This window comes from Streptomonospora sp. PA3 (assembly GCF_009728995.1).
Classification (GTDB): Bacteria; Actinomycetota; Actinomycetes; order Streptosporangiales; family Streptosporangiaceae; genus Streptomonospora.
This window is the reverse complement of the sequence record NZ_VTZW01000008.1, coordinates 515,519-557,639: the sequence shown is the minus strand read 5'-3', so window position 1 is coordinate 557,639 and position 42,121 is coordinate 515,519. Positions and strand designations below refer to the sequence as shown.

Sequence of the window (42,121 nt, the reverse complement as noted above, 5' to 3'; positions counted from 1 at the left end):
AACCGGGAACCGTCAGGCCGGCCCGGACGACCGGGCCCAATCCCTCCCCGCTAGGAGACCCGAAGCATGCACAGCACGAGCAAGCACCGCCGCCCCTCCCGCACCCGGGTGTTCGCCTGCGCCGGCGCGTTCGCCGCTCTGGGCGCCGGAGCCGCACTGATCGCCGCCGCCCTTCCCTCCTCGGCCGCACCCGGCGCCGAGGCCGCCGCCGTCTCCGCCGCCGCGCAGGCGGCCGATTCGCCGATGGGGTGGGCGAGCCAAAACGGTGGTACGACCGGTGGGGCCGGCGGTGCGACCGTGAGCGTGGACACCGCCGCCGAACTCACCCGCGCCGCGGCCGCCGAGGGCGCGGCCGTCATCGAGGTCCACGGCAGCATCGAACTGTCCGGCATGAACGACGTGACCTCGGACAAGACCATCATCGGCGCCGGCTCCGGCGCCACCGTCACCGGCGGGGGCCTCGACGTCGACGAGGCCCACAACGTCGTCATCCGCAACCTGGCCTTCGCGAACTGGGACGACGACGCCATCAACGTCCAGGACGGCTCCACCAACGTCTGGATCGACCACAACAGCTTCACCAACGGCTCCGACGGCGCGGTGGACATCAAGCGCGAGTCCGACTTCGTCACCGTCTCCTGGAACCACGTCTTCGACCACGGCAAGTCGATGCTGCTGGGCCACTCCGACGGCCACACCGCCGATGACGGCCACCTGCGGGTGACCTACCACCACAACTACTTCGACGGCTCCCAGAGCCGGCATCCGCGGGTGCGCTTCGGCGAGACCGTCCACGTCTACAACAACTACTACCGCGGCAACAGCGGCTACGGGGTGGCCTCGACCATGGACGCCGGGGTGCTGGTGGAGGACAACTACTTCGAGAACGTCGAGAACCCCACCCACGTGGGCTACGCCGACTCCGATCCGGGCCGGCTGGTGGCCCGCGGCAACGTCTTCGACGACTCCGGGCGGCCCGAGACCGCCGGCAGCGTGGCCGAGGTGCCCTACGCCTACAGCCCCGACGCGGCCCAGGACGTGCCCGCCGTCGTCACCGCCGGCGCCGGACCCGGCAACATCTGACCCCCTCGACCGAGTAGGGACGGGCGTCCGATCCCGCCCCCAGGACCGGACGCCCAGGCAAGCGGGGCCCGCCTCTCCTCCGGCGGGCCCCGCTCCGCTGTGTCCGGGGCCGCCGCCGCCCGCTCGCCCTCCCGGCCGCGCCCGCCCGCCGCCCCCGCGCGACACGCCGGGATGTCTAGGTTCCCGGTACGCGGGTACAGCCGGTTCAAGCTGGTGGGCGGGTCGAGCTATAGGGTGGCGCAGCGCCGGCCGTACCCGCCCCCTCCATAAGAGAAGCGGCCCTGCGGCCGGTTCGTCGTCACCCCGGCCAGAAAGGTAGGCACTAGCGATGTCACAACAGAACCGCGAGCAGTGGGGGACCCGGACCGGGTTCCTGCTCGCGGCGATCGGTTCGGCCATCGGCCTGGGAAACATCTGGCGGTTCCCCTACGTCGCCTACGACAACGGCGGCGGCGCGTTCCTGATCCCCTATCTCGTCGCGCTGCTGACCGCCGGCATTCCCATGCTCATCCTGGAGTACGCGATCGGCCACCGGTTCCGCGCGTCCCCGCCGGCGGCGTTCCGGCGGCTGTCCCGGCCCGCCGAGGCGCTGGGCTGGTGGCAGGTGGGCATCTGCTTCGTGATCTCGGTGTACTACGCCGTCATCGTCGCCTGGGCCATCCGCTACGCCGGCTTCTCGATCACCCAGGCCTGGGGCGAGGACACCGAGGCGTTCCTGTTCGGCGACTTCCTCCAGGTCGCCGAGGCCCCCGGCGCCATCGGCGGGTACAACGCCGGCGTCGCGGTCCCGCTGATCGCGGTGTGGGCCGTGGTGCTGGTGGTGCTCGCGCTGGGTGTGCGGCGCGGCATCGAGTGGGCCAACCGCATCTTCATCCCGCTGCTGACGGTGCTGTTTTTGATCCTGGTGGTCCAGTCGCTGTTCCTCGACGGGGCGCTCGCGGGCCTGAACGCGTTCTTCGAGCCCGACTGGTCGGCGATCACCGACGGCAGCGTGTGGGTGGCCGCCTACGGGCAGATCTTCTTCTCGCTGTCGGTGGGCTTCGGCATCATGATCACCTACGCCTCCTACCTGCGGCGCAAGTCCGACCTCACCGGGTCGGCGCTGGTCGCGGGCTTCGCCAACAGCTCCTTCGAGCTGCTGGCGGGCATCGGCGTGTTCGCGACCCTGGGCTTCATGGCCGCCGCGGCGGGCGTGCCGATCAGCGAGGTCGCCACCGACGGCCTCGGCCTGGCCTTCGTCGCCTTCCCGCAGATCATCAACAACATCCCCTTCGCACCGGGGCTGTTCGGCCTGCTGTTCTTCGTCTCGCTGGTGATCGCCGGTTTGACCTCGCTGGTCAGCATCGTCGAGGTGGTGATCTCGTCGGTGCGGGACCGCACCGGGCTGGGCCGGATGCCGGCGGTGCTGATCGTCGGCGGCCTCATCGCCGTCGTGTCGATCGTGGTCTTCCCGACCGACCAGGGCCTCTACCTGCTGGACGCGGCCGACCACTTCATCAACCAGTACGGCATCGCCCTCGCCGGGCTCGTCATCGTCGTCGTGGTCGCCTGGGCGCTGCGCCGGCTGCCGATGCTGCGCCAGCACGCCGAGTCGACCTCCACGGTCCCGCTGCGGGTGTGGTGGGCCATCGCGCTGGGCGTGATCACGCCGGTCGTGCTCGGCTGGATGATGTGGGACAGCCTGCAGGCCGAGTTCGCGCAGAACTACGAGGACTACCCGACCTGGTTCCTTAACTCGGCCGGCTGGGGCGTGGCGATCGGCGTCATCGTGATCGCCGTCCTCGTCTCGCTCATCCCGTGGAAGCGCCGCGCGGGCGACGCCGACGACAGCAACGTCACCGTCGCCGCGGTCGACGACAGCGGAAAGGGGCAGTGATCATGTCCACCGGAGCCATCGTGATGCTGGTCGTCTCCATCGTGATCGTGTGGGGCGGCCTGGCGGCGGCGGTGATGCACATCCGCCGCCACCCCGAGGAGTAGGGCTCCCGCGCCTGCGGCCGCCTCGGAGCCCCGATCGGGCCTCCGGGGCGGCCGCCTCTGTTCGGGCGGGCATCACCGTCCGGCCGGATCGAAAGCGGGGAACCTGTGGAAGAATTCCGGCGTAGCGCCCGACCCGGCCCGATGCGCCGCGAAGGCAGGCGTGCCGGCGGGGGCGGGCGCCGCGGTCCCGTGCCACCGCCGACGAGGAAGCCCCCTCATGAGCAACCCCTACGGAAACCAGCCGTACCCGCCCGAGTACGGCTCCGGCGGCCACACTCCTCCCGGTCAGGGCCACCCGCCCGGGTTCGCGCCGCCTCCGCCGCCCGCCCCCTACGGTGCGCCCGCGGGGCCCGGGCTCGGCCCCGGTTCCCCGTACGGCCACCCCGCTGCGCCGGTGTTCCCGCCCACGGCGAGCTGGGGAGCGCGCGCCGGCGCCTTCCTCATCGACTGGTTCATCTCGGTGGTCGTCTTCCTCGTCCTGCTCTACGGCCCGATGTTCCTGCTCATCTGGCTGCTGGACCCCGACAACAGCGACGCGGGGGAGACCGCGGTGATCTTCTCCATGCCGGTGATCATGCTCATCGCCGCCTTCGCCGCGTTCGCCTACTTCTGGATCCCCCACGGCCGCAGCGGCATGACGCCGGGCAAGCGGGTGTTCGGCCTCAAGGTGATCCTGATGAAGACCGGCGAGGCGCCCCCGATGGGCCTTGCGGCGGGCAGGCAGCTCGTCGCCCTCGCGCTGGCGACGGTCGGGTGCGTGGGTTTCCTGGTCGACATGCTGTGGCCGCTGTGGGACGAGCCCTACGGCCAGGCCGTGCACGACAAAGCGGTGGGCACCCGAGTGATCAACGTCCGCGCCGCCGGCGCCGGCCCCCAGGCCGCCGCACCCGCCGCGCCGCCCCCGGGGACGGGCGGCTTCTACTAGAACCCCGCTGAACCCTCCGCAACGATCCTGTACCCGTGGTCCTTGCGCGCGATCACGCGATCACGCGATCACGGGTGACCACCGGTACACGACCGCCGCCGCTGAGCGGGCTAGGACGGGCGCAGCCGCAGCACGTGTTCGGCGCGCCGCTCCACGGCGTCGCGGGTGAAGGGCATGGGCACCGTCTCGCCGCGCGCCCACAGCGGCGTCTGGTCCTGGTGGTTGGGGTGGAAGGCGTGGCCGGAGGCCCCGGTGAGGTCGATCCAGCGGGCCGCGTCCAACTCGGCCATGTCGATCGCCATCCGCATCGAGGGCACCGTCGTCACCGCATAGCCCTCGGTGCGGTCCCAGCCGGTCGCGTTGACCGTGCTGTCACCGCCGGACGCCGCCACCGGGCTGCCGTTGAACAGCCATTCCATCGGGCCGATCCCCGAGGACCCCAGCGACGGGTGGGGGACGGTGAGGGTGTGCAGCTCGCCCCAGCGCCAGTCGGCCGGATCGGCGCCCAGGCGCTCGCTCAGCTCGCCGGCGGCGCGCCGCATGGCCTCGCTGAGCACGGCGTCGCGCCCGTCGGCCGCGGCGCCGTCCCACCAGGGGGAGCCGGGCTCGTCCAGCAGCCGGTCCACGACGAGCCAGGAGCGCGCGCCGCCGTCAATGGCGTGGTCGGGGCCGAGTTCGTCGAAGAGCAGGTCGAGCAGGTGGTTCCAGGTGGCGTTGTAGAAGGCCGCCGCCGCGGAGTCGGCGTCCTGCTGGAGGTCCCAGTCGGCCAGCAGGTCCTGCGCCCGGGCGGCGGTTCCCGGCACCTCGGCCTTAAGCAGGTGCGGCACCACGGCGCGGGCTCCGCTGTTCTGGTTGTCCAGTTGGATCCGGGCCATGTCGGCGGTGGTCAGGTCCCCCTGCTCCACGGCCCGCCCGAGCAGGGTGTTGATCCGCTCGGAGCGGTAGCCGTAGGCCCAGTCGCGGGTGAGCAGGTGCGCGTAGTCCGACCCGATCGCGGCCTGGTTGGCGGTCACGATGTAGCCCGACTCCGGGTTGCGCACCACGGGAAGTTCGTCGAAGTCGACGAAGCCCGTCCAGTCGTAGTCGGAGTCCCAGCCCGGCGCGGGCCAGCGGCCGTCGCCCGCGCCGCGCACGGGGATGGTGCCGGGCGCCTGGTAGGCGATGTTGCCCTCGGTGTCGGCGTAGACGAGGTTCTGCGCCGGCACCTCGAAGGAGCGGGCCGCGTCGCGGAACGACGCGAAGTCCTCAGCGGCGTTCATGTCGAAGATCGCGTCCGCGGTGGTGCCCGGCTCCAGCGCGGTCCAGCTCAGCGCGACGCCGTAGCCGCCGCCCGGCGCGTCGGCGGCCTGCTCGGCGGGCTCGCCGTCGGCGCCGACCGGCGGGCGGGCGCCGATCTCGCGCAGCTCCAGGGCGGCGCGGGCGTCCGACAGCAGCGGGCCGTGCCGGGTGGAGCGGACGGTGAAGGACACGTCCTCGCCGCCGGCCACCTTCACGGTCTCCTTGCGGGTGCGCAGCGGCTCGCGCTCGCCGTCGACGATCGCGGCGCCGTCCTCGATCCGCTCCAGGTACAGGTCGGCCACGTCGGGGCCGAGGTTGGTGAACCCCCAGGCGATGTCGGCGTTGTGCCCGATGACGACGCCGGGCAGTCCGGCGAAGGAGAAACCGGTGACGTCGAAGGGGCACTCCGGGGTGACCTCGGCGCAGTGCAGGCCGGTCTGGTACCAGACGGAGGGCATCTGCGCGCCCAGATGGGGGTCGTTGGCCAGCAGAGGCAGCCCCGAGCGGGTGTGCTCACCGGAGACGACCCAGGAGTTGGAGCCCAGACCGGGGGACTCGGGGCCCAGCATCGGCGGCAGCCGCTCCAGGTCCGCGCCGACCTCGGCCAGCACCTCGGCCGCGGGCCGCGGGGGCAGGGCCGCGTCGCCGCCGCCGGCGGATTCCCCGGCGCCGCCGCTCTCGTCCGCGTGGAACTCGCCGCCGCGGATCTGCCCGCCCTCGACGATGGGCCGGTGCTCCTGCTCGGGATAGGGCGGGTACAGCTCCTCGATGCGCTCGCGGTCGATGCCGGAGGCGAGCAGGGCGGCGCGCTCGGACTCGTGCTGCATGTTGCCGCGCAGGTCCCAGGCCATGGCTTTGAGCCAGGCCAGGCTGTCGACGGGGGTCCACTCCTGCACCCGGTGGTCGGGGCTCATCGCCGCGAGCACGGCGAACTCCACCCCCAGCTCGCCGCCGTCGCGCCGGTCGAGGTAGGCGTTGACGCCCTCGGAGTAGGCGTCGAGGTAGGCCCGGGTGGCGGGCTGCAGCAGCTCGTACTCCTGCTCGGCGACGCGCCGCCAGCCCATGGTGCGCAGGTAGACGTCGGTCTCCATCTGCTCCTCGCCGAACAGCTCGGCCAGCCGCCCGGCGGTGGTCATGCGGTTGAAGTGCATCTGCCAGAAGCGGTCCTGGGCGTGGACGAACCCCTGCGCGCGGAACAGGTCCTCGGGGGTGTCGGCGTAGATCTGGGGGATGCCGTAGGCGTCGCGGTAGACGGTGGCACCGCCCTCCAGCGCGGGCAGCGCGATCTCCCCTTCGGTGTCGGGGAAGGCGCGCTGCACCGCCCACCAGCCCGTGCCCGCGGCGGCCAGCGCCAGCGCCGCCACCGCGGAGAGGACGACCAGCGACCACCGCCTGAAACGTGTTCTACTTCCCGCCATGCGCCGACTCTAGACGGGACCGGGTCGTGCGGTCGGAGCCGGGTCGGCCGGTCGGGGCGCAGAGGGGATCATTCGGCGACCGCCAGGGGCGCGCGGGAGCGCCAGTGGCGCTGGTAGGCCTCGACCAGCCAGGCGTCGGCCCAGGCGTGGTCGGGGGCCTCGGGCAGGTCGGCCGTCGCCAGCAGCGCCGTCAGCCGGTCCTCCAGTCCGGCCGCGGCCTCCAGCGCCTCCTCCAGCGAGTGCTCGCCGCGGCGCAGTTCGCGCAGCCACGTCGCGCGCGGCTCGGGCATGGGCAGCGTCAACCGCCCCGTCTCCAGCAGCTCCACGCCCTGCACCCCCAGCCGGACCATGTGGTAGGCGAACTTGGTGTCGAAGCCGTGGACCTCCACCAGTTCGGGCCGGTTGGTGTGGCGGCCGCCGCGCCGGCCCAGCAGGCTGTCGCGCTGTGCGCACAGGTAGCCCAGGAAGCGGTGGCCCACCCGGCGCGACAGGATCCGTCCGGCGGACTCGCGCAGCTCGCGGCCCAGAGGTGTGGCCGCGACGATCTCGTGCTCGGGGACGAACAGGGGCAGCAGCACCGTGGGGTTGCCGTCCAGCGCCAGCCGCATCCACTTGCGCAGCGAGTACACGGTCAGATCCAGGTCTCCCGGCCCGGAGCGCACGCCTTCGGGCCGGGTGCGGAAGATGTACTGCTCGAAGGAGCCCAGGCCGATGACGTACTCGGGCGGCTCCACGCAGATGCCCATCTCGTCGCGGTCGTCCTGGTCGTCGACGGTGATGCCGTGCACGCCCGAACCCACCTGGCACCGCAGGATGGTGCCCTGTTCGGCGATGCGGGCGGATTCTGCGCTGGAGTGCTTCATCGCGGGCTGCCCCGTTCGGTTCGGTGCAGGGGGAGGGGAGCGCGCCCGCCGCCCGCGGGGAGGCAGGGTGCGGGTCAGGGGGTGCGCGCTCCCAGCCTGCACCGCCCGGCGCGCGGATCGCCACCCCTTTGTGGGGGTTTTCCGCGGTCGCGCGGGCTTTCCCCGCGGGCTCGATTCAGTCCTCGGCCCCCGACTCGTCGCGGGGGCGGGGAGCGCGGGGCCGGCGGATCGCCACCTGCCAGGCGATCACGCAGTAGCCGGAGACGGTCAACACCGAGGCGGCCAGTCCCCACGCCGCGAAGACGCCGAGGAGGCCCGCGCTCCCGCAGTCGTACTCGGGCGGGTAGCTGGCGAAGGCGCGCGTGCAGCCCAGCGGCAGCAGCTCCAGGGCGAAGTAGCTCAGCAGGCCCCCGGCGCCCAGGGCCGTCGCTCCCAGAACCCAGGCGATCGACAGGAGTATCAGCGCTGCGAAAAGCCTGCGGGCCGTGTTTCGGATCATGGTGCCCCTCGGGTCGGGCCGTTACCTCCTCGGGCACGGCCCGGCCGCGGGGCCGCGCGAGGACTCCGGGTCGAGCGTTTCAGGGGTAGGGAGCGGATCTCGAACTCGGACGTGCGCTGCCGCGATTGAAACACACAGGACGATTCCCGGCACGCCGGGCACGCGCCGCCGCACGGACGCCGGGGTGCGGCGGCCGGGTCGCGCGGGCGTGTGCGCCGCCGCTGCGGCGCTCCTCAGGGCTCCCAGGTGCGCCGCTCGGAGTGGCCCAGGCTGCGGTGCGGCGCGATGCGGTCGCGCACCAGCCGCTTGAGCGCGGCCAGTTCGGGGAAGCCATTGCTGCGGGCCCGCGAGTACAGCAGCTCGCCGTCCAGCCGTATCTCGAAGATCCCGCCGGTGCCCGGGATCAGCGCGACCTCGCCCAGCTCCTCCTGGAAGGTCGTCAGCAGCTCCTGGGCCGTCCAGGCGCCGCGCAGCAGCCAGCGGCACTGCGTGCAGTACTCGATCTCCAGGCGGGGCGTGTTGGTCGTCATGGCTCCATCGTGCCAACAGCGGCGCGGGTGCGGGCGCACCGCCCGCACCCGCCGGCAGCGTGCGGCAGCGGCCCTTTCAGGACAGGTCCATCGCCTTGGCGACGAGCTCCAGGGTGCGCAGCCGGCCCTCGACGGTCCCGGCCTGCGGGGCGATGATCAGCTCGTCGGCGCGGGCGTGGCCGGCGAACCACTCCAGGTACTCCCTGACCTCGCCCGGGTCGCCCACCGCCGAGTACCTGGCCATCTGCAGCACCTGCCGCCCGGCGGGGGAGTCCAGTGCGGCGTCGGCCTCCTCCGCGGAGATCGGGCGTCCGCGCGCCAGCAGCTGCTGGGCCATGCGCCGCTTGGCCCGCCGCGACTCCTCGGCCGCCTGCTCGGAGGTGTCGGCCGCGGCGACGTTGACCCCGGCGATGACGTAGGGCTCGCTGTGGCGCTCGGAGGGGGTGAACTCGCGCCGGTAGAGCGCGACCGCCTCCTCCAGCGCCGCGGGCGCGAAATGGGAGGCGAAGGAGTAGGGCAGCCCCAGCTGCGCCGCGAGCCGGGCGCCGAACAGCGACGAGCCCAGGATGTAGAGCGGCACGTCGGTGCCCTTGCCGGGGATGGCGTCGACGCCGGGGATGCGGGACTCGCCGATCAGGTATCCCTGGAGCTCCAGGACGTCCTGCGGGAAGGTGTCGGCTGAGGAGGGGTCGCGGCGCAGCGCGCGCATCGTGTTCTGGTCGCTGCCGGGGGCGCGGCCCAGTCCCAGGTCGATCCGGCCGGGGTGCAGCGTGGCCAGCGTGCCGAACTGCTCGGCGATCGTCAGCGGGGCGTGGTTGGGCAGCATGACGCCGCCCGCGCCCAGCCGGACGCGCTCGGTGTGGGCGGCGATGTGGGCGATGAGCACGCTCGTGGCCGACGAGGCGATCGTGGCCATGTTGTGGTGTTCGGCGTACCAGATCCGCCGGAATCCCAGCTCGTCGGCGCTCTTGGCCATGGACAGGCTGGCGTCGAGGCTGTCGCGGGCGGTCATGCCCTCCGAGATGTGCGCCAGGTCGAGCACGGAGATCGGGACGGACACGGGCGTGGGCCTTTCATCGCTGCGGCGGCACCCGGTGCGCGGCACCGGGCCGAGGCGGTCGGTCGCCTCGTCGACGTCTCGACCAACAGCGCGGGGCGAGGGGTTTGTTCCGCCCGGTCGGGCAGCGGCGGCATGCCCGACACGTCCCCGCGGCCGCCCGGGTGTCGGCACCGGCGGATCGCCGATCCGCTTTACGATGCGTGGTGCCGTACCGCGCGGCATCGCCGCCGCAGTGCGGCAGGCAAGCACGGCCGGCACCGGCCGGCGGAAGTGACGGCGGCGTCCGTGCCGCGGAGGAGACGCGATGAGCACCATTCCCGACCTGGAACCCGTGGCGAACCGGATGAGGGAGGCGGCCCAGGGCGTGCGGGAGGACGACCTCGGCGCGCCCACCCCCTGCGCGGAGATGTCCGTGGGCGACCTGCTCGACCACGTCCTCTCCCTGTGCGAGGCGTTCCGCCGCGCCGCCGAGAAGTCCTCCTCGACCGCCGAGACCCCGCCGGAGCCCTCGGCGCAGAACCTGCCCGAGGACTGGCGCGGCGAGCTGGACCGCCGGCTCGACGCCCTGGTGGCCGCCTGGCGCGATCCCGCGGCCTGGGAGGGCATGACCGCCGCGGGCGGGTTCGAGCTCCCCGGCGAGGCCGCGGGCACCGTTGCGCTCAACGAGCTGCTGCTGCACGGCTGGGATCTCGCGCGGGCCACCGGCCAGGCCTACATCGGCGACCCGGCCAGCGTGGAGGTCGGCTACTCCTTCGTCTCCTCGGTCCCCGCCGACGACCCCAACGCGCGGGCCGGACTTTTCGGCCCGGTCGTGGCGGTGCCGGCCGAGGCGCCGCTGCTCGACCGCGTGCTGGGGCTCAGCGGCCGCCACCCCGACTGGTCCCCGCCGCTGCCCTGACCCGCCCACCGCGCCTCGCCCGCGTTTGCGCCGCCCGCGTTTCAGGGGGTGCTCTCGGGCCAGTGGAACCGCGACGGCAACTGCGGGAAACGGCGAAGGGAAACCCGTCCCATGCGAGCGGTGACATGGCAGGGCGTGGAGGACGTGCAGGTGCGGGACGTCCCCGACCCGGGGATCGAGCGGCCCACCGACGCGGTCGTCGAGGTGACCTCCACCGCGATCTGCGGCTCGGACCTGCACCTGTACTCGCCCCTGGGCGCGTTCATGGAGCAGGGCGACGTCCTGGGCCACGAGGCCATGGGGGTGGTCCGGGAAGTCGGCTCGGAGGTCACCCGCATCTCGCCCGGCGACCGGGTGGTGATGCCCTTCAACATCTCCTGCGGGAACTGCCACATGTGCCGCAACGACTGCTACGCCCAGTGCGAGACCACCCAGGTCCGCGAGTACGGCAAGGGTGCCGCGCTGTTCGGCTACACCAAGCTGTACGGGCACGTGCCCGGCGGCCAGGCGGAGTACCTGCGCGTGCCCCAGGCGCACTTCGGTCCGATCCGCGTGCCCGAGGGCCCGCCCGACGAGCGCTTCCTCTTCCTGTCGGACGTGCTGCCCACCGCCTGGCAGGCCGTGGACTTCGCCGACATCCCGCCCGGGGGTTCGGTGGCGGTCGTGGGGCTGGGCCCCATCGGCCAGATGTCCGCGCGGATCGCCCGCCACCGGGGCGCCTCCCAGGTCTTCGGCCTGGACTCGGTGCCCGAGCGGCTGGCGATGGCCGAGCGCCACGGCGTCACCGCCGTGGACACCGGCCGCGAGAACGACCCGGCCGGGCTGGTGCGCGACCGCACCGAGGGCCGCGGACCGGACTCGGTGATCGACGCGGTGGGCATGGAGGCCCACGGCGCGCCGCTGGGCAAGGCCGCCCAGGCCATGGCCCAGCTGCTGCCCGACGGCGTGGCCCAGAAGCTGATGGAGCGGGCCGGGGTGGACCGGCTGGCCGCCCTGCACCTGGCCTTCGACCTGGTGCGGCGCGCCGGAACCGTCTCCATCAGCGGCGTCTACGGCGGCCAGGCCGACCCGATGCCGATGATGGACCTCTTCGACAAGGGCGTGCAGATCCGGATGGGCCAGGCCCACGTGCGCCGGTGGACCGACGACATCCTGCCGCTGCTGACCGACGCCGACTCCGATCCGCTGGGCGTCGACGACCTCACCACCCACGTCGTGCCGCTGGACCAGGCGCCCGACGCCTACGACAAGTTCCAGCACAAGCGCGACGGCGCGATCAAGATGGTGCTGCGCCCCCACGCTGCCTGAGCGGGCCGGCTTCGAACGGGAGGCAGGAATGCACTGGAGGAGCAACGCGGCCGCGGTCGGCGCCGCGGCCGCCGCTGGGGTGGTGGCCGCCCGCAGCCTGGCGCGCGGCCCCGAGGACGTCACCGGGCGCACCGCGCTGGTCACCGGAGGCACGCGCGGCCTGGGCCTGCTCATCGCCCGCGAACTCGGGCGGCGCGGCGCCCGCATCCTGGTCGTCGCGCGGGACACCGCCGAACTCGACGCCGCGGTGACCGACCTGCGCGGCGAAGGCGCCGAGGCCTTCGGCCTGGCCTGCGACCTGAGCCGGGAATCCGACACCGCGGCCCTGGCGGCCCGGGTCCACGGCGAGTACAGCGGGGTCGACATCCTCGTCAACAACGCCGGAGTCATCCGCGTCGGGCCGGCCGCCGAGATGGCCGACGACGACTTCGCCCAGGCCATGGACACCATGTTCTGGGGTCCGCTCCGGCTCACCCGCGCCCTGCTGCCCGGCCTGCAGGAGCGCGGCGGGCACGTCGTCACCATCACCTCGATCGGCGGCAGGATCAGCGTGCCGCACCTGCTGCCCTACTCCTGCGCCAAGTTCGCCGAGGTCGCGCTCTCGCGCGGGCTGGACGCCGAGAACGCCGGCAGCGGCGTGCGCTTCACCACCGTCGTGCCCGGCCTGATGCGCACCGGCTCCCACGTCGGCGCCGAGTTCACCGGGTCGCCGCGCGCGGAGTACGGCTGGTTCGCGCTGGCGGCGAGCCTGCCGGTGCTGTCGATGGACGCCGAGCGCGCGGCGCGCACCATCGTCTCCGGCGCGCTGCGGGGCCGCAGGCACCTGGTGCTGACCCCCGCGGCACGGGCGGCCGTCATCGCCGACGGCATCAGCCCCGGGCTCGTGCAGACCGCCCTGCGGATCCAGGGGCGGCTGCTGCCGCGGGGGCGGACCGATGAGGTGCGCACCGGCGGCGAGGCCCGGCAGCGCACCGGCGCGCTGCTGAATGCGCTGACGCGGCTCAACGACGCCGCATCGCGGCGCTTCAACCAGATCCCGGGCCGGCGGGGACACGGCCGGGTCGAAGACAGCGGTGCCCGGGAGAGGCAAGAGCGGAAGGGATGAGGAGGGGCCGCCGTCCCACTGCGGGAACCCTCCGGTGACCACTCGGTGCGGGAACACCGAAGGCCGGGGCACTGGGATGGAGGCGCTTTCCGCCTACAGCCGATCAGGGGGTTGCTTGGGCACTCAGGGGGTTTGACCGCGGCACCGGGGCTGTGAGGCGCGACCCCACCCGTCGCCCGCCGCCACCCCTGACGGAGGCGCTTCGCGCCACGTGTTCCGAGCCGCCTTGCGCACGGTTGGCCGCAGCGCTGGAACCCACCACGGGCGGGCCTGCTCCACCACACGAGTACACGGGGCGACGGCCGTGCGGGAAACGGCCGCCGCCCCGTGCCACTGCCGGATGCGCCCTCCACCGCTCAGGGGCGGTGTGCGCGCTCAGCCGCTTCGGCCGGAGAGCGCGTCGCGCATGCGGTCCACCAGCCCCGCGCCGGGGTCCAGGATGCGGTTGGCCGGCGGGGTGTCGGGCGCGCTGGGGTGCGGACGCGTGGGGGCCGACTTCTTCGCCTGCAGCACCTTCTGCCCCAGCTCCTCCAGCTCCTGCCGGCTGCACGCCTCGCGGAGCCGCGGGAGCAGGTCGTTCTCCTCGTCCTCCACGTGGTGGCGGATGTCCGACATCAGCGTGCTGAGCAGCTCCTCGAACCGCGGATCCTGGGCGTCGAGTCCGGAGAGCTGCTTCATCACCCGCTCGGCCTCGGCGTGCTCCTCGATCTCGTGGTCGGCGATCCGGTCGCCGTCGGGCAGCGCCTTGCGCGCCGCCGGGTACATGTACTGCTCCTCGGCCACCGAGTGGCGCACCAGTTCGGTGATCACGTGGTCGACCATCCCTTTGCGCTCCGCGGGATCGCCGGCGCCCTGCTCCAGTTGGCTGAAGACGCCTTCGACGGTGCGGTGGTCGGAGATGATGACCTCGATGAGGTCGTTGCCCTGCTGTTGATCTGCCATCGTCACTCCTTTGTGGGGCTCCGCGTCTCGGGCGCGGAGAGCCGTCGGGTCCACCGGAGGCGACTGCCCCGGCTCCGGCGGTTGAATCGGGCGTGTGCTCAGCCGGCCTGGATCTCGCCGCCCGTCGGGGCCAGCACCTCGCCGGTGTAGTAGGACGACAGCCGGTTGCTGGCGAAGAAGACGTAGGAGGGCGCGATCTCGTCGGGATCGGCGGCGCGGCCGATGGGCGCCTGGCCGCCGAAGCCCTCGACTTTCTGCTCGCCCAGCGTGGAGGGGATCAGCGGCGTCCACACCGGCCCGGGAGCCACGCAGTTCACGCGGATGCCCTCGTCCATGTAGTGCTGCGCCAGCGAGTAGACGAGGTTGTGCACCGCGGCCTTGCTGGTGGCGTAGTCGATGAGCGACTTGTTGCCCCGCAGCGCGTTGACCGAGCCGGTGACGATGACGGACGCGTCCGGCGCCAGGTGGGGCGCTGCCGCGCGCAGGGTCCAGAACACGCCGAAGACGTTCACCTCGTAGGTGCGGCGCAGCTGCTCGGTGCTGAGTTCGGCGAAGTCGGAGACGGGCTCCTGGGTGGCCGCGTGGGCCACCAGGACGTCGATGCGGCCGAACTCCCGGACCGTCCGCTCGACCATGTCGATGCAGTGCTGCTCGTCGGCCACGTCGCCGCGGATCAGGAGGCTGCGGCGGCCCGCGCGGTGCACCAGATCGGCGGTGTGCTCGGCGTCGGCGTCCTCGCTGAGGTAGCCGATGGCCACATCGGCGCCCTCCTTGGCGAAGGCCGCGCTCACCGCCCGCCCGATTCCGGAGTCGCCGCCGCTGACCAGCGCCTTCTTATCGGCGAGCAGGTCGCGGCCGGTGTAGTCGGCCATCTCGTCGCGGGGCCGGGGCTCCATCGGCCCCGTCTCGCCAGGGTAGGGCTGCTGCTGTGCTGGTGGCTGCTCGCTCATGCTCGGCTCCCTTTGGATGTCGTCGGCTGCCCGGGCGGCCACCTCCCGGCCGGCGCGGGGGCGCTCGCCGCGGCGGGGCCGGTCCGGTGGCGCTGCCCCGGGGCCGGCCCTCACACGCTCCGTCAGTCGTTGGACTCTCCGGTCACTTCGGCGATGTCGCGGCTGACCTCGTCGGGTCCCCCGTACTGCTGGCGGGGGAGGCGCTGCAGCGCGTCGACGACGCCCTCGTCGGCCTTCCTGGTCTTGGCGTGCTCGACCAGCTCGTCGCGCGAGGACGGGTAGTCCGCGCCGGCCAGCGCCTTCTGCACCTCGATGAACGTCGGTTGTGCCACGCCGCTCTCCTTTCCGGTTGCGGATAGGGGGCGCGCTACCCCTGATCTGCGGGTCCATGCCCGGGGGCGGGGCCGTGCGGAGCGCCCAGGGGGGCGCCGGCCCGCGCGCCGGCTCCGGTTCCGCTGGGCCACCGGGCGGGCGCCGCCCGTGCTGTCGCGTGCATCACACGGCGATCCGCGGCCGGAGGGGAACACAATCCCGGGCGGGCGCGCTGAAGCACACGCACCGCCGAACGACCTCTCGGCACCGCTCGCTTCTTCGCTTCGTGCACGCTGCTCGACATACGGGAAGGCCGGAACGCGACAGTGGCTTTACCAAGCACTTCCACCGGAACCGACGACTCGACCCCGGCGCAGCCGCCCGCGCCGCGAGAGCCCACGGGCCTGCACCGGGTCCGCATCATCCTGGTGCTCGGCGCGCTCGTCGCGCTCGCGCCACTGACCATCGACATGTACCTGCCCGCACTGCCCGAGATCGGCCGGGATCTCCAGGCGTCCTCCTCAGCGGTGCAGCTGACCCTCACCGGCACCCTCCTGGGCCTGGGCCTGGGGCAACTGCTCATCGGCCCCCTCGCCGACGCCGTGGGCCGGCGGACCCCCTTGATCGCCGGAACCGCCCTGCACATCGCCGCATCGCTGCTGTGCCTGGTCGCGCCCGACATCGCGGTGCTGGGCGCGCTGCGGATCGTCCAAGGCGTGGGCGCGGCGGCGACGATGGTCGTGGCCCTGGCCGTGGTCCGCGACCTGTTCAGCGGGCGCGCCGCGGCCACGACCCTGTCCCGGCTGATGCTGGTCATGGGTGCCGCGCCCGTCCTCGCCCCGAGCCTGGGCAGCGCGGTCCTGGTCGCCGGATCCTGGCGCTGGGTGTTCGGCGCCCTGGCCGTGCTCGGCGGCGTCCTGCTGCTGGTGGCCGTGCTGGCGCTGCGCGAGACGCTGCCGCCGGAGCGCCGGCGCACCGGCGAGGTGGTTCCGGTCCTGCGGACCTACGGATCGCTGCTGACCGACCGCGGCTTCCTGGTGATGGTGCTGGTGGCCGCCCTGGCGATGTCGGCCCTGTTCTCCTACGTCTCGGGCGCCTCCTTTGTGCTGCAGGAGCAGTACGGGCTCGACCAGCAGCAGTTCGGGCTCGTCTTCGGCGCCGGAGCGGTCGCGGTCATCGGCGCCTCCCAGCTCAACGTGGTGGCGCTGAACCGGATGAGCGCGCAGCGGATCGTGCTGTTCGCGCTGATCGCGGCCGTGGTGTTCGGCGCGGCGCTGATGGCCGTCGCCTTCACCGGCGCCGGCGGGATCGTGGGCTTCATGATCCCGCTGTGGGCCATGCTCGGCGCGGTCGGGTTCGTGATGCCCAACGCCCCGGCGCTCGCGCTCTCGCGGCACGGTGAGGCCGCCGGCACCGCGGCGGCGCTGCTGGGCGCCGGCCAGTTCGGCCTGGGCGCGCTGATCGCTCCGCTGGTGGGCGTGCTCGGCAACGACGGGCCGGCCATGGCGGTGATCATGACCGGCGGCGCAGCGGTCGCCCTCGCGCTGCTCATCGGCTCGCTGCTGGGCGAGCGCCGTTCGGCGCGCGCGGTCGCGCGCGCCTGAGCCGAATGCGGTCCGCCGGGGGCGGACCGCGGCCGAGAGGCCGGTGCGGTTCTCAGGGGCCCGCACCGGACACCGGGCCGGGCGGAGGTGCCGATCGCGGCACCGCCGCCCGGCCTCGCGTGTTCCGAGAGGCGGCGCGGTGGTCGGTCCGGAGGAGGGACAAGAACGGAACAGTCCGTTCCGATGCTAATCTGGCCGCATGCCGCATCCGACGCGGGCCGCCGGCCTCTCCGGGCGCCGCGCTCAGGCGCAACGCAACGACTCCGCGATCCTCGACGCCGCCCGCACGGTGTTCCTGCACGACCCCAAGGCCCCCGTGGCCGCCGTGGCCTCGCGCGCGGGCGTGGGGATCAGCGCCCTCTACCGCCGCTACGGGGGAAAGGACGACCTGCTGCGCCGGGTCTGCCACGACGGCCTGCGCCGCTACATCGCCGAGGCCGAGACGGCGCTGGCCGAGGAGGACGGCTGGCGGGCCTTCACCTCCTTCCTGCGGCGGATCGTCGACGCCGACGTGCACTCCCTGACGGTGCACCTCGCCGGCTCGTTCGCCCCCACCGCCGAGATGCGCGCCGACGCCGCGCGCGCCTTTGAGCTGGCCGCTCTCCTGACCCGGCGCGCACACGAATCGGGGCGCCTGCGCGCGGACTTCAGCTCGGCCGACATCGTCCTCGTCCTGGAGGGCTGCGCCGCCGTCCGCTTCCCCGACCCGGAGCGGACCCGCCTGCTGCGCCGCCGGTACCTGGCACTCCAGATCGCCGGCCTCGACACCGCCCGGGCGGTCGAGTCGGAGAGCGCCTCCGAGAAACTGCCCGGCCCGCCCGCCACCGAGGAGGAGCTGGACCTGCGCTGGCGGCGCTGAGCGGCAGGGCGCATCGGCTAAACTGGCGGCAATCGACCCCCTCCCAAGCCTCTCCACGATGCTCAACTGGGAGGGGCCTCTTTCTTTCGGGGGTGCGCGGCCGACCGCGGGCTCAGGCGGTGAACAGCGACTCGGTGTCGGCGGCGACCGCCTCCAGTACGCGGCCGGTGAAATACACGGTGCCCAGCACCAGTACCCGCCGGCCCAGGCCGGCCAGCAGCCGCGGAGTCACCTCCTGCGCGCGCACCCGCCCCCAGTGCCGGGGCAAGGCGGCCGAGAACTCCAGATGGGCGTCGGGCAGAGTCGCCGCCGTGACCCCCAGCCCGGCGAGCTCGGCCACGGCGCCCGCCACGTCCTTGTGGTCGGGCAGGCACACCAGCACATGATCGGCCCCGCCCGCCTCACCCCAATGCCGCCGCGCGTGGTCCAGCGCCGCCGCCACGCCCGCGCGATCCACGGCGGAGTCGACGATGAGCTCGGTGTCCGAGCCGGGCACGCGGTGGTGGGAGAGCCGTCCGGGCAGCCGGACGGTGGACAGCACCTCGTGCAGGCGGGCCGGCGGGGGCTCGGCGCGTGCGGTGGCCGCCAGCAGCCGCCGCGCGGCCGTGTACCCGAGTTCGGCCGCCGGCCGCCCCAGGCCCTCGGGCAGCAGGCGGGCGGGAAGCCCGGACGCCCCCGGCCGCAGGCGCTCGGGCGGCACCCGCCCGGCGGTCCGGGCGGCGAGCGCGGCGCGGGCGGCGGCCTCGGCTCCGGCGTCCAGCGTTCCGTGCACGAAGGCGCGGGCACCCGGTCCCGCGACGCCGGCCTTCTCCGCGGCGAGCTGCTCGACCGTGTCGCCGAGCACGCCCAGGTGCTCGCCGAAGACGGTCGTGAGCGCGATCGCGACGGGGTCGAACAGGCTCAGCTCGTCGCTCGCACCGCCCATGCCCGCCTCCAGCACGAGCACGTCGGCGCCGCGCTCGCGCGCGTGGAGCGCACCCGCCGCGAGGAACAGCCCGCTGGGGGAGAGGTAGCCGTTCCGGGGCGGGGGCAGGCGCCGCACCGCCGTACCCAGCTCGGCGGCCAGGCGGGCGAGGCCGCCGTCGCCGATCGCGGCGCCGTTGAACCGGATGCGGTCGCGCGGGCCGGTGACGCCCGGGCTGGTCACCGTCACGACGCCTGCCCCGGCCGCAGCCAGCGTCGCCGAGGCGTAGGCCGCACAGGTGCCCTTGCCCTTGGAACCGACCACGCCGAGGACCGGCGCGTCGAGTGCGGGGAGTCCCAGACCGGCCAGCAGCTCCGCCGCCCGCCCGAGGTCGCGGCGCTGCCCCGGCCGGCGCTCCCGCCACTCCGCGAAGAACACCCCCGGCGCCTGCCCGGCCACGTCCGCCACCCCTTCCGCTATCGGCGCAGGTTCCGCCTGGCGCGGAACCCACCGGAACCCTACGGAATCCACCGCCCGAAAAGCGCGGGCGACGGCGGGGCAGGCGCGCTCATGCCGGTTTGAGGGCGCTCACCCGCTCGATCGCGCCCGCCTTGGAGCGTTCGCTCGTCTCGATCGTGAACCCGTGCTCGCGCACCTGCTCCAGGGGGCGGCGCAGGAAGCGCTCGCCGCTGCCGGGCTGTGTGCGGGCGGTGATCCATTCCAGGCCGCGCAGCGCCCAGCGCAGCGGGGCGACCGTCGGGCGCACGTGGTCGAGCAGCAGGAGGCGGCCGCCCGGGCGCAGCACCCGGCGCATCTCGGCGACGGCGGCGCCCACGTCGGGCACCGAGCACAGCGACAGGGTGGCCACGACGGTGTCGAAGTGGCCATCGGGGAAGGGGAGGTGCTCGGCGTCGGCCTCGCGCAGAGCGGCCACGTGCTCCATGCCCGCCGCGCGGCGCCGCGCGATCTGCAGCATGCGCGGGCTCAGGTCGACCCCGGTCAGCTCCACGTCATCGCCGTAGAGCTCCAGGTTGCGCCCGGTGCCCACGGCCACCTCCAGCGTCCGGCCGCGGGCCTGGCCGCACACCCACGAGCGCCCGTCGCCGATGAAAGCCCGCTCGATGCGGTCCATCCCCTGGTCGTAGGTCGCGGCCTGCCCGTCCCAGTGGGCGCGCATCGCGTCGAGGACGGCCGCGGGGTCGTCGGAACCGGAGTTCCGAGAGTGGGATTGGGGCATGGCCGAGTCCGTTCCGATCGCCGGATGGCGGAGACCGCCGGAGACAGCTCCGGACCGGCTCCGCCCTTGCCGGGCAAACGCCCGGACCGGCGCCCGTGTTCCGCGGCGGATCCTCCCCGCGTCGCGGCCGAGGCGGCGGTGCAGCGTCCGCACACGGCGGGCACGACAGGACGCCACCGGCTCCGCCTGCGTCGACGGGAATCCGGCGCGGCCCGCCGCACGGTTGGGCTCGGCCGTCGGGCGGGCCGGTGGCCGGATCCGGTCGCCGGTGCGAGTGCTCGTGAGGCGGAGGAGGGAGGCACGCGTCGGCAGGGTCCGCCACGGCGTGCGTCGGGGCGGCGGACTTTGCGGCCGGCCCGATAACCTGGCCGCCCGCCGGCCCGGCCCGCGTGCTCGCGGCCGCGTCGCCGACCCGCCCGAACCGGGAGGACGCCGTCGACTCCGCACCGGACCCCTGGCCGCCCGCGACGCCGGGGCTGCTGCGGCTGCCTTCGGGAAGGCTCGTCCGCGGCCGGGCCCTGATGCGCCCCCTTCCGCCGGGGCCGACACCGCACTTCGGCCTGTACCTGCTCGCCCGCCGCCCCCGCCCGGTGCCCTGGGAGCACGTGTGGCTGCGCTGGCCGGACTTCCGGCTGCCCGCCGACCGGGCCGCCGCCCGCGCCGCTCTGCACGACGCCTGGTCGCGTGCCCGCGCCGAGCGCGTGGAGATCGCCTGCCGCGGCGGCCGGGGGCGCACCGGCACCGCCCTGGCCTGCCTGGCGGTGCTGGACGGGGTCCCTTCGCGCGAGGCGGTGGCCTACGTCCGCGAGCACTACTCGCCGCGTGCCGTGGAGACCCCCTGGCAGCGCTCCTACGTCGCCGCTTTCGGCTGAGGGGCGCGCCGCCTGCACCGGAGGGAGCCGCCGCGGTCCCGCGCTCCCGAAGGGGCGCGGCGGCTCCGCCGTGGCTCTCAGGAAGGGGTGTGCGAGCCCGGCACCATCCGAGTGGCCACCGCGATGCGGTTCCAGGCGTTGATGGTCGAGATCGCCACCACCAGCGCGGCGAGCGTCGGCTCGTCGTAGTGGCGGGCGGCCTCCTGCCACACCGCATCGGAGACGCCTGTGCCGTGGTCGGCCAGGCGGGTCGCCTCCTCGGTCAGCGCCAGGGCCGCCCGCTCGGCCTCGGTGAACAGCGGCGACTCCCGCCACACCGCCACCGCGAGCAGGCGCTCGGCGCTCTCCCCGGCCTTCTGCGCGTCCTTGCCGTGCATGTCCACGCAGAAGGCGCAGCCGTTGATCTGGCTGGCCCGCAGCTTGACCAGCTCCAGGGTCGAGTGCGGCAGCGGGCTCTGGGCCAGGAACCGCTCCAGCCCCGCCATGGCCGTATAGGCGTCCGGGGCCTGTTCGAGGACGTTCATGCGCTGGGTCACCGATCACTCCTTGGCATCCGGGTTGCTCGTGTTCTCTGAGATCCGTGTTGTTCCGCGTGCCTGCGGGGTGCTTTGAGGCGCCGTCTTCCCTCCTCGCTCCCTCGCTCGTCAGTCCAGACGGCGCCGCACCCCTCCGGCCCGCTCGGGGCCTCGCTTCCTCGCTCGTCAGTCCAAGACGGCGCCGCGCCCCGCACCCCCGCTTGGGCTTTTCCGCGGGTGCGCGGGGTGCTGGGAGGCGCCGTATTCCCTCTCCGTACACCTGCTCAAGCCTCGCTCCTGTGCTCGTCGGTCCGGGCGGCGCCGCGCTCCTCGTGCCCGCTGGGTGCGCGGCCGTGGCCGGGGGCCGCCCCGCCTCCCCCGGTCGTGTTCCGCCCCGCTCTTTTCAGCTTCTCAGGGTTCAGTACGGCGTCGATCGCGCTGATGCGGCCGCCGGAGACCGCGACCCCGGCGACCTGCTCGATGCGTTCCCGGCGCACGCCGACGAAGCCGGGCCTCCCGTTGACCGCGGCCGGGCGCAGGTCCCGTCCTGCGCCGAACCGGTCCCGGACCCCCAGCAGGAAGCGCGCCACCTTCCGCCGGCCGCGGATCGGCCGCCGGGCGCTGCGCACGACTCCTCCGCCGTCGGAGCGCAGCACGACGTCGGGGTCGAGCAGGCGGACCAGCCCGTCGAGGTCGCCGCCGCGCACCGCCGCCAGGAACGCGTCGACGATCCGGCGGTGCTCGGCGGCGTCGACGTCGAACCGGGGCGCCCGCGCGGACACGTGCCTGCGGGCGCGTGCGGCCGACTGCCGGCAGGCCGCCGGCGTCCGACCCACCGCCCGCCCGATCTCGGCGAACGACAGGCCGAACACGTCGTGCAGCACGAAGGCCGTGCGTTCGGCGGGGGAGAGCGACTCCAGCACGACCAGCATGGCCACGCTCATCGACTCGTCGAGGGTCACGCGGTCGGCGGGGTCGGCCCACTCCCCGCCCGCCGCCGGTGCAGCGGCCGCGCTCCACGGGCCGACCAGCGGTTCGGGCAGCCACTCGCCGATGTACTCCTCCCGGCGCAGCCGCGCCGACCGCAGCGTGTCCAGGGCCAGCCGGGAAACGGTTGTGACAAGCCAGCCGGCCGGGTCGCGGATCTCGGCGTGCTCGGCGCAGCGCTGCGTGCGCTCCAGCCGCAGCCACGCCTCCTGCACCACGTCCTCGGCCTCCTCCACGCTGCCCAGCAGTGCGTAGGCCACTGACAGCAGGCGCGGCCGCAGCGCCCCGAACGCGGCCGCGGGATCTGTTTCGCCGTCCACACCGAGAGGACGAGACAGCGGGCGCTTGTGTGACATCGGCGTGCCTCCTCGGGCGCACCGGGTCCGCGCGGCAGGGGCGCGGCTCCGGTTGACGGGGTGATCGATCAGGCGCGACGCTAAGGGCCGGTATAGACCGGACCATACCGGCTGCTCCCGCTTCCCCGCGGGACCGCCGGGACGACCCCACCGAAGGGACACGATGACCCAGGCAGCGGATTTCGGAGCGGTGATGTGCGAACGGCTCGCGCTGGTCCAGCAGCGCAACGAAGCGGCGCTGGCGGAGGTCGCCGACGTGCTGATGGAGCGGGTGGTCGAGGGCTCCGGCGTCATCCTCGCCGCCGGGGCGGGCCACTCCTTCAACGCCGTGGCCGAGGCGTTCTACCGCGCCGGCGGGCCGGCCACCGTCAAGCCGCTCCACACCCCCGAGCTGCTGCCGGTCAACGGCGCGTCCTCCAGCACGGCGGCCGAGCGGCGGCCGGGGCTGGCGGCCGAGGTGCTTGCGCGGGCCGAACCCGAACCCGGCGACGTGCTCTTCGTCTTCTCCACCTCGGGCGTCAACTTCTTCCCGGTGGAGATGGCGCGTGAGGCCGCCGACCGCAGGATCCCCGTCGTCGCCGTCACCTCGCGCGAGTGCAACGCCGCCGCGCCGGCGCGCGCCGGCAGCACCCTCAGCGAGGAGGCCGACCACGTGCTCGACACCTGCGTGCGCCCCGGCGACGTCGCCTACCCGCCCGAAGCCCCCGTGACCGGGCCGATGTCCAGCCTGGCCAACGCCTTCCTGTGGAACCTGCTGCTGGCCGAACTGCACTCCCGGGCCGAGGCCGCCGGCACCGACCTGCCGCTGTGGCGCTCCTCCAACATGCCCGGCGGCGACGAGGCCAACGCCGGTCTGCTGCGGCGCTACCTGCCTCGCGTCCCCGAACTCCGGTGACGGCGGGGCGCGGCGTCCCGACCGCGCCCGCTCCCGCGCCGGCCAGGGCTTGGCGACCGTCCCGCCCCGGGTCGGTGCTTGCTGCTAGAAAGGAACGCGGCGGCGGCGCCCCTCCAACGCTCCGCCGCCCGCGCACGTGCAGCCCTCCACCTCCCCAGGGGTTTTGCGATGAACCGTCCAGGCGACGACGACACCTCCGCCCGCTCCGGCCCGGCCTCCTCCGCCGCCGGCCCCATCCCCGACGTCGACACGACGGTCCCCCACACCGGCCGGGTGTGGAACTACTGGCTGGGCGGCAGAGACAACTTCGCCGCCGATCGCGAGCTGGGCGACCGCATCCGAGAGTTCCTGCCCACGGTCGTCGAGCTCGCCCGTGCCGACCGGGACTTCCTCGGCCGCGCCGTCACCTACCTCGCCCGCGAGGCGGGCGTGCGCCAGTTCCTCGACGTGGGCAGCGGCCTGCCCACGGCCGACAACACCCACGAGGTGGCGCAGGCGGCCGTACCCGAGGCGCGCATCGTCTACGTCGACAACGATCCGCTGATCCACGCCCACGCCCGCTCCCTGCTGGCGGGCACACCCCAGGGTGCCACCGACTACATTCACGCCGACCTGCGTGACACCGAGGCGGTCCTGCAGGCCGCCGCCCGCACGCTGGAGCTGGACCGGCCGATCGCGCTCACCCTGCTCGGCGTCGTCGAGCACATCCCCGACTCCGACGGCCCCTACGAGGTCGTGGGCCGCCTGGTCGATGCGCTGCCCTCCGGCAGCTACCTGGTCCTCGCCCACGACACCAGCGTCGTGCACGGCGAGATCTCCCAAGAGGCGGTCCGGCGGTGGAACGAGAGCGCCACCCCCGGGATCACCCTGCGCAGTCCCGAGGAGATAGGCCGGTTCTTCGCCGGTCTGGAGGTGCTGGAGCCCGGCGTCGTCTCCACCTCGCGCTGGCGCCCCCGCCCCACCGACGACGGCGCCCCGCCACCCGAGGTCGACGCCTTCTGCGCGGTGGGCCGCAAGCCCTGACGGCCGGCCCGACGGACACCGACCGACTCCCCGCCCCCGGCAGCCGCCCCACCGCGGCCGCCGGGGGCACCGCCGGCGCACCGCTCACTCGGCGCCCTCCTCGGCGCGGTCGCCGCCCCAGCGGGTGTGGAAGACGCCTTCGCGGTCGATGCGGCGGTAGGTGTGCGCGCCGAAGAAGTCGCGCTGGATCTGGGTGAGGGCGGCCGGCAGCCGCCCCGCGCGCAGCGTGTCGTAGTAGGCCAGCGCCGCCGAGAAGCCCGGCGTCGGGACGCCGTGGCGGGTGGCCGTGGCCACCACGGCGCGCCAGTCGCCCTGGGCGTCGCCGATCTCGGCGGAGAACCCCGTGTCGGCCAGCAGAGTCGGCAGCGCGGGGTCGGCCGCGTAGGCCGCGCGGATCCGGTCGAGGAACGCAGCGCGGATGATGCATCCGGCCCGCCAGATCGCGGCGACCGCGCCCGGGTCGATGTCCCAGCCGTACTCCTGGGCGCCCGCCGCGATCATGTTCCAGCCCTGGGCATAGGAGACCAGCTTGGAGGCGTAGAGCGCCTGCTCGATCTGATCGGCGAAGCGCCCCGCCGCCTCGCTCTCCATGGCCTCGGCCCGCGGACCGGGCAGGCCCGCGGCCGCCTTGCGCAGGCCGGCGTGGCCGGAGAGGGAGCGCGCGAACACCGCCTCGGCGATGCCCGAGACCGGAACCCCCAGTTCAAGGGCCGTCTGCACCGTCCAGCGGCCGGTGCCCTTCTGCTCTGCCCGGTCGGCGACCACGTCGACGAAGGGCGCGCCGGTCTCGGGATCGGTGTGGGCCAGCACCTCCGCCGAGACCTCCATGAGGTAGGAGTCCAGCCGGCCGCTGTTCCAGGTGCGGAAGACCTCGGCGATCTGAGCGGGGGCGTAGCCGGCCACGTCGCGCAGCAGGTGGTAGGCCTCGCCGATGAGTTGCATGTCGGCGTACTCGATGCCGTTGTGCACCATCTTCACGAAGTGGCCCGCCCCGTCGGTGCCCACGTGGGTGGTGCAGGGCGCACCGTCGGCGGCCTTGGCGGCGATGCTCTCCAGCATCGGCCCCAGCGCCGCGTAGGACTCCGCCGAGCCGCCGGGCATGATGCTCGGGCCGTGCAGCGCGCCCTCCTCCCCGCCCGAGATTCCCACGCCTACGAAGTGGATGCCGCGCTCGCGCAGCTCCCGTTCGCGGCGGCGGGTGTCGGCGAAGTGGGCGTTGCCTCCGTCGACGATAATGTCGCCCTCCTCCAGCAGGGGGGCGAACTCGGAGATCACCGCGTCGGTGGCCTCGCCGGCCTTGACCATGATCACCAGCCGCCGCGGCCGCTCCAGTGCGGCGACGAGGTCCTGCGGCGACTCAGCGGGCACGAAGTCGCCCTCGTCGCCGAAGTCCTCGACGAGGGCGTGCATCTTGGCCGGAGTGCGGTTGTGCGCCGCGACGGTGTATCCGCTCCGCGCCAGGTTGCGGGCGGGGTTGCGGCCCATCACGGCCAGGCCGGTGACGCCGATGTCGGCCGATGTGCTCATGCTGCTGCTCCCCGATGGAGGTGTGCTGCGCCGGGTCCGGCCGGCGGGCCGGGCCCGTGTTGTCTGCGTTGGCACGGTAGGCGCTGCCCGCACGCGGGTGTGGGATGCGCGCGGCGTTGCGCCCCGGCGCGGGGCCTGCGCGGTGAACCGGGGCGCGCGGGGCGTTCGGCGGCCGGGGGCGGTGCCGGGGCCGCCCACCTGCCCGGGAGCGGGCAGCGGGCCCCCTGTCCGCCCCGTGGCTCGGGCGCCGCTGGCCGCCTCCGGCCAGCAGAGGGACGCCGCTCGGTGCGGTCCTCTAGCGTTGCGCGGGCAGGGCCGTTCTGCCCGCCCTGCCGTGGCGGGCAGCGTGGAGGCGCGCCGCCGGACTCCGTCCATCCGGCGGCGCGGCCTCCCCGGTCCGCATCCGCCGGCCCGCGCTCCCTCCGCTGCCCGGGTCCGCTCGGTCGCGGGGGCCCGCGCCCGCCCGTCGTCCTTTCGGCGGAGGCTGCGCGTCGCGCCCCTCCCGGTCACCCACCGCCGCTCTCAGCGGAGACGCCGCCCTCGCCCCGTTCTCCGCGCCACCGGGGCCGGGCAGAGGGGCGCCCTCCCCATCCGCTCCGCTCCTGCCGCCCTCCTCGGCCGCCCTGCGGCGAATTCCCACCGAACATCCGTTTTCCAACACGGAAAGTCGTGCTACTTTCTAAGTTGGAAAGTGGGTTGCGGCATGAAGGAGCTACACGATGGAGAAGGAGCAGGAGGCCCGCGCCGCCCTGGACGACGTGCGGCGCCGGCAGGAGTCGGTGGGTCGCGAGCTCAGCCGCCACCGGCCGCGGTGGTGGATGGACCTCCTCTACGCGCTGGGTTTCTACGTGGTTCTGGCGAGCCTCGAACTGGGCGCGGGCATCTCCCTGGCGGCGGCCGGAGTCGGCTTCGCGCTGCTGTTCCTGGCGGTCGCATTGGGCATCCGGCGGGCCGCACGGGGCGGCGTGAGCGGTCGCCGGCGCGTCTGGACGCCGGGGCGCGTGGCGGCGGCCGCGGTCTGGCTCGCCGGCATCCTGGGCGTGTTCTGGGCCGCGAGGACCCTCATCGAGGGCCATCTGCCGGAGTGGGCCGCACCGATGCCGGCCGCGGTCCCCGCGGCGGTGCTGTCCTGGTTCTTCGTGCGCTGGCTGGGCCGGATCGGCTTCGGCCCGCGCCGCCCGGCGGGGGCCGAGTAGTGGCCGAGCCGCGGTTCGACGAGCTCATCCACGCCTCCACGCGGCTGTCGATCATGGCCATGGTCGCGGCGGGCACCGGTGTGGAGTTCCGGTTCATCCGCGACGAGCTGGGGGTCAGCGACTCCGTGCTGTCCAAGCACCTCGCCGCCCTGGAATCGGCCGGATACCTCACCGTGCGCAAGGAGAGCCTGGGGCGCGGATGGCGGCGCACCCTCGTGGACATCACCGACGAGGGCGACGCCGCGTTCCACGGGCACGTCGCGGCACTGGACGCCATCATCGGCCGCGCGGGACGGCGCGGCGATCCGGCCGCGGGCGGAACGGGCGCCGCGGCTGACGCCCCGGCCGGCGACGGCGCGCCGCGGGAGGCCTGAGGCCGGTGCGCCGGCAGGGGCCGGGCGGCTATCCCATGGAGACCAGGAAGACCACGCCGATCACATAGGCGGCGAACATGGCGACTCCCTCGAAGCCGATGCCGTGCTCCTGGCGGCGGATCAGTCCGGCCGCCACGAGCAGATTGAGCACGATGCCCAGCACGGTCATCAGCATGACCTGCGGCGTCATCGCCCCATAGACCGTGCCCTGGCGGTAGGCGACGTCGCTGAACGACAGGAACAGCACGTCGAAGCCGTTCCCGCCGATGATGTCGCCCAGCGCCAGGTGCAGCGCGCGGATCCGGACGGCATACAGCACGGTGACCAGTTCCGGCAGCGAGGTGATGAAACCGGTGAACACGGCGCCGACCACGCCGCCCGACATCCCGGTCTGCTGGATCACCGCCAGCCCGGACTCGCCGACGACGTAGCCAGTGGCCGAGACGACCGCCGCCATCGCGGCGAACTTCGTCCACATCGCCGCCATGGACTCCCCGGGCCGTTCCGAGGCGGGATCGGGTTCGTCGCGGCGGGTGTTGCGGGTGGGCGTCACCCGCCACATCGGATTGGCGCCCACCTTGCGCGACAGCCGCAGCCAGTACAGGTACAAGAAGACCAGCAGCACCGAGGCCGGGTGCACCTGCAGCACGTCGAACTGAGGGCCGATCCCGGCGATCAGCACGGTGCCGAGCATGATCGACAGCCCGATGGGGGCGAGCAGGTTGGGCAGCGATGCGGCGGCGTGCTCCAGGTTCGCGCGCCGGTAGACCAGGTCCGCCAGGGCGATGAAGGTGGTCTGCAGCGCGATCCCGCCCAGCGCGTTGTTCATGGAGAAGACCGCGTCGCCCTGCGCCGCGCCGAGGATGCTGGTGACCAGGCCGGGCAGCGCGGTCACCGCGCCCACGAGCACGATCCCGGCCAGCGTCTCGCCCAGGCCGGTGCGGTCGGCGAGCCGGTCCACCAGGCGGGTGAAGGGGCCGCCGATGACGAGCAGCACGATCGCCGCGACGACCAGAGCCAGCGCGCTGACCCACACCGGTGCTCCGCCCATGCCGCTCCGCTTCCCGACGACACCGCCTGCCGGAGCCCCTACTACCCACACGCAACGCCGTGACCGCCACCGCGGAGTGGCGGTCCTCACTCCGCCGACCGCGGCGTGACAGCACGGGTCTCGCCCGCCGGACCGACGGCGGCCCGGCTCAGGAGCGCGGCGTCGGCGCGGCCAGGCCGCCGCGGACGGCGGCCGCACTCTCGTCCAGTTCCGCCCTTTCGCGGATCCGCCAGTCCGCCCCGATCCGGAAGCCGTCGCCGCGGAACCGGGGGAAGACGTGCAGGTGGACGTGGAAGACCTCCTGGAAGGCGGCCGCCCCGTCGGCCAGGAACATGTTGACGCCTTCGCAGCGGAGCCCCGAGCGGCGCAGCGCTCCCGCGAGCCGGTGGGCCGCGGTCCACATCCGGGCGCCCAGGGGCTCCTCCAGATCCTCCAAGCCGATCCGGTGCGCCTTGGGCACGACGAGCAGATGGCCGGGCGTGACCGGCTGGAGGTCCATGAAGGCCGTGACGGCGTCGTCCTCGTAAACGCCGCTGGCCTCCGCCTCGCCGCGCACGATGGCGCAGAAGACGCATTCACTGGCGGCCACGGGAACCTCTCCTCGCCCTCGGGGGAATGGGTCGGCCTCAGCCGGATCCCCGATTATCCGTCCGCGCCGCCGGCTGCCGCACGGCCGGAACCGGCCGATCGGGCGGGTGGGGGAGCGGCGCGGTGGTGCCGGGGGATCTAAGCACCATGCGATTGGCGACAGCGATAAGGAGTGGGCCGATGGGTGCGACGATTCCGGGCGCGGGGGTGCCGGCGATGGCGGCTGCTCCGGCCGCGGCGGAGGACGCCGTCACCGGCGTGCTGGGCCTGCTGGTGCAGTGGGGGCCGACGGTCGTCGTGCTCGGCCTGGTGATCGTCGTCGGCCTGATCGTGTGGGCCGCGGCGACCCGCAGGCCGCGCCGGGGCGCCCACAGGGGCGGCCACGACTGGGCCGCCTACCGGGGCAGTGGTGGCGGCGGATTCGGCGTGGGTTTCGTCGACGGCGGCGGCGCCGCGGGCGGCGACGGCGGTGGAGGAGGAGGCGGCGGCGGTGACGGCGGCGGGGGCGGGGGCTGCTGAGCCCCGGGGCGGTCGGCGCCCCGGTGTCCGGCTGCGTCGTGTTTAGGGAGTCGGTCACCACAGCAGGTTGCGGCAATGGGGCTGTGATGCGCGAAGCGCTGTGCGCCAGCTTGCCGCCGAGCGGCGGTGCACCCTTGTTTCGGACGCACGCCACCGATGGCACGGCTCCGCCCGATGAGTTCGGCGTGCGCTCGGCGGCAAGCAAGCACGTGGCGCGAAGCGTCTCCGCTGGGGTGGTGGCGGGCTGGCGGGCGGGCGGATCGCGCTCCGCGGGGCGCACCCGTTGTCGCAACCCCGACGGCGGCCGCCCCAGGTGCTACCGGGGGGTGCCTCGGAAGCGGCGCCCCCGCCGCTTTTGGACACGGCCTACCGCCGGCGCCGGTCGCCCCTCGCCAGCAGGTCGTAGGCGGCCCCGGTCGCGGCGGCGTAGACCGTGTGGTGCAGCAGGTCGACGGCCACCTCGCGGGCGCCCCACTTCCAGCCGGGCGGTGAGGCGCCCGTGGCGGGCAGGACGACCTGCTCGGCTCCCCAGACCGACAGCAGGTGCAGGGCGCCGGCACGCAGCCCCCGCGTGCCGGAACCCAGCCCGATGAGGCCGCGAGCGGCCCCCCACAGCGTGCCGTAGCCCCAGTGGACGAGGTTGCTGAAGCGCTCCTCGTCCTGCTCCCCGCGCGGCCGCACACCCAGCACCGTCTCGGCCGCGTCGGCCGGCGTGGTGCTCGACCCGCGTTCGCGCAGCTTGGCCTCCAGCGTGCTGGAAACGGTCATCGCCGCCGTACCGGCGGCCCCGGCCAGCAGCCCCCGCCCCACGGCGGAGGCGACCTCGGCGAGTGTCGTGGTTGGTCTCATGCGGGCCCACTGCCCGCACCCCGGCACCGCATACCTGCCGCAGCGCCGCGCCGGCACCACCGGGCCGGCGCGGCACGCCGGACGCCTCACACGGTGGTGACGGCCACCTTCGTCCAGCCCGCCTCACGCCTGTCGAACGCGGTGTAGGCGGCGATGGTGTCGTCGAAGCCCATCTCCTGGGTGAGCACCGACTCGATGTCGACGTGCCCGGAAGCCACCATCCGCACCAGTTCGGGGACGTACTTGCGGTGGTTGCAGTTGCCCATCCGCAGCGTGAGGTTCTTGTTCATCGCCGCGCCGATGGGGAAGGACGTCATCGGCGGCGGGTAGACGCCGATGATCGAGACGGCCCCCGCCTTGGCGACTCCCTGCACCGCCCACTGGGTCGCCATCGACGGCGCATCGCCGGGCACCCAGGTGCCGTCCTGCGGGTTGGTCTCCGGCGCCACCTGTGCCAGCTCCCGGGCGAAGCCGTTCTCACCGGTGGCCGCGGGGCCCTCCTTGGGCCGCTCGGCGTCCACGCCCACCGCGTCGATCACCCGGTCGGGGCCGATGCCCCCGGTCAGCTCGACCATGGCAGCGACCGGGTCCTCGGCGTTGTAGTCGATCGGCTCGGCGTGCAGGGCCCGCGCCTGCTCCAGGCGGCTGCCGACGCCGTCCACGGCCAGCACCCGACCGGCGCCCTGCACCCGGGCGCTGATGATCGCGAACAGCCCCACGGGTCCGCACCCGAGCACCGCCACCGTGTGGCCCGGCTTGATGTCGGCGATGTCGGCCCCGAACCAGGCGGTGGGGAAGATGTCGGAGATGAGGATGGCCTCCTCGTCGCTGACCCGGTCGGGCAGCCCGACGAGTCCGATGTTGGCATAGGGCACGCGCACCCGCTCGGCCTGCATGCCCGGGAAGGAGCCGGTGCCCTCGGGGCCGCCGAAGAACGAGGTCCCCGCCCGGCGCCCGTTGGGGTTGGCGTTGTCGCACTGGGCGAAGTAGCCGGCCCGGCAGTAGCTGCATGTCCCGCAGCCGATGGTGGACGGGATGACGACGCGGTCGCCCGGTGAGAAGTTGCGGACCTGCGAGCCCACTTCGGCGACCACCCCCACGCCTTCGTGCCCGAGAACGGTCCCCGGCACCATGCCGGGCAGGGTGCCGCGCACCATGTGCAGGTCGGTCCCGCAGATCGCGCTGGTGGTGATCTGCACGATGGCGTCCTGGGGATGCTCGATCGCCGGTTCGGCGACGTCGTCCATCCGGATGTCGCCCACGCCATGCCATACGACGGCCTTCACTGTGTCCTCCCGATTCCGAAGGCGGCTGCGTGCGGGGGCGCCGTGCGCCGAACGCCTGCGCGCGGCCGGGCGACCCGGCGGCGCCTCGGTGCGGCCGCCTACCCGGGGCCCCTGCCGCGAAACGGTGCGTCGCCCTGCCGCTCACCGGCCCGGCCCCGCCCCGAACCGCCCCGCCCCGAGACGCCGCCGCGGCCCGGACCGCGGCGGTACGCCCGCACCCGCGGGCGTGCGGGCACCACCGGGGCCCGGCATGACCGCGGCCGGTCACCGCGCGAACGCGGCGACCGGCCGGTGAGGGGGGAGGGGTGTCCGTCAGGCGCAGGTCTGGCCGTTGACGGTGAACTCCTCGGGTGCGGGGTTGCTGCCTTCCCAGCTGCCGTTGAACCCGACGGTGACCGAGGAACCCGGTGCGATGTCGGAGTTCCACGACAGCGCCGAGGCCGTCACGGCGGCGCCGTCCTGGGACCAGTCGGCGCTCCAGCCGTGGCTGATCTGCTGGCCCGCGGTGAACTCGAAGCCCAGCTCCCAGTCGCGGATCGCGGAGTCGCCGGTGTTGGTGATCGTCACCGACCCGGTGAACCCGCCGCTCCACTGCTGGGTGCTGTAGCCGACCTCGCAGGAGGCGGCGCCCCCGCCGGTGTCGCCGGGCTCGGTGGTGAACGCGGCGGTGGGGCTGGGCTCGGAGACGTTGCCGGCGCCGTCGCGGGCGACGACGTGGACGGTGTACCCGGTGTCGGGCTCCAGCCCGGTCAGGGTGAAGGAGGTGTCCTCGGCCGAGCCGAGCTTGCGCGCGGCGTCGTCGGTCACCTCGTAGACGTCGTAGCCCGCGACGCCGCTGCCGCCCTCGTCGGTCGACGCCTCCCAGTTCAGGGTGGCGCCGGACGAGGTGACCTCGGAGACCTCGGGCTTGCCCGGGGCCGCGGGGGCGGTCTCGTCCTCGGCCGGCGGTTCGCCGCCGCCGGTCTGGTCGGCGATGAAGGAGGACACGATCGCCAGCGGAGCGTTCCAGTTGATGGTCAGCTCGTTGGTGGCCCAGGACTCGATGTGGTCGATGTAGCAGAACTGCGGCGCGCAGCCGCCCAGGTTGTCCTGGGCGACCGGGTCCCAGGTGCTGCTCTGGGAGTTGGGGCCGCCCGCGAGGGTGCCCTCGGGCGGGTTGGGCAGATCCGCGTCGAGCTGGTTGGCGTACCAGCGGCTGTGCTGGTTCTGGGAGGCGTTCTCGCCGTAGCCGGTGACGTAGGACTGGCCCAGGGCGTTGCGGCCGAGGATGTAGTCCATGCCCTGCAGCACGCCGTCGCGGTAGGCGGCGTCGCCGGTCAGGTCGAAGGCCGCGGCCATGACCACCATGTTGTTCAGCACCTGGCTGTTGGAGCCCCACACGAACACGTTGTCCGGCGGCGCGTAGGGCAGGCCGAACGCGTGGTCGCGCAGGGTTTGCAGGTACTGGTCGGCACCGGCGACCACCGAGTCGATCACGCGCTGCCGGTCGTCGAGCTCGTTGGGGACCAGCGCCAGGTTCATCCGGCCCAGCGCCGCCACCGAGCCCCAGCTGAGGCCGCCGGCGGTGAAGACGTCCTCGGTGTGCAGCTCGTGGCCCAGCACCGCGTCCTCGTAGGACTGCTCGCCGGTGGTGATGAACAGCTCCGACGCGGCCCAGTAGAACTCGTCGGAGACGTTGTCGTCGCTGTAGGCGCCGCCGCCCGTGCCGTTGTCGCCGGGGGCCAGGACGTCGGGGTTGGCCTGCGCCGCCTGCCACGCCTTCTCGGCCGCCTCAAGGCAGCGCGCGGCGAAGTCGGCGTCGTAGGGCTCGAACACGCGGGCGCACTGGGCGCCGGTGGCGGCGAGGTTGAGCGTGGCCGCGGTGGACGGGGGCTGCAGGTAGCGCGGCTGCGGATCCTCGGCCGGCATGAGCGGCAGCCCGGTCCACTCCTGGTCGTGGATCTTGTGGTGCGCCATCCCGGCGAGGTCCTCGCCCTCGGGTACCTGCATCTTCATCAGGAAGTCCATCTCCCAGCGCGCCTCGTCCAGCACGTCGGGAACCCCGTTGCCCTGCTCGGGGATGGGCAGGCTGCCGTCGCCCAGTTTGCCGGGGCTGGCGGTGTCGGCGTAGGTGGTGCGCTCCCAGACGCTCATGACCTGGGAGGCGGAGATGCCGCCGTTGACGACGTACTTGCCGTGGTCGCCGGCGTCGTACCAGCCGCCGGAGACGTCCAGCTCGTAGTCGCACGGGTCGTAGTCGGGGTCGCACGGCACGCTGAGGTCGCCCTGGTTGGGCTCCACGCCGACGTGCCCGGCCGCGCGGCCGTAGCCCGGCATCAGGGAGTCGTCGATCTCGATGCCGCTGCGCTGGGGGTAGTACAGCGACAGCGCGTCGGTGCGCAGCTCCTTGTAGGCGCTCCCGGAGATGTCGAAGGGGTGGCTGGTGTGCTCGCCGACGGTGAGCGTGTAGCCGGTGCCCTCGGTGGAGTAGTCGCCGAAGTCGATGGAGTGGGCGTTGAGGCCGGAGCTCTCGTCGGTGCCCTGCGGGGTGGTCTGGCCCTCGGCCACGGCCTCGCCGTCGGCGTTGTGCAGCGTCCAGGGCTGCGCCGAGGTGGCGTCGGTCACCAGCGTCGCGTTCTTCGGGCCGTCGGGCAGGTAGCCGACCTGGTTGACCTTGATCGGCGGGCCGGTGTCGGGCTCGTAGACCGGCGGCTCGGCGCCGTCCTGCAGCGACACGTCGTCCAGGCAGAACGTCCAGGCCTCCTCGGCGCCGCCGAGCTGGAAGACGAGCTGGGCGTCGTCCAGGGTGGCGTCGGCGGTGAAGGTGTAGCTGAACGTCTGCGCCTCGGAGGTCAGCGCGGGGCGCTCGGACAGGAACGCGGTATAGGGCTCCACCGGCTCCTGGACCAGGGCGCGGACGGAGACGTCGGTGCTGGCGGTGGCGGTGAAGGTGAGCTCGTAGGACTCGCCCGAGGTCAGGGCGATGCCGTCCTGGCCGACGATGGCGTCCCAGGCGTTGGCCGTGCCGGCCGGCACCTCGGCGCACAGTTGCCCGTCGACGACCTCGGCGGGTGCGTTCTCGGTGTTCCACCAGCCGGTCTTGCCGTTGTCGAAGGAGCCGTTGGTCACCAGCTCGGCGGCCTGGGCGGCGGGCGCGCCGGCCAGCATGGACAGTGTCAGCGCGGAGGCGGCCGTGACCGCCCCCGCAGCGAACCTGCTACGGGATGGGGATGGGCTCATGAGAGTCCTCACGTAGGGGGATGGGATGGGGGAAACGGACGGTGGACTCGCCTCCGGGTGGCCTTAGGTACTGGTATGGGAGCGCTCCCACACGTAGCCGAATCGTGACAGCGCGATTGCCGCTGTGTCAATGGACACATTCCCGGCGGGCTGCTCCGATAGCGGTCGGAGCGCCGCGGTGGGCCGGAGTGCGCCCCGCGCGAAGTCGCCTTCCGTGTATCGGAAGGGCTTCGGCAACGAAACGGTTACAAGCTTGGGGGATCGGGGTGCGAGGTGCGGCACGCTTCGTCGGTCCGAGGTCGGCGATCACCGGTGCCGGTGTTCGCCGGTTGGGCTTGCGACGAGGGCGGCGAGGGTGGGCGGATGGCCGGGCTGGCTTGCGTCCAACGGTTCGGGTGCTCGCCGGTTGGGCTTGTGACGGGGCGGCGAGGGCGGCGGATGGCCAGGGTTCGCGCTCATCGGTTCAGTTGGGCGCGGGTTGCCCACGCGACGGGGCGGCGACGGCGGCGCGGGGTTGCGCCCGCGCGGATCGGTTCGGGTGCTCGCCGGTGCGGCATGCGACGAGGGCGGCGAGGGCGGTAATGGGTTGCGCCCGCGCGGATCGGTTCGGGTGCCCGCCGGTGGCCCATGCGACGGGGCGGCGATGGCCAGCGGAGTCCGGGCCGGGCGGTCACCGGTTGCCGGAGGCGGATGGCGGATCGCCCGACGGGGGCGGCGAGGGCGGCGGATGGTCGGGTTCGGCGATCATCGGGTCCGGTGCCCGCCGGTCGTCCACCCGACGAGGCAGCGACGGCCGCCGGATGGCCGGGACCGCGACCACCGAATCCGGTGCTCGCCGGTGGCCCACCCGACGGGGCGGCGATGGCCAGCGGAGTCCGGGCCGGGCGGTCACCGGTTGCCGGAGGCGGATGGCGGATCGCCCGACGGGGGCGGCGAGGGCGGCGGATGGCCGAGCTAGAGCCCACCGAACCCGGTGCCCGCCGGTGCGGCAGGTGACGGGGACGGCGAAGGCGGTGGTGGGGCCGCCCTGTCGTGTCCAAGCAGTCGGTCACCACAGGAGGTTGCGGCAATGGGGCTGGGTTGCGCGAAGCGCGGTGCGCCAGCTTGCCGCCGAGCGCACGGCGCACCCTTGTTTCGGAGGCCCGCCACCGGTGGTGCGGCTCCACCTGGGACGGGCTGCGTGCGCTCGGCGGCAAGCTGTGACCGCGCTTCGCGAGGCGCACCCATTGCCGCAGCCCCGATGGTGGCCGCCCCACGGGGTTCCCGGTGGGTTCCTGGACGGCAGCCCCCGCCGTCCTGGGACACGGCCCGGGCGGGGACGTTTCAGGCATTTCACTCCGGGTGGGGCCACGATGCCCGCCGATGGCGCGCGGTGGGGCTGCTCGGCGCGCCGGAACCCCAGGGTTTCCGGGATGCGGAAGGAATCCGGGATGTTTGCCCGGAATGCCCGGCTGTGGCGGGGGGCGGAGGCGGCCGGGGTGCCACGAGGTGCGCGTTTGGAGCGGTTTTGACGCCGATTCCGCTTCAAACGCCATGATCATCGCCGATCCGGGCCGTGCGGGCCGCTCCGGCGCCCCCGCATACCGGACATTGCGGGACGCTTCTGCGCCTGAAATCGCCCGCCGCGCGGCCGGAGGCCGCCCCGGTGGTCGCGGGGCGCGTCTCGTCGCCCTATCGCGGCCTCGAGTATTCCGGATGCCCCGTTTCTGTGCCCGGCTCACCGCGTCGAGGGTGTCTGTGGGGCCACGCTCGGCGCCGAAAGTGGCGTCACGGACACCCTCGACGCGACCGGGGGCAGAGTGAGTTAAATTAAATCGGGCATACGGCGTTTCGGTCCGGGTGTGCGGGTGATGTGGATCTCCGGAACGCCACCGGGGTGCGTCGCCGCCCCGTTGCGCGGGTCAGAGGCGGGCACCCGGACCGATTTGCGCCGGTTGTACCCCGCGCTGTCCTCGCTGCCCCGTCGTCCACCGGCACCGGCGGGCACCCGTACCGATTCGCGCGGGCCCAGCCCTCCGCCGACCGTCGCCGCTCTCGTCGGGCGACCCGCCATCCACCCACACCAACCGGTGACCGCCGACCCGAATCCCGCGCCGCCCGCGCCGGCCCGCTGCGCGTCGGCAGCCGGAACCCTCGGCCGGGCCGGCAGGAATCCTCAGCCGCCCGAGTGCGCCGCCGGGCCGTGCGCCCCGATCAGGGCCGCCGTTGCGCCCTCGGCCAGGCGGTCGAGGTAGTCGTTGGAGACGGGGCTGCGGGTGACGGCCACCCGCCAGTACAGCGGGCCGAAGACCATGTCGAAGGCGAGTTCGGCGTCGGTGTCGGCGGGCAGGTCGCCCCGCTCCACCGCGTTTTTGATCATCACCGCGCTGACCCCCTGCTGGGTCTCGCGCAGCGCGTTCTCCAGGGTTTCGGCTATGTCGGGATTGCGTGACGCTTCGGCCAAAAGGTCGGGTACGATCTGCGAGGCCAGTGGGTGGCGCATCGCCTGGGCGCCCGCGTCGAGCAGTTCGCGTATGTCACCGCTCAGCGTTCCGGTGTCGGGAACCGGCATCACCTTCACCGCGGCCGCCGAGACCACCTCGAGGACCATTTGCAGCTTCGAGCTCCAGCGGCGGTAGATTGCGGTCTTGCCGACGCCCGCCCGCCTGGCCACGGCTTCGATGGACAAGCGCCCGTACCCGTGCTTGGCCAGTTCGGTGAAGACGGCCGCCTGGATCGCCAGCGTGACATCCTTCTGCAGAACAGCGGCGCCCGCGGGCGCGCGGCGCGCCTGCCGGGGTTTCTCTGCATCGGACACACGGCCATCCTAACGTAGGGACGATACGGTTGCGTTCTGTCCTGATTGGATCTACTCTATCGGAGCGACGAAACGGTTTCGTTCTGACGTGTTTTCGCAGGTGGAGCCCTAGCCCGGTACACGGCGCCCTCCCTTAGTTGCTGAGAGAAACCCGAAGTGAGCAAACGCGTGGGACCAGACGGAGTCACCAAGGATCGGCCGGATCCCCAAGCCGCGGAGCTGGCGGCCAAGTACGGCCTCTCGGTGAGCGGGGCGCGGCCGGGCCTGGCGGAGTACCTCCGCCGGCTGTGGGAGCACCGGTACTTCATCGCCGAGTTCGCCAGGGCGCGCTCCAGTGCCAAGTACACCCGCGCACGGCTCGGCGGATTCTGGTTCGTCCTCACTCCGCTGATGAACGCGGCCGTCTACTACGTGATCTTCGGCCTTCTCCTCGGCACCAGCCGGGGGGTGGAGGACTTCATCTCGTTCCTGGTGACCGGGGTCTTCATCTTCACGTTCACCCGCGACACGGTGACGGCCGGGGTGAAGTCGATCTCGGGCGAGCGCGGGCTGATCCGCGCCCTGCACTTCCCCCGCGCGGTGCTGCCCCTCACCCAGGTCACCATGAAACTGCGCCAGCTGGTGATCTCCATGCTGGTGCTGATCGTGATCGTCGTCGCGCGGGGCAACTACCCCGACTGGGAGTGGCTGCTGATCGTGCCGGTGCTGGCGCTGCAGCTGGTGTTCAACACCGGCCTTGCAATGTGGGCGGCCCGCCTGGGTAGCAAGGTGAGCGACGCCGCGCAGTGGCTGCCCTTCGTCCTGCGCGTCTGGATGTACGGTTCGGGTGTGCTCTACATGGTGGAGCAGCGGGCCGACGACCTGCCCACGTGGGCGCTGGTCATCCTCGACATGCAGCCGGCCGCCGTCTACATCGACCTCATGCGGTATGCCCTGATGAACACCCACAACTTCGGCGCGCAGTACCTGCCGCCGCACGTGTGGCTGCTCGCCCTGGGCTGGGCGCTGCTTTCCCTGGTCGCGGGGTTCGTCTACTTCTACCGGGCAGAAGAGGAGTATGGGCGTGACTGAGGTGTCCGAGCAGACCGAGAAGGCCGCCCAGGAGCACGAGGAGCGGCAGCCCACCGTCATCGTCGACAACCTGCACATCGTCTACCGGCTGCAGGGCGTGTCCGCCGGCAAGGGCAAGGGCAGAAAGGGCAAGGCCGCGCTGCGCGCGCAGGCCGCCGCCGCCAAGGAGCAGCAGGAGCAGGGCGGTGGCGACGCGGCGGGCGGCGGATCCGCACGCGGCGGACGCGCCTCCCGGGCGCTGCGGCGCCTCACCGGCCGTTCCGGCAAGGGAGGGCGCGAGGTTCACGCCATCAAGGGTGTGAGCTTCACCGCCTACCGCGGCGAGGCCATCGGCGTGATCGGCTCCAACGGCTCGGGCAAGTCCACGATCCTGCGCGCCATCGCCGGCCTGATGCCGGCCGAGCGCGGCCGGGTCTACACCGACGGCCAGCCTTCACTCTTGGGCGTCAACGCCGCACTGATGAACGACCTCAGCGGCGAGCGCAACGTCATCCTCGGCTGCCTGGCGATGGGCATGACGCCCCAGGAGGCCTACGAGAAGCGCGACGACATCATCAAGTTCTCCGGGATCAACGAGAAGGGCGACTTCAGCTCCCTGCCGATGCGCGCCTACTCCTCGGGCATGGCCGCCCGGCTGCGCTTCGCGATCGCCTCGGCGAAGAACCACGACGTGCTGATGATCGACGAGGCCCTGGCCACCGGCGACCGCAAGTTCCGCAAGCGCTCCGAGGCACGCATCCGCGAGCTGCGCGCCGAGGCCGGAACCGTCTTCCTGGTCAGCCACAGCAACAAGTCCATCCGCGACACCTGCGACCGGGTGCTGTGGCTGGAGAGCGGCAGCCTGGTGATGGACGGCCCCACCGAAGAGGTCCTGGAGGCCTACGAGGAGTTCATGAGCCGCTGAGGCGGCCACACCCGCGCCGATCACCTTGTAGCTGCGGTCATCTGCGACCGCGCACGGCGACCGCAGTTGCAGGATCGGCGGATCCGCGCGGGACGGGAACACGTGGTGTGATTCGTTGTTTACATAAACTATTCCGGCGCGTACTCTTTTTCCAGGTTGTGAAAGCGCTTTCACACCGTGGTCCACCAGTGGCTTCCGCCCGCGGACGTCTGCCGACCGGATGCGACGCGCACCCGGCGGCCCGCGTACGGAGCAGGCGCCGGACCGCCGCCGGGCGGTCGCGGTCCGGCGGGATGGGGAAGCGCTCGCAGTAGCGCTGGGCCGCCGCGGCGGGGCGCGCACCGCCTTTCGTGCCTCCGGGCGGTGGGCGCATCCGCCGCGGCGGTGCCCGCGCCGCGGCCGATCTCACGGAGTCGCCCGCGTTCGCGGCGGGTAGGTGCGCGGACATGCGTGTCATTGGAGTTTCCGAGTTCGGCGGTCCCGAAGTGCTGCGGGAGTTCGACATCGACGAGCCCCACGCGGGGCCGGGCGAGGTCCGGATCCGGGTGCGCGCGGCCGCGGTCAGCCCCACCGACACCGCCGGCCGCAGCGGCGCCTACACCCGCCTGTACGCCGATTCCCCGCCCCGCTACGTGCCGGGCATGGACGCCGCGGGCGACGTGGACGAGATCGGGCCCGGCACCGCCACCGACCTCGCCGTCGGCGACGCGGTGATGGCGATCCTGGTGCCCAGGGGCGCCCACGGCGCCTACAGCGAGCAGGTGGTGGTCCCGGCGGAATCGGTCGCCCGGATCCCCGCCGGTGCCGACTACGCCGCCGCCTCCACCCTGCCCATGAACGGCCTCACCGCCCGCCTCGCGCTCGACCGGATGGCGCTGGAGCCTGGCGCGACGCTGGCCGTCACCGGTGCCGCGGGCGCCTTCGGCGGCTACATCATCCAGTTGGCCAAGGCCGAGGGCCTGCGGGTGATCGCCGACGCCGCTCCCGAGGACGAGCGGCTGGTCCGCGAGCTGGGCGCCGATGCGGTCGTGCCGCGCGGCGACGGGGTCGCCGACCGCATCCGCGAGATCGAGCCCGCAGGCGTGGACGCGCTGGCCGACGGAGCGGTGCAGAACGAGCTGGTCGGCCCGGCCGTGCGCGACGGCGGCCGGATCACCACGGTCCGCGGCTTCCGGGGCGACGACGCCACCCGCGGGCGCGGCGTCGTGTTCCACCCCGTGCTCGTCGTGGACTACCACCGCGAGCACGACAAGCTCGACGCACTAGGCAAGCAGGCCGAAGAGGGCGTCCTCAGCCTGCGCGTGGCCCGCACCCTCCCCGCCGACCGGGCCGCCGAGGCCCACCGCCTCCTCGAAGCCGGGGGAGTGCGCGGCAGGCTCGTGCTGGAGTTCTGACGCGGCCCTGCCGGGACCGCCGGTCCGGCCCCACCGTCCGGAGGGACCGGACCGTGCGGTGCGACCGCTCGGACCTGCGGTGCTTCCGGTCGAGCCGATGTGGGATTCTGGGGCCATGCCACGCCCTTCGCCGACCAGCGAGGCGCCGCGCCGCGGGCGGCCCGGATACGACCAGGAGACGGTGCTCCGGTGCGCCATCGACCTCTTCAACCGCCGCGGTTACGACGGCACGAGCGTGGGCGACCTCGCCCGGGAGCTGGGGCTGACCAAGTCGGCCATCTACCACCACTTCCCGAGCAAGTCCTATCTGCTGCAGGCCGCGCTCAGCGAGGCGCTGGACGCGCTGACCGAGGTCATCGACACGGCCGTGGCCAGTGAGAACGGGTCGAGCGAGACGGCCTATGAGCGCCTGGAGTCGGCGGTGCGCCAGGCCGTGCAGGTGCTGGTGGACCACCTGCCGGCGGTGACGCTGCTGCTGCGCGTCCACGGCAACAGCGACGTCGAGCTCGACGCCCTGCGCCGCCGCCGCGAGATCGACGCCAAGCTGGCCGACCTGGTGCGCGCCGCGGCCGACGAGGGCTCCCTGCGCGCGGACATCCCGCCCGAGCTGACCAGCCGCCTGCTGTTCGGCATGGTCAATTCGCTGGTCGAGTGGTACCGCCCCGAGGGCCGCTACGACGCCGCCGCGATCGCCGACGCGGTGACGCGCCTGGCTTTCGAGGGGCTGGCGCTGCGCGAGGGATAGGGGCGGGGCGGTCGCCGGGCGCAGGTCGCCGATCCCGGTGGGGCCGTCGCCTGCACCGCACGTGCCTACCGGTGCCGACCGGGGAGTTCGCCGCGGTCGCGGTCGTCCCGTATAGCCGGCACCTGCCTGCTGCTGCCGCGCGGTTCCTTGATCCTTTTCAGCGGTCACGCGGTTCTTATGGCTTTCGCGGTGATGTGT

Annotated in this window: 38 protein-coding genes; 19 read left to right on the top strand and 19 right to left on the bottom strand. The window is 73.4% G+C overall.

The window, feature by feature from the left end; all coding sequences use genetic code 11:
* Window positions 1-66: 66 nt before the first annotated feature.
* The 4 genes from FZ103_RS08325 to FZ103_RS08310 all read left to right on the top strand — a co-directional run bounded on the left by FZ103_RS08325 (window position 67) and on the right by FZ103_RS08310 (window position 3,988).
* Window positions 67-1,083 (top strand): polysaccharide lyase family 1 protein, encoded by a 1,017-nt coding sequence (locus FZ103_RS08325; RefSeq protein ID WP_155999998.1) that lies wholly within the window; start codon window positions 67-69, stop codon window positions 1,081-1,083.
* A gap of 328 nt (window positions 1,084-1,411) precedes the next feature.
* Window positions 1,412-2,959, top strand: coding sequence for a sodium-dependent transporter (locus tag FZ103_RS08320; protein WP_155999997.1), 1,548 nt, complete (start codon window positions 1,412-1,414; stop codon window positions 2,957-2,959).
* Between the two features lie 2 nt (window positions 2,960-2,961).
* Complete coding sequence (locus tag FZ103_RS08315) at window positions 2,962-3,063, top strand: methionine/alanine import family NSS transporter small subunit (RefSeq protein WP_155999996.1); 102 nt, start codon at window positions 2,962-2,964, stop codon at window positions 3,061-3,063.
* 217 nt (window positions 3,064-3,280) lie between these two features.
* Window positions 3,281-3,988: an RDD family protein gene (locus tag FZ103_RS08310; protein ID WP_155999995.1), complete on the top strand. Its 708-nt coding sequence runs from the start codon at window positions 3,281-3,283 to the stop codon at window positions 3,986-3,988.
* 110 nt (window positions 3,989-4,098) lie between these two features.
* On the opposite strand, the gene FZ103_RS08305 is transcribed toward FZ103_RS08310, so the two are convergent.
* The 5 genes from FZ103_RS08305 to FZ103_RS08285 form a co-directional block, all read right to left on the bottom strand.
* Window positions 4,099-6,684 (bottom strand): penicillin acylase family protein, encoded by a 2,586-nt coding sequence (locus FZ103_RS08305; protein ID WP_155999994.1) that lies wholly within the window; start codon window positions 6,682-6,684, stop codon window positions 4,099-4,101.
* A 68-nt stretch (window positions 6,685-6,752) separates the two neighbouring features.
* Window positions 6,753-7,547 (bottom strand): DNA polymerase beta superfamily protein, encoded by a 795-nt coding sequence (locus FZ103_RS08300; RefSeq protein ID WP_155999993.1) that lies wholly within the window; start codon window positions 7,545-7,547, stop codon window positions 6,753-6,755.
* Window positions 7,548-7,722: 175 nt separating this feature from the next.
* On the bottom strand, window positions 7,723-8,046 hold the full coding sequence (locus tag FZ103_RS08295) for a hypothetical protein (protein ID WP_155999992.1): 324 nt from the start codon (window positions 8,044-8,046) through the stop codon (window positions 7,723-7,725).
* A gap of 233 nt (window positions 8,047-8,279) precedes the next feature.
* Window positions 8,280-8,576 carry a SelT/SelW/SelH family protein gene (locus FZ103_RS08290; protein ID WP_155999991.1) on the bottom strand — a complete coding sequence of 99 codons (297 nt, stop codon included), beginning with the start codon at window positions 8,574-8,576 and terminating at the stop codon, window positions 8,280-8,282.
* A gap of 76 nt (window positions 8,577-8,652) precedes the next feature.
* Window positions 8,653-9,636 (bottom strand): LLM class flavin-dependent oxidoreductase, encoded by a 984-nt coding sequence (locus FZ103_RS08285; protein WP_186355997.1) that lies wholly within the window; start codon window positions 9,634-9,636, stop codon window positions 8,653-8,655.
* 304 nt (window positions 9,637-9,940) lie between these two features.
* Here FZ103_RS08285 and FZ103_RS08280 point away from each other — a divergent pair, with 304 nt between their 5' ends.
* The 3 genes from FZ103_RS08280 to FZ103_RS08270 all read left to right on the top strand — a co-directional run bounded on the left by FZ103_RS08280 (window position 9,941) and on the right by FZ103_RS08270 (window position 12,947).
* Window positions 9,941-10,534: a TIGR03086 family metal-binding protein gene (locus FZ103_RS08280; RefSeq protein WP_155999989.1), complete on the top strand. Its 594-nt coding sequence runs from the start codon at window positions 9,941-9,943 to the stop codon at window positions 10,532-10,534.
* A 111-nt stretch (window positions 10,535-10,645) separates the two neighbouring features.
* Window positions 10,646-11,842 (top strand): zinc-dependent alcohol dehydrogenase, encoded by a 1,197-nt coding sequence (locus tag FZ103_RS08275; RefSeq protein ID WP_155999988.1) that lies wholly within the window; start codon window positions 10,646-10,648, stop codon window positions 11,840-11,842.
* A 28-nt stretch (window positions 11,843-11,870) separates the two neighbouring features.
* Entirely contained in the window at window positions 11,871-12,947 is a 1,077-nt protein-coding gene (locus FZ103_RS08270) for an SDR family oxidoreductase (RefSeq protein ID WP_155999987.1), read from the top strand.
* Window positions 12,948-13,322: 375 nt separating this feature from the next.
* Here FZ103_RS08270 and FZ103_RS08265 read toward each other — a convergent pair whose 3' ends face one another.
* From FZ103_RS08265 to FZ103_RS08255, 3 genes are all read right to left on the bottom strand, one after another.
* Window positions 13,323-13,889, bottom strand: a complete 567-nt coding sequence (locus tag FZ103_RS08265) for a hemerythrin domain-containing protein (protein WP_155999986.1) — start codon at window positions 13,887-13,889, stop codon at window positions 13,323-13,325.
* Between the two features lie 98 nt (window positions 13,890-13,987).
* Complete coding sequence (locus FZ103_RS08260; protein ID WP_155999985.1) at window positions 13,988-14,839, bottom strand: SDR family oxidoreductase; 852 nt, start codon at window positions 14,837-14,839, stop codon at window positions 13,988-13,990.
* A gap of 122 nt (window positions 14,840-14,961) precedes the next feature.
* Window positions 14,962-15,171, bottom strand: coding sequence for a DUF2795 domain-containing protein (locus FZ103_RS08255; protein WP_186355996.1), 210 nt, complete (start codon window positions 15,169-15,171; stop codon window positions 14,962-14,964).
* Between the two features lie 306 nt (window positions 15,172-15,477).
* Here FZ103_RS08255 and FZ103_RS08250 point away from each other — a divergent pair, with 306 nt between their 5' ends.
* Together FZ103_RS08250 and FZ103_RS08245 are read left to right on the top strand one after the other, a co-directional pair.
* Window positions 15,478-16,755: a multidrug effflux MFS transporter gene (locus tag FZ103_RS08250; RefSeq protein ID WP_186355995.1), complete on the top strand. Its 1,278-nt coding sequence runs from the start codon at window positions 15,478-15,480 to the stop codon at window positions 16,753-16,755.
* Between the two features lie 199 nt (window positions 16,756-16,954).
* The gene (locus tag FZ103_RS08245; RefSeq protein WP_155999984.1) at window positions 16,955-17,614 is read left to right on the top strand and encodes a TetR/AcrR family transcriptional regulator; all 660 of its coding nucleotides are present in this window, start codon (window positions 16,955-16,957) and stop codon (window positions 17,612-17,614) included.
* 112 nt (window positions 17,615-17,726) lie between these two features.
* Here the strand turns inward: FZ103_RS08245 and FZ103_RS08240 are convergent, their stop codons facing one another.
* Together FZ103_RS08240 and FZ103_RS08235 are read right to left on the bottom strand one after the other, a co-directional pair.
* A complete protein-coding gene (locus FZ103_RS08240; protein WP_186355994.1) occupies window positions 17,727-18,977 on the bottom strand; it encodes a hypothetical protein in 1,251 nt (416 codons plus the stop codon).
* Between the two features lie 109 nt (window positions 18,978-19,086).
* On the bottom strand, window positions 19,087-19,755 hold the full coding sequence (locus tag FZ103_RS08235; protein WP_155999983.1) for a class I SAM-dependent methyltransferase: 669 nt from the start codon (window positions 19,753-19,755) through the stop codon (window positions 19,087-19,089).
* Window positions 19,756-20,276: 521 nt separating this feature from the next.
* Here FZ103_RS08235 and FZ103_RS08230 point away from each other — a divergent pair.
* Entirely contained in the window at window positions 20,277-20,627 is a 351-nt protein-coding gene (locus FZ103_RS08230; RefSeq protein ID WP_394350087.1) for a protein-tyrosine phosphatase family protein, read from the top strand.
* A gap of 77 nt (window positions 20,628-20,704) precedes the next feature.
* Here FZ103_RS08230 and FZ103_RS08225 read toward each other — a convergent pair whose 3' ends face one another.
* The gene (locus tag FZ103_RS08225) at window positions 20,705-21,163 is read right to left on the bottom strand and encodes a carboxymuconolactone decarboxylase family protein (RefSeq protein WP_343233435.1); all 459 of its coding nucleotides are present in this window, start codon (window positions 21,161-21,163) and stop codon (window positions 20,705-20,707) included.
* Between the two features lie 263 nt (window positions 21,164-21,426).
* Window positions 21,427-22,485, bottom strand: a complete 1,059-nt coding sequence (gene sigJ / locus FZ103_RS08220; RefSeq protein WP_155999982.1) for an RNA polymerase sigma factor SigJ — start codon at window positions 22,483-22,485, stop codon at window positions 21,427-21,429.
* Between the two features lie 163 nt (window positions 22,486-22,648).
* Here sigJ and FZ103_RS08215 point away from each other — a divergent pair, with 163 nt between their 5' ends.
* Together FZ103_RS08215 and FZ103_RS08210 are read left to right on the top strand one after the other, a co-directional pair.
* Window positions 22,649-23,380: a sugar isomerase domain-containing protein gene (locus FZ103_RS08215; protein WP_155999981.1), complete on the top strand. Its 732-nt coding sequence runs from the start codon at window positions 22,649-22,651 to the stop codon at window positions 23,378-23,380.
* Between the two features lie 168 nt (window positions 23,381-23,548).
* Window positions 23,549-24,403, top strand: coding sequence for an SAM-dependent methyltransferase (locus tag FZ103_RS08210; protein ID WP_155999980.1), 855 nt, complete (start codon window positions 23,549-23,551; stop codon window positions 24,401-24,403).
* Window positions 24,404-24,487: 84 nt separating this feature from the next.
* Here the strand turns inward: FZ103_RS08210 and gndA are convergent, their stop codons facing one another.
* Window positions 24,488-25,930, bottom strand: coding sequence for an NADP-dependent phosphogluconate dehydrogenase (gene gndA, locus FZ103_RS08205; RefSeq protein ID WP_155999979.1), 1,443 nt, complete (start codon window positions 25,928-25,930; stop codon window positions 24,488-24,490).
* Window positions 25,931-26,649: 719 nt separating this feature from the next.
* Between gndA and FZ103_RS25425 the strand changes: the two genes are divergently transcribed.
* The gene (locus FZ103_RS25425) at window positions 26,650-27,126 is read left to right on the top strand and encodes a hypothetical protein (protein WP_186355993.1); all 477 of its coding nucleotides are present in this window, start codon (window positions 26,650-26,652) and stop codon (window positions 27,124-27,126) included.
* Window positions 27,126-27,500 (top strand): transcriptional regulator, encoded by a 375-nt coding sequence (locus FZ103_RS25420; protein ID WP_186355992.1) that lies wholly within the window; start codon window positions 27,126-27,128, stop codon window positions 27,498-27,500. Before FZ103_RS25425 ends, FZ103_RS25420 begins: the two co-directional genes overlap by 1 nt.
* A 28-nt stretch (window positions 27,501-27,528) precedes the next feature.
* Here FZ103_RS25420 and FZ103_RS08195 read toward each other — a convergent pair whose 3' ends face one another.
* Both FZ103_RS08195 and FZ103_RS08190 read right to left on the bottom strand, forming a co-directional pair.
* Window positions 27,529-28,551 (bottom strand): sodium:calcium antiporter, encoded by a 1,023-nt coding sequence (locus FZ103_RS08195; protein WP_155999977.1) that lies wholly within the window; start codon window positions 28,549-28,551, stop codon window positions 27,529-27,531.
* A gap of 148 nt (window positions 28,552-28,699) precedes the next feature.
* Window positions 28,700-29,140 carry an HIT family protein gene (locus FZ103_RS08190; protein ID WP_186355991.1) on the bottom strand — a complete coding sequence of 147 codons (441 nt, stop codon included), beginning with the start codon at window positions 29,138-29,140 and terminating at the stop codon, window positions 28,700-28,702.
* 179 nt (window positions 29,141-29,319) lie between these two features.
* Here FZ103_RS08190 and FZ103_RS08185 point away from each other — a divergent pair, with 179 nt between their 5' ends.
* Window positions 29,320-29,658 carry a hypothetical protein gene (locus FZ103_RS08185; RefSeq protein ID WP_155999975.1) on the top strand — a complete coding sequence of 113 codons (339 nt, stop codon included), beginning with the start codon at window positions 29,320-29,322 and terminating at the stop codon, window positions 29,656-29,658.
* Between the two features lie 366 nt (window positions 29,659-30,024).
* Here FZ103_RS08185 and FZ103_RS08180 read toward each other — a convergent pair whose 3' ends face one another.
* From FZ103_RS08180 to FZ103_RS08165, 4 genes are all read right to left on the bottom strand, one after another.
* Window positions 30,025-30,507: a hypothetical protein gene (locus tag FZ103_RS08180; RefSeq protein WP_155999974.1), complete on the bottom strand. Its 483-nt coding sequence runs from the start codon at window positions 30,505-30,507 to the stop codon at window positions 30,025-30,027.
* A gap of 86 nt (window positions 30,508-30,593) precedes the next feature.
* Window positions 30,594-31,793 carry a zinc-dependent alcohol dehydrogenase gene (locus FZ103_RS08175; RefSeq protein ID WP_186355990.1) on the bottom strand — a complete coding sequence of 400 codons (1,200 nt, stop codon included), beginning with the start codon at window positions 31,791-31,793 and terminating at the stop codon, window positions 30,594-30,596.
* Between the two features lie 312 nt (window positions 31,794-32,105).
* The gene (locus FZ103_RS08170; RefSeq protein ID WP_155999973.1) at window positions 32,106-35,012 is read right to left on the bottom strand and encodes a glycoside hydrolase family 9 protein; all 2,907 of its coding nucleotides are present in this window, start codon (window positions 35,010-35,012) and stop codon (window positions 32,106-32,108) included.
* Window positions 35,013-37,167: 2,155 nt separating this feature from the next.
* Window positions 37,168-37,809, bottom strand: a complete 642-nt coding sequence (locus FZ103_RS08165) for a TetR/AcrR family transcriptional regulator (protein ID WP_186355989.1) — start codon at window positions 37,807-37,809, stop codon at window positions 37,168-37,170.
* A 168-nt stretch (window positions 37,810-37,977) separates the two neighbouring features.
* Between FZ103_RS08165 and FZ103_RS08160 the strand changes: the two genes are divergently transcribed.
* The 4 genes from FZ103_RS08160 to FZ103_RS08145 all read left to right on the top strand — a co-directional run bounded on the left by FZ103_RS08160 (window position 37,978) and on the right by FZ103_RS08145 (window position 41,923).
* On the top strand, window positions 37,978-38,880 hold the full coding sequence (locus FZ103_RS08160) for an ABC transporter permease (protein ID WP_343233434.1): 903 nt from the start codon (window positions 37,978-37,980) through the stop codon (window positions 38,878-38,880).
* Window positions 38,867-39,784, top strand: a complete 918-nt coding sequence (locus FZ103_RS08155; protein WP_222936586.1) for an ABC transporter ATP-binding protein — start codon at window positions 38,867-38,869, stop codon at window positions 39,782-39,784. Before FZ103_RS08160 ends, FZ103_RS08155 begins: the two co-directional genes overlap by 14 nt.
* A gap of 446 nt (window positions 39,785-40,230) precedes the next feature.
* Window positions 40,231-41,178 (top strand): NADP-dependent oxidoreductase, encoded by a 948-nt coding sequence (locus tag FZ103_RS08150; protein WP_155999972.1) that lies wholly within the window; start codon window positions 40,231-40,233, stop codon window positions 41,176-41,178.
* Between the two features lie 115 nt (window positions 41,179-41,293).
* Entirely contained in the window at window positions 41,294-41,923 is a 630-nt protein-coding gene (locus FZ103_RS08145; protein ID WP_155999971.1) for a TetR/AcrR family transcriptional regulator, read from the top strand.
* The last annotated feature ends 198 nt before the right edge of the window (window positions 41,924-42,121 follow it).

Excerpts from the sequence above, each read along its gene's own strand:
- FZ103_RS08325 (WP_155999998.1), top strand. The coding sequence starts at position 67 with ATGCACAGCACGAGCAAGCACCGCCGCCCCTCCCGCACCCGGGTGTTC.
- FZ103_RS08320 (WP_155999997.1), top strand. The coding sequence starts at position 1,412 with ATGTCACAACAGAACCGCGAGCAGTGGGGGACCCGGACCGGGTTCCTG.
- FZ103_RS08315 (WP_155999996.1), top strand. The coding sequence starts at position 2,962 with ATGTCCACCGGAGCCATCGTGATGCTGGTCGTCTCCATCGTGATCGTG.
- FZ103_RS08310 (WP_155999995.1), top strand. The coding sequence starts at position 3,281 with ATGAGCAACCCCTACGGAAACCAGCCGTACCCGCCCGAGTACGGCTCC.
- FZ103_RS08305 (WP_155999994.1), bottom strand. The coding sequence starts at position 6,684 with ATGGCGGGAAGTAGAACACGTTTCAGGCGGTGGTCGCTGGTCGTCCTC.
- FZ103_RS08300 (WP_155999993.1), bottom strand. The coding sequence starts at position 7,547 with ATGAAGCACTCCAGCGCAGAATCCGCCCGCATCGCCGAACAGGGCACC.
- FZ103_RS08295 (WP_155999992.1), bottom strand. The coding sequence starts at position 8,046 with ATGATCCGAAACACGGCCCGCAGGCTTTTCGCAGCGCTGATACTCCTG.
- FZ103_RS08290 (WP_155999991.1), bottom strand. The coding sequence starts at position 8,576 with ATGACGACCAACACGCCCCGCCTGGAGATCGAGTACTGCACGCAGTGC.
- FZ103_RS08280 (WP_155999989.1), top strand. The coding sequence starts at position 9,941 with ATGAGCACCATTCCCGACCTGGAACCCGTGGCGAACCGGATGAGGGAG.
- FZ103_RS08275 (WP_155999988.1), top strand. The coding sequence starts at position 10,646 with ATGCGAGCGGTGACATGGCAGGGCGTGGAGGACGTGCAGGTGCGGGAC.
- FZ103_RS08270 (WP_155999987.1), top strand. The coding sequence starts at position 11,871 with ATGCACTGGAGGAGCAACGCGGCCGCGGTCGGCGCCGCGGCCGCCGCT.
- FZ103_RS08265 (WP_155999986.1), bottom strand. The coding sequence starts at position 13,889 with ATGGCAGATCAACAGCAGGGCAACGACCTCATCGAGGTCATCATCTCC.
- FZ103_RS08260 (WP_155999985.1), bottom strand. The coding sequence starts at position 14,839 with ATGAGCGAGCAGCCACCAGCACAGCAGCAGCCCTACCCTGGCGAGACG.
- FZ103_RS08245 (WP_155999984.1), top strand. The coding sequence starts at position 16,955 with ATGCCGCATCCGACGCGGGCCGCCGGCCTCTCCGGGCGCCGCGCTCAG.
- FZ103_RS08235 (WP_155999983.1), bottom strand. The coding sequence starts at position 19,755 with ATGCCCCAATCCCACTCTCGGAACTCCGGTTCCGACGACCCCGCGGCC.
- FZ103_RS08230 (WP_394350087.1), top strand. The coding sequence starts at position 20,277 with ATGCGCCCCCTTCCGCCGGGGCCGACACCGCACTTCGGCCTGTACCTG.
- sigJ (WP_155999982.1), bottom strand. The coding sequence starts at position 22,485 with ATGTCACACAAGCGCCCGCTGTCTCGTCCTCTCGGTGTGGACGGCGAA.
- FZ103_RS08215 (WP_155999981.1), top strand. The coding sequence starts at position 22,649 with ATGACCCAGGCAGCGGATTTCGGAGCGGTGATGTGCGAACGGCTCGCG.
- FZ103_RS08210 (WP_155999980.1), top strand. The coding sequence starts at position 23,549 with ATGAACCGTCCAGGCGACGACGACACCTCCGCCCGCTCCGGCCCGGCC.
- gndA (WP_155999979.1), bottom strand. The coding sequence starts at position 25,930 with ATGAGCACATCGGCCGACATCGGCGTCACCGGCCTGGCCGTGATGGGC.
- FZ103_RS25425 (WP_186355993.1), top strand. The coding sequence starts at position 26,650 with ATGGAGAAGGAGCAGGAGGCCCGCGCCGCCCTGGACGACGTGCGGCGC.
- FZ103_RS08195 (WP_155999977.1), bottom strand. The coding sequence starts at position 28,551 with ATGGGCGGAGCACCGGTGTGGGTCAGCGCGCTGGCTCTGGTCGTCGCG.
- FZ103_RS08185 (WP_155999975.1), top strand. The coding sequence starts at position 29,320 with ATGGGTGCGACGATTCCGGGCGCGGGGGTGCCGGCGATGGCGGCTGCT.
- FZ103_RS08180 (WP_155999974.1), bottom strand. The coding sequence starts at position 30,507 with ATGAGACCAACCACGACACTCGCCGAGGTCGCCTCCGCCGTGGGGCGG.
- FZ103_RS08170 (WP_155999973.1), bottom strand. The coding sequence starts at position 35,012 with ATGAGCCCATCCCCATCCCGTAGCAGGTTCGCTGCGGGGGCGGTCACG.
- FZ103_RS08155 (WP_222936586.1), top strand. The coding sequence starts at position 38,867 with ATGGGCGTGACTGAGGTGTCCGAGCAGACCGAGAAGGCCGCCCAGGAG.
- FZ103_RS08150 (WP_155999972.1), top strand. The coding sequence starts at position 40,231 with ATGCGTGTCATTGGAGTTTCCGAGTTCGGCGGTCCCGAAGTGCTGCGG.
- FZ103_RS08145 (WP_155999971.1), top strand. The coding sequence starts at position 41,294 with ATGCCACGCCCTTCGCCGACCAGCGAGGCGCCGCGCCGCGGGCGGCCC.